The sequence below is a fragment of the Nocardia sp. NPDC057227 genome (genome assembly GCF_042669725.1).
GTDB classification, from domain to species: Bacteria; Actinomycetota; Actinomycetes; order Mycobacteriales; family Mycobacteriaceae; genus Nocardia; species Nocardia asteroides_A.
Genome location: NZ_JBHUXA010000009.1, coordinates 1 through 56,607, shown reverse-complemented (window position 1 = coordinate 56,607; position 56,607 = coordinate 1). Strand labels below are relative to the sequence as shown.

The window sequence follows — 56,607 nt, the reverse complement described above, 5'->3', positions numbered from 1 at the left end:
GCAGCCGCCGGTCTTCAGGCTGATGATGCCCTCGACCTCGACCTCCGGGCCGCACCAGCGCAGCCGCACCTCGTGCGCCAGCGCGAGCAGCTCCTCCAGCCGGTCGTCGCCGAGCTCGAGCACCTCCAGCGTCTGCTCCCGGTCCAGCCCGGTGCCGCGCTCGAGCACCTGCTCGCGGGCGCGCGCCAGAATGTCGGTGAGCACGGGTGCCTGGGTCATGTGAATCCCTTCTTCGCCGAGGTAGCCCACCGACTTGAACGCCGTTCAGGACTACTTGAACGGCGTTCAGGATAGAGTACGGTCGGGGCCGGGGCGAGACGGGAGGTCGGCGGGTGCAGTTGCGCAGGGGAGATGTGGTGGACGGTGCGATCGCCATCCTCGACGAGTACGGCCTGGCCGATCTGACCATGCGCAGGTTGGCGAGTTCGCTGAACGTGCAGCCCGGGGCGCTCTACTGGCACTTCCCGAACAAGCAGGCGCTGCTCGGCGCCGTCGCCGACCGCATCCTCGCCCCCATGGAGCAGCCGGTGGCCGCCTCGGACTGGGCCGGGCAGCTGGTCGAGCTGGCGCACCGGCTGCGCGACTGCCTGCTCGCCTACCGCGACGGCGCCGAGCTGGTCTCCGCCACCTACGCCTCCCGGCTCACCACCAGCCGCGGGCGGGAACGTTTCGCGGACGCCGCGCTTTCCGCCGGAATGCCGCGGCGCGACGCCGATCTCGCTGCCTTCGCGCTGCTCTACTACGTGCTCGGGCAGACGGTCGATGAGCAGTCGCGGATGCAGATGGATTCGGTGGGGGCACTGGCGGAGCCGGATTCGCCGCTCGTCGAAGCGGATGCCGATCCGACCGCGCGGTTCGACTTCGGGTTGCAATTGTTCGTGGGCGGGGTACGGAACAGTCTCGATCGCGCTCATGATCCGGAGTACGTCGCCGAGGGCGAGTGAGAGGTGTTCGATCAGTCCCATAGACCGGCGCAAGGAAGCGGCGGGAGGTCATCACAGACTTCGTCGTCCACACTGACGGCGAATTCGGGACAGCTCTGCGCCAGTTGGTCGGCGACGTCCTGGGCTTGCTCCGCGGTGGCTTGGTAGTCCAGTCGCAAGGGACCGGACTCTATGTGGATACGGCGGATCCGCCGATTCGCGCTCATGGTGTTGCCTCAAAGGGCGAATGCATGACGGATCTTCCTGCTTCAAGCGGACTCTGCCGACCGGGCCGAGACGGAAGTACCCGGCACCGGGGGCTCCGTTCGAAGCCACCGGTACGCCCGCCGTTGGGTCAACCGATGCACCGCTGAGAGGTTCGCGGCGTCACCCCGGTACCGGATACCAACGACCACTTTCGCGTTTGCCCTGTTCAGGGGCTATGCCCAATCGTCGTGGACCGCTATGCGTCCGGCGTATATTCCGGTATCGGCCAGACGATTACGCTTGACCCGAGCGACGGGAGGGACCATCAGGGGGGACAGCCATGGCACGGGCGCCTAAGCCGCATCGCTACTGCGCCCGCTGCGGCGCTCGGCTGAACAGCTACAACGCTGGATCGTTGTGCAGCCCCTGTGACGGCAATGCCCGCGACGAACGCCATCATCCGCCGAAGGTACCGCCGGCGTTCTGGCGGACCGATCGAGTGCGGGATGCGTGCGCCACCCGGCATATGGGTCGCGTATTCCACGCCTACCGCACCCATCCATTCCATGGGCATCAGCTACCCCAGCAGTTGATGGCGAACTGGCTCGGTCTCACCCAGGCGCAGCTCAGTCGCATCGAGAAGGGTGCAGCCCCCGACCAGATATCCAAGTTGATCCGGTGGGCGGAGATCCTCGACGTTCCGAGAGAACTGCTCTGGTTCGAACTGCCGGGGATCCAGAACGAAGGCGTCGTACCGGGCGGACTTCACGATGCGGTCGCATTGGCGCGCTGGCTGATCGCGGATGGTGCCGGACCTCTGCCATCCAGCCGCTGCCCCGACGACCTCCAGCAGGTCGGCCAGGCATTGGCGGACGCTCACCGCTACTTCGATGGCAACGTCGTGGAGTTCTTTCGCCAGCAGCTCGCCCGCTGCAAAGCAGCCGACGGGTCTCTCGGTCCCTCGGAAGCGCTGCCGCTCACTCTGGCGCTGATCGGGGCGATTCGCCAGCATGTCCGGGATGTTCGACCGACGATCCGGCAGCAACTGCTCGCGCTCGGCGCAGACGGTGCCGAATTCGCCGGTTCGCTTTATCGCGATCTGCACGATCCGGTCACCGCCACCTTCCTCTACGACCGGTCGATGGAGTGGGCGCAAGCCGCGGGCAGTCTGCCCATGCAGGGCTACGTACTCCTCAAGAAGTCGCAAATGGCATACGAGACCGGCGATATCGGAACACTTCGGGCACTGGCTCGGGCTGCCGACGAGGGGCCGTGGCAACTTCCGGCTCGGATCAAAGCCGAAGTGGTGCAACAGGAAGCGCTCGGTAGGGCGATGCTCGGTGAGCCGTTCACCGCGGTGAAGCACAAACTGGATGTCGCCGAACAGATGCTCAGCACAGCTGCGGTAACCACCGGTGAACCGCTGATCAGCTACTTCGACCAGGATACGTTCCGTCTTCGGGCCGCTGTCTGCCACACGGAAGCGGGAAGACCACAGATCGCCGCGCAGCTGTTCGGTCAGGTGCTGACGAGCGGATCGTTGTCTCGTCGCGATACCGGATTCTTCGGTGCGCGTCAGGCCAAAGCCCTGGCACTGAGCGGCGAGCCGGACGAAGCGGCACGGGTCGCGGTGCGATCCGTCGGTGTTGCCCGTGAAACTCGTTCGGAGCGAACGATAAACGTCGTGGTCGAAGTTGTCCGAGCGCTCGACTGCTGGCGGCACCGGTCGATGGTGCGCCAGCTCAGCGACGTACTACAGCCCTGACGCCGAGCCGGTCACTAGCCAGTTGGCAACGATCCCGATGACCTCGGCCTGATACGCCTGGCTTTTCGGGTGCAGGTACTGCGGATCATCGTGGACGGCGAACCCGTGCTGCGATCCTTCGATCTCCACCAGCTCGACTGGCACGGTGAACTCGGCGACGGCCGCGCGGGAACCGTCGATCGGAACCAGCGTGTCGGCATTGCCGTGGACGATCAGGGTCGGAGTACGGATCTCGCCGAGGACTTCGTTCGGCTTCAGCCAGAACACCTCGTTCAGCAGCGGTCGACCATGTTTCAGAGTCGGCGTGAACTGAATCGCGCCCGTCTCGTCGAGTTCCTTCGCCCGCTCGTCACCGATGACATCGTCATTCCAGTAGTCGCGGGTATCGATGGTGCGCTTCTTGTAGTCGAACTGCGGATTGAGCAGCACCAGCCGTGCCAGCTCGTCCTGCCCTTTCGCCGCGTAATAGGCACAGATACCACCGCCGAAGCTGGCACCGAGCAGGCTGATCTCCGGCGCACCGGTCAGCGCGCGCAGTTCGGCGATGGCAACGCGAATGTCGTTGAGAATCGTGGAGAGGGTCAGCTCTTCCTGCCGACCGTCGCTCTCGCCGTGACCGCGGAGATCGAATCGGAGCGATGCCACACCGGCGTCAGCGAGACCATCCGCCAACCGGGCGAAGAAACCTCCCTCCTCCCTGGTGACACCACCGCCGTGGACCAGGACGATGGCGCGGGTCGCGGGGCCTTCCGGAATGACGGAGGTAGCGGCGAGATGGAGACCATCGAGGGTGCGAATGCGGCGGGTGCTGATGGTGGGCACAGGCACAGTCAATCAGACCGGGTCGACCGGGTGAAGGGTTCGGCGAGCTGGGCCAGGTAGCCGGTGGGGTAGTCGGGTTTCGCGGCCATGCCGAGGTCGGCGCTGGTGAAGCGGCGGGCCGGGTCGTAGCTGTGGGTGCGGAGCAGGTGGTCCCAGAGGAGGGTGAAGAGCCCGAAGTTCACGTCGCCGATGCCTGCCCACTTCAGGTGGTGGAAGCGGTGGCCCTCGTTGAGCGCCAGCACATATCGGAGCGGCCCGACGCGGTAGTCGGCGTTGGAGTGTTGCAGCAGCAGTTGCACTGCCACGGCGAGGGAGAGAGCGGCGGCGACCGGGACGGGCATACCGGCGAGCAGTAACGGGCTGACACCGGCGGTCATTTCGACGGTCTGGTGCAGGGGGTGTTTCATCAGGCCGTTGAGACCGTAGAAGCGGGTGACGCTGTGGTGCACGGCGTGGAAGCGCCACAGGACGCCGATCTTGTGGCTGGCGTAGTGGGCCAGGGTGATGCCGAGGTCGGCGACCAGGATCGCGATCAGTACCTGGGTCACGAACGGCCAGGTGTTGGGCCAGATTCCGGCGCCGGGGATGACGGCGGCGAGGGCGGGGATGACAGCGACGCTCGCGAGAATCAGGGTTTCGTTGACCAGGGCGTGGGCGGTGTCGCGGCCGAGGTCGCCGTGCGAGGTGTTCCAGGATTCCTGGTACGGCAGCACGCGTTCGGCGGCGAACGACACCGCGACGGCGAGGGCGAGCAGGGCGAGCAGCCAGGCTTTGGGGGCGCCGGTGGCGGCAAGGGCGATACCGGCACCGTTGATGCCGAACAACAGGAAGGGCGCGTAGCCGTAGCGGATGAGCGTGGACATGGATCGAGCCTCGCGCCCGGATACGTTGCTGAGCTTGAAGAAATCAGCCGACTTCGCTCGCGGGCGGGGGTCGCCAGCCGGTGGCGATGAGCGCTTCGGTGGGGGTGAGGCCGATCAGCTCGCGGCAGGTACGGGTCAGGTGGGCGCTGTCGGCGAAGCCTGCGGTGTGGGCGGCCTCGGTCAGCGACCCGCCGTCGCGCACGACGGTGAAGGCCCGATGCAGGCGGGTCCAGCGCCGCCACGCCGCATACGGCAGCCCGACGTGGGCGGTGAACACGTGCGAAAGCCGGCTGCCCGAGATCCCCACCCGCGCGGCGAGTTCGCCGAGTGCGGGCGGGCCGTCCGGCCACTCGGTCGCGGCCCGCAGCGCGGCGGTGACCGCCGGATGCGCTCGCCGCGGCCGGGCCGGGGCGGCGAGCGCATCCGGTGGGCGCGGGCGGGCGGCGCGCACCCAGCTGTCCGCCCGGTCGGCGGGCAGACCGTCCAACCGGGACACCGCCGCGTGCGCGGTGGCGCTGTCGGGATCGAGGAAGGCAACGAACCCGGTGGTGCCGGGCTCGGCCTGCACCCGGTGGCCGACGCCGGGCGGGATGATCGCCACCTGCGCGGCCGCGCTGCTACCTGCGGTGTCGGTGAGGGTGAGCGCGCCGTCGGCCACGAACAGGACTTGCACCGCGGCGTGCGCGTGCGCGGCCGCGTCCCCGATCCGGCCGGTGAACGCCATCAGCCCCGGCGTGCGCACCAGCCCGCCGCGCCAGCGCGACGGGAAACCCGCCGGTGCGGACGGGACCGTCACCGCCGAGCCCGCATCCGGTGTCCGGCCGGGCCCGGCGGGGCAGGGCGCTTCGAGGTCGAGCACGTCGAGGTGAGACGTGAGCCTCGCTCAGCTGAGCAATGACACCGCACACTCCGAACGGTATCGGGTCAGAGCCCGGCTCACCTGTCGCGCAGCACGCCCCCCGGCCCCGGGAACCAGCGGTACATGGCCGCAGCACCCGCACCGGCGGCAACGGCCAGAACCACCGCCGCTCCCCCGAGCATCGACACGGCGCCGATCACGCCGATGGTGATCGGCCCGGCGAACATGCCGAAATCGTGCGTCAACCGCCACGCCCCGAGGAACTCCGCGCGCCGGTCCGGCGGGGCGATATCCGCGCCGACCGTCATGATGACCCCGTTGCTGAGCCCGTTGGCGACGCCGAGCAGCACGGCGACGACACTCAGCCACAGCACCGACCCCGCGAACGGGAGCACCGCGTAGCCGACGGCGAAGCAGAGCATGGACGGCACGCCGATGGCTCTGCGCCCGAAGCGGTCCATCCAGAGCCCGGACGGGTAGCTCATGAGGACGTCGACCGCGCCCGCGATGCCGAAGAGCAGCGCGACCACCGCGGCGTCGGCGCCGATATGCGCGGCCCAGAGCGGGAGCAGCACCTGGCGGGAGGCGCGCGCGGCGCCCATGAGCAGCGCACCGGAGCCGAGCGTGGTGAGCAGCCCGCGCTGCTCACGCAGCACGGTGCCGAGCCCGGTCACGCCCTTGGCGGCGGCGCCGTCCTCGGGTTCCGGCATGACGGCGACCAGTCCCCCGGCCAGCACCACCGCGCCGAGCTGCACCCAGAGCGCGCCGACCGGTCCGGCACCGTGCACGATGGCCGCGCCGAGGAACGGCCCGGCGAAGAACCCGAGCCGCATGCTCCCGGCGAAGACCGAGAGCACCCGGCCCCGGTCGGCCGCGGGCACCACCGCCACCACGTACGACTGCCGCGCCAGCCCCCACACCGCGGTGGCGGCGCCGGCGAGCAGCATGCCGGCGCCGAAGACCGCGATATTCGGCGCGAAGATGGCCGCGAGCATGCCGAGCGCGCCGGCCGCGGAGCCGAGCGCGATGGCGACGCGCTCGCCGAGCCGGGCCACGATCGATCCGGCGGGCAGGTCCATCAGGATCATGCCGAAGCCGGAGAGCGCGACGACCAGCCCCGCGAGCCCGGGCGATGCGCCCAGCTCCAGCGCGCGCAGCGGGAACATGGGCGCGGCCGCGCCGTTGCCGAGGCCGTAGACGGCCGACGGCAGGAAGACCGGAAGGACGAGCGGCGCCAGCCGGGCCCGCACAGGCGGGCCCGGCTTCGGACAGCCGGTGTCGGGTGCCGCCTCGGCGGTCACCCGGCCAGCGCCGCGCGGCGGGCGAACTGGCTCTCCGGGCGCGGCAGCCCGAAGTGGTCGCGCAGCGTGGTTCCGCTGTACTCGGTGCGGAAGAGCCCGCGCCGCTGCAGGATCGGCACCACCTGCTCGGCGAAGACCTCCAGCCCGCCCGGGTAGTACGGCGGCATGACGTTGAAGCCGTCGGCCGCGCCCTGGGTGAACCACTCCTCGATGGTGTCGGCCACCTGCTCCGGCGTTCCGGCGAAGACCCGGTGCCCGCGGGCGCCGGCCAGCCGGTGCAGCAGCCCGCGCACGGTGGGGCGCTCGCGCTGCACGATGCCGGCGATCACCTGCAGCCTGCTGCGGCTGTTGTCGGTGACGTCGCCCGCCTGCTCGAAGAGCGCGAGCGGCACCGGCTCGTCCAGCGGCAGGTGCCGCAGGCTGGTGCCGACCAGGTTCTCCAGCTGGTGCAGCCCGTACTCGGCCACGGTGAGCTCGTTGAACTCGCGCTCCAGCTGCTTGGCGGCCGCCTCGGTGTCGGCGATGAAGGGGCTCAGCCCGGGCAGGATCTTGACGTGCTCGGGGTTGCGCCCGAACTCGGCCGCCTGCCGCTTGATGTCGCGGTAGAAGGTCTGCCCGTCGCTCAGCTGCTGGTGCGCGGTGAAGATGGCCTCGGCATAGCGCCCGGCGAAGGCGCGGCCCTCGTTCGAGGCGCCCGCCTGCACGAGCACCGGGTGCCCCTGCGGGGTGCGCGGCGCGTTGAACGGCCCGCGCACCCTGATGTGCTCGCCCTCGAAGTCGATCCGGTGGATCCGCTCCGGGTCGGCGTAGATGCCTGCCGCCGGGTCGAGCACGATGGCGTCGTCCTCCCACGAACCCCACAGCGCGACGACGGCGTCGACGAACTCGCGGGCGCGGGCGTACCGCTCCTCGTGGTCGGGGTGGCGGTCCAGCCCGAAGTTGGCGGCGGCCTGGTCGGTCGCGGTGGTGACGATGTTCCAGCCCGCGCGGCCGCCGGAGATGTGGTCGAGCGTGGAGAAGAGCCGGGCCAGGTTGTAGGGCTCGTAGTAGGTGGTGGATGCGGTCGCGATCAGCCCGAGATGGGTTGTGGCGGTGGCGATCGCGGTGAGCAGCGTGATCGGCTCCAGCCCGGAGGCGGCGTTGTGCTTGACGTTCACCCGCAGCGCGGGGCCGTCGGCGAAGAACACCGCGTCCAGCTTGGCGGCCTCGGCGGTGCGGCCGATCTCCTGGTAGTACTTCACGTCGTAGAGCCGGTCCGGGGAGCTGGCCGGGTGCCGCCAGGCCGCCTCGTGGTGCCCGGACGGGTAGATGAAGGCGTTCAGGCTGAGCTGTCGGGGCGCGGTGCTCATGAGGCTCGTCTTTCGGTCGAATCGGGGGTGTCGACGCCGAGCGCGCCGAGCAGCCGCTCGCGCAGCCGGGCGAAACGCGGGTCGCCGTGGCGCCGGGGACGTTCCAGGTCGACCGGCTCGTCGAGCACGATCCGGCCCTCGTCCAGGACCAGCACCCGGTCGGCCAGCGCGACGGCTTCGTCCACGTCGTGCGTCACCAGCAGGACGGCGGGGCGGTGCCGGGCGCAGAGCGCCTCGAGCAGGGCGTGCATGCGGAGCCGGGTGAGCGCGTCCAGCGCGCCGAACGGCTCGTCGGCCAGGAGCAACTCGGGCTCCCTGACCAGCGAGCGGGCCAGCGCGACGCGCTGCTGCTCGCCGCCGGAGAGCTCGCGCGGCCACGCCTTCTCCCGCCCGGCCAGCCCGACCTCGGCCAGCGCGGCGGTGCCGCGGGCCTTGGCGTCCGAGCCGGTCAGGCCGAGGGTCACGTTGTCGAGCACCCGGCTCCACGGCAGCAGCCGCGAATCCTGGAACACCACGGCGCGTTCGGCCGGCACGGTGAGCTCACCGTGCCCGGTGACCTCGCCGTCCAGCTCGGCCAGCGCGCGCAGCAGCGTGCTCTTGCCGGAGCCGCTGCGGCCGAGCAGCGCGACGAACTCGCCGCGCGCGATCTCCAGATCGATCCCGGCGAGGACATCCCGGTCGCCGAAGCTCCTGGTCAGCCCGCGGGTGCGGACCACGTTCAGTCCCCGAGTGTCTGTCGCCACGACAGCGCCCTCCTCTCGATGGTGCGCACGGCGATATCGCCGAACAGGCCGAGCAGGCCGTAGATCACCAGTCCGACCACGATCACGTCGATCTGGCCGTAGGTGCGGGCCTGGGTCATCAGGTAGCCGATGCCGCTGGTCGCGTTGACCTGCTCCACCACGACGAGGGCGAGCCAGGAGATGGTCACCGCGAGCCGCAGCCCGGTGAAGAAGCCGGGCAGCGAGCCGGGCAGCGCGATCCGGCGGACGAAGCCCCAGCGGGAGAGCCCGACGGTCTCCGCGAGCTCGACGTGCCTGGCGTCGACGCTGCGCAGGTGCGCGTGCGTGTTGATGTAGACCGGGATGAGCACGCTGGTGGTGATCACCACCAGCTTCATCTCCTCGCCGATGCCGAACCACACGATGAAGAGCGGGATCAGCGCGAGCGTCGGGATGGAGCGCTTGATCTGCACCGGGCCGTCGACCACCGCCTCGCCGATCCGGCTCAGCCCGGAGATCAGTGCGAGCACCAGCCCGATCGAGACGCCGAGCACCAGCCCGATCACCGCGCGCTGCAGCGAGGTGAGCAGGTTGGACTGCAGCCGGCCGTCGGCGATCAGGTCACCGGCGGTCTGCGCGACGGTCCAGGGGGCGGGCAGCGTCTCCGGGTCGATGGTGCCCGCGGCCGAGCCGATCACCCAGACGGCGATCAGGATGGCCGGGCCGATCCCGATCCCGAACGGGATCGCCTTGCCCGGGCCGAGCCTGCGCTTGCGGACGACCCGCCGCGCGCCGCTCGCCCGGCCGCTCGCGCGGCCGAACAGCCCGGCCGGTGCGCTGATCTTCCTGGTGATGGTGGCCATCAGCCGACCTCCGGTCCGAAGGAGGCGCCGGACTCGGTGACCGTCTGCGTGATCACGTCGTCGAAGCGCAGGTCGAAGCCGTTCTCCGCGCGCACCTTCTTGGGCAGCTGGCCCGCGGCGTCGATGGCGTCGATGGTCTTCTGCTGCACGTCGATGACCTTCTGGTCCAGGTGCGGGAAGGTCCACTGGCCGAGCGAGTTCACGATGCGCTCGGCGTCCTCCGGGCTCACCTTCTGGTTCTCGACGTAGTAGCGCCGCTCCCACTCGTCGCCGTGGGTGTTGGCCCAGTGGAAGGCGCGGATGAAGGCCGCGACGAGCGCGCGGGCCGCGCCCGCCTTGGCCGGGTCGTTCACCACGTCGCGGCGCGCGTAGAGGTAGGCGAGGCCGGGGTAGATGCCCGCGGTCTCGGAGTCCGGGATGAGGGTCGCGCCCTGGGTGCGCAGCAGCCGGGTGACGTTCGGCTCGATCAGCGGGGCCACGTCGACCTGGCCGGTGCGGACGGCGTCCAGGAATTCGGCCAGCTGCAGCCGGACCAGCTCGACGTCGCCGGTGTCGAGCCCGGCCTTGTCGAGCGCGCGGAGCACCGCGGCCTGCTGCGCGGTGCCCTCGGCGTAGGCGATCTTGCGGCCCTTCAGGTCGGCCAGCGTGCGCACCGGGACACCGGGCGCCACCGCGAGCTTCATGGACTGCGGGTTGGTGCGGTAGGAGGCGATGATCGGGACGTCCTGGCCGGCCGCGAGGGCGTGGATCGGCGGGACGTCGCCGACCGGCGCGATATCGGCGGCGCCCGCCCGGAAGGCCTCCAGGATGGCGGGGCCGCCGACGAAGTTGGCGAACTCCACCTGGAAGGGGAGTTTGTCCAGCTCGCCGGAGAAGCGCAGCGCCGACTGCAGCCGCTCGGACTGGTCGGCGATCACGAGCTTGGTGCCTGGCTGGATGTCGGTGGGCAGCGGGCCACTGGCCGCCGCGACCGGCTCGTCGCTCTTCGCACAACCGGCGGTGCCGAGGGTCGCGACGGTCGCCACGGCGAGCAGTGCGGCGGTCATGCGGCCGCGAAGGCCGGTGTGGAACAGACGGGTTCGAGACATGGTGCAGTAGTCAAGCAGCAGCGGCGAGCTGCGAAAACGGTTGTTTTCATCGCGATTGCAACTCGGCGTTGTCACCCCGTCCGGTTACCGTGCGGCTATGGGCATCGTCCTGTCGTACCGCGGCGCCGCCGTCGCTCACCTGGGCTGAGGCAGCGCGGCGCCGCCGCGCGCGGTCTGCTGGTAGCGGGCAAGGAAGGGCAGCACCCGCTCGGTGAACATGGCCTCGTATGCCTCCGGCCGCTGCCTCGGGTTCGCGTGCCCGATCCGGCCGCTCACCACGAGCAGCGCGCCCTCGCGGGCGCCGGCTTCCGCGGAGAGCGTCGCCTGGGTGCGGTCAACCAGCACGACGTGGTCGTCGGCCGGGTCGAGCGGGCGGAGCAGGACGATGGCGGGGCGGGCCCGGCCGGGGCGCGGCTCGCGCAGCGCGCGCAGGTCGTTGCCCGCGCCGCTGGCCACGATGGCGAGGAACTGCGCCTCGATCAGCCCGTTGCTGGCGGCGTCGGCGGAGAAGGTCTTCTGCCGCAGCACCTCGTCCAGCGCGGTGCCGAAGCGCGGCCAGTCCACGGTGGGCAGCGCGCCGTGGTGCGTGACGAAGCGGTCCCGGCGCGCGTACAGCTCGGCGGCGGTGCGCAGGGTGCGGCTCTCCCTGACCCCGGGCAGCCAGCCCATCCAGCGCACCAGGTCCTCGCCGCGGCCCCTGCTCTCCTGGCGCACCGAGTCCAGGTCGAGCGGGGTGCAGTCCAGGATCACCGAGAGCAGCCTGCGGTCGCTCCCGGTGTGGATGTGCCTGGCCACCTCCAGCGCGATCACGCCGCCCATGCTGTGCCCGACCAGGATCACGTTCCGCAGCCCCGACATCCGCGCGGCGCGCACGATCAGCTCCGCGATGACCCTGGTGTCGATGCCGTTCTGGTCGTAGCGGACCGCCCACACCACGCCGAGCTCGCTCAGCGCGGGGAGCGCGGCGGCGGTGTCGGTGGCGTTGAGGTTGCCGAGGCCGACCAGGTCGACCACGACGGTGTCCCATGGCGCGCCGTCGGCGGGCGTGGCGACCGGGAGCAGCGCGGGTTCGGTGCGGGCGAGGCGGTCGCGCTCGGGGGCCACGTCGTGCTGCCAGTACTGGGCGAACACGACGAATCCCGCGAGCAGCAGCGCGGTCACCCGCAGCGCGGCCGTTCGGGGGTGGCGCCACGACGTCCGGTCGCGCCGGGGGCGGGTCTCCCGCAGGCGGGCGCGACGTCGTGCATCGCTCCAATCCGAGACGGTGGACGGGTGCCGATTCTCCATCGGCGACACCCATCCCACTGTAAGCACGCCCCGGCGGGGGTGCCAGGCGAAGCGGGACGAACGGTCGGGTTACGGGCAGTGTCCGGGCAGGTGAGCGAGGGTACCGCCGGTCATGTCCCGGTCGGAGCTGCTCCGCTCTCCGCGAGCGCGGCGAGTTTGCCGAGCGAGATCCGCCAGCCCAGTTCGTTGTCCTCCGGCGCGACGCCGGGCGGCACCCCGTCGTGCAGCGCGACCAGGTCGGTGCCGCCGTCGGCGTCGGCGAGCGTGAACACGATCCGCATCTCGCCGCGGATCTCCGGGTCGTCGGTGTCGAACTCGACCACCTGGACGACCTGCTCGTCCGGCACCAGCGCGACGAACCGGCCCCGGTAGGAGTCGGTGCGGGCGTCGGTCTTGCCGGTGGTGGCGTCCGGGTCGTCGTAGGTGAGCGCGATGTGCACCGCGCCGCCCTCGCGCGGCTCGAAGGTCAGCACCTCGCTGCTCATACCGTCCGGGACCATCCAGGTGGCGACCGCGTCGGCGTCGAGCAGCAGCCGGTAGACGGCGCCGCGCGGGGCCGCGATGTGCCTGCCGATGCGGGTCGATGTCACGGGCCGACGATACTGGACGGCGGACCAGAGTTCTCCGGCAACGAAGGATCGGCAATGGCGCTCCCCCCACCCACCGTGTACAGCGCGGACCACGAGGCGTTCCGGGACAGTGTCCGGCAGTTCATCGAGCGCTCGGTGCGCCCGCACCTGGACGAGCACATCGAGCAGAAGGCGCTGCCGAGGCAGTTCTGGCTGGACGCGGGCAGCCAGGGGCTGCTCGGCCTCGAGGTGCCGGAGGAGTACGGCGGCGGCGCGGCGGGCGACTACCGGTTCAACGCGATCCTGCTGGAGGAGTTCGCGAAGGTGAACGCCTCGCTCGCCTCCTGCATGGGCATCCACGCCGACATCGTGCCGCCCTACCTGACCACGCTGGCCACCGAGGAGCAGCGCAAACGCTGGCTGCCCGGCATGGTGAGCGGCGAGCTCCTCACCGCCATCGCCATGACCGAGCCCTCCGGCGGCTCCGACCTGGCCGCGCTGAAGACCACGGCCGTGCGCGACGGCGCCGACTGGGTGCTCGACGGCTCCAAGACCTTCATCACCAACGGCTACTCCGCCGACCTGATCATCGTCGCGGCGCGCACCAGTCCGGAGAAGAAGGCCCGCGGCATCACGCTCTTCGCCGTCGAGGCGGACCGGCCCGGCTTCTCCCGCGGCCGCAAGCTGGACAAGGTGGGGCAGCCGGAGTCCGACACCGCCGAGCTCTTCTTCGACGGGGTCCGGGTGAGCGATGCCGAGGTGGTCGGCGAGGTCGACGGCGGGTTCATCCACATGATGCGGAACCTGCCGCAGGAGCGGCTCGGCTGCTCGGTCTCGAATCTCGCGCACGCGGAGCAGATCCTGGCCGAGACCCTGGAGTATGTGAAGGAGCGCAAGGCGTTCGGGCAGCAGATCGGGTCGTTCCAGCACAACAAGTTCCTGCTCGCGGAGCTGGCGACGAAGATCGACGTGACGCGGGCGTTCGTCGAGCGCTACGTCGCCGCGCACGCGGAGGGGGCGCTCTCGGCGACCGACGCCGCGAAGGCGAAGTGGTGGACGTCGGAGATCCAGAACGAGGTCCTCGACCACTGTGTGCAGCTCTACGGCGGGTACGGGTACATGAACGAGTACCGGGTGGCGCGGGCGTGGCGGGATGCCAGGGTGACCAAGATCTGGGCGGGGACGAACGAGATCATGAAGGAGTTGATCGGGCGGGAGCTGGGGTTGTAGGGGGTTCTGCCTCGGCTCGCCCGGGTGGGGCCGGGGCGAACCAGGCCGGGGCCTCCGCGGTGAAACGGGTGCGGTCCCAGGCGCCCGCTCCGGCGGGAACGGTGCCGACGACGGGCACGCCCGTGACCCGGGGCAGGTCGTCGCGGTTGCACTCGGCGGCGAGATCCGGTGTGTCCGGCCAGGAGCCGATGACCAGGCCCGCGCACGGTACACCCGCGGCCAGGAGCGCGCGCACGGTCAGCTCGCTGTGGTTGAGCGTGCCGAGCCCCGCCGCGGCGACCACGAGGACCGGTGCCGCCAGCCGGAGCGCCAGGTCGGCAAGGGTGAAGTCGCCGAGCCGGACCAGGAGGCCGCCCGCGCCCTCGACCAGGACCAGGTCGGCGTCGAGTTCTTCGACGGCGGCGGCGGTTTCGCCGAGGGTGAGCAGGGGTGCGCCGCAGCGGCGGGCGGCGGTGTCCGGGGCGAGCGGGTCGGGGTAGCGGGCCAGTTCCAGGGTTCGGGTGGCACCGCTGAGCCGGGTGATCTCGGCCAGATCGCCGGGTTCGCCCGGAGCGACGCCGGTCTGCGCGGGCTTGCACACCGCGACGGTCCGCCCCGCCGCCAGCGCCGCTGCCGCCAGCGCGGCCGTGGTGACGGTCTTGCCGACCTCGGTCGAGGTGCCGGTCACCAGCAGAATTCCGCTGTGTGCGTACGGAACTGGGCCCCGGCTCGCCGAAGCCGGCGCAGGTCCCGAAACAGTGGCGCCGCCCGCCTCGGGCACTCCGGCAAGGCTCGCCGATCCGGCGCGCCGCGGTGACCCCGCGCCACTCATGCCGGCACGTCTTCCCGCGGTCGCCGCGCTACCAGCACGGCCGCGAGCACCTCGCGAATCACCGCCAGCTCGGCATCGCTCAGATCCGCCCGCGCGGTGAGCCGCAACCGCGAGGTGCCCTCCGGCACCGTCGGCGGCCGGAAACACCCGACATCCAGCCCGCGCTCCCGGCAGGCCAGCGCGGCTTCGAAAGCCACCGACGCCTCCCCGAGCACCACCGACACGACGGCCGACGGCGGCTCCGGCACCCCGGCGATCCGCGCGATCTCCCCCGCCCGCTCCAGCACCGCGGCGGCCCGCTCCGGCTCGCGCCGCAGCACGCCGAGCGCCGCCCGCGCCGCACCGACGGCGGCCGGGGCGAGCCCCGTGTCGAAGATGAAGGTCCGCGCCGCATCGACCAGGTGGTCCCGCACCCGCCGGGGCCCGAGGACCGCCCCGCCCTGCGCCCCGAGCGCCTTGGAGAGCGTCGCGGTGACGATCAGATCCGGCTCCCCCGCCAGCCCCGCCTCGTACACCAGCCCGCGCCCGCCGCTCCCCCGCACCCCGAGCCCGTGCGCCTCGTCCACCACGAGCACCGCCCCCGCGGCCCTGGTCACCCGGTGCAGCGCGGCGAGCGGTGCGAGATCGCCGTCCGCGCTGAACACCGAATCGGTGACCACGAGCGCCCGGCGCTCGGTGCGCGCCGCCAGGATTCGCGCCACCGCGTCCACATCCCCGTGCGGCGCGACCGCGACCCGGGCCCGGGAGAGCCGGCACGCGTCGACCAGCGAGGCATGGCTCGCCGCGTCGGAGACCACCAGCGCGTCCCGCCCGGCGAGCGCCGTCACCACCCCGAGGTTCGCGGCGTACCCGGAGGCGAAGACCAGCCCGCTCTCCGCCCCGGTGAACTCGGCGAGCTCGCGCTCCAGCGCGATGTGCTCGTCGGTGGTCCCGGTGACCAGCCGCGACCCGGTCGACCCCGCTCCCCAGCGCCGCACCGCCGCGACCGCGCCCGCGATCACCTCGGGGTGCCGGGTGAGCCCCAGGTAGTCGTTGGAGGCCAGGTCGATGGCGGCCGACCGGGCTGCCCGTGGCCGCAGCTCGCGGCGCAGACCGGCGGCGACCCGCTCGGAGGCACGGTCGTCCAGCCAGCTCAGCGGATCGGTATTCACAGCTCGGGAGCATACTTGAACGCCGTTCAAGGCACGCTCCGGGGCGGGCGGCTCAGCGCTCAGCGGGCGAACCACCCCGGCGCGTCCAGCCGGAACAGCTCGCCGGGTGCGAGCACCCGCAGATCCCGCTCCAGCTCCGCGATCCGCCCGCTCCCCAGCTCCCGCGCCCACCCCCGCCGCACCCGGTCGAACACCGCCTCGGACCGGGCGAGCACCTCGTCCGCACGCGCCGTCAGCCGGTACACCTTGCGCCGCGCGTCCGCCGGATCGTCCTCGCGCCGCAGATACCCGAGCCGCTCCAGCGCCTCCGCCTGCTTCCCCGCCGCCTGCTTGGAGATCCCGAGCACCCGCCCCAGCTCCGCCGCCGTGCACCCCTCGGTCCGCAGCACCGCCTGGAACAGGAACCCGTGCATGGGCCGGATCTCCGGGTGCCCGTGCGCGGCCAGCTCCGCGTGCACCTCGTCCACGGCCGAGCGGAAGGCGAGCAGCATGCGCAGCGGCAGCTCGAAGGAGTTCACCTTGACAGGATAGACAACGTGGTTGACTATTGCCCAACAAGACAACCACGTTGACTACCTTCAGGAGCACCCGATGCCCGTCATCACCCGCGACCAGGCCCGCCACACCGTGACCCCGGCGGGCGCCATGACCACCCTCGCTTCTCCCACCCTCGGCGCCGCAGGCTCCGCGCTCTGGCGCGTCCGCATGGCCCCGCACGCCGCGGGCCCCGAGCACCGCATCGACGTCGAGCAGATCTGGACCGTCCTCGACGGCGGCGCGGAGATCACCCTCGGCGCCGAGAAGCTGACGCTCGCCCCCGGCGATACCGCCGTCCTCCCCGCCGACGTCCTCCGGCAGATCACGGCCGGGCCGTGGGGGCTCACCGCGGTAGCGACGGCGCCCGCCGGAGCCAATGCCTTCCGCGCGGGTGAAGCACAGGGCATCGTCCCGCCCTGGATCGCCTGACCCACGGCCGCGGGCGGTGCTCACGGCAGGGACGCCCGCACCGCCGCGCCGATCCCCCGCGCGATCGCCGCCACCTCGTCCGGAGCACTGATGAACGGCGGCATCGTGTAAACCAGATTCCGGAACGGCCGCAGCCAAACCCCCTCGCCGACAGCCGCATCGGTGGCGGCGGCCATGTCGACCGGACGTTCCAGCTCCACCACCCCGATGGCCCCGAGCACCCGCACATCCACCACCCCCGGCAGCGACGCCAGCGGCCCGAGCCCGGCAACCAACCCGGCCGAGATCGCGGAGACCTCGCCCGCCCAATCCCGGGAGAGCAGCAACTCCACCGACGCGACGGCGACGGCACAGGCCAGCGGGTTCCCCATGAAGGTCGGCCCGTGCATGAGCCCACCGTGCGCGGCACTCACCGTCTCGGCGATCCGCGTGGTGCACAGGGCGGCGGCGAGGGTGAGGTACCCGCCGGTCAGCGCTTTGCCGACGCAAAGCACATCCGGTGCGACCCCCGCCTGGTCGGCGGCGAAGAGCGTCCCGGTGCGCCCGAAGCCGGTGGCGATCTCGTCGAAGATCAGCAGCACCCCGTGGTGGTCGCAGAGCGCGCGCAGGTCGCTCAGGTAGCGGGGATGGTGCCAGCGCATGCCGCCCGCGCCCTGGACGACGGGCTCGACGATGACAGCGGCGAGTTCGTGCGCATGCGCCCCCAGCGCCCGGTCCAGCGACGCCACGTACGCCGGGTCGTACTCGCGCGGCGGCGGCCCGACGAACACCTGCGCGGCCAGCACGTCGGTCCACAGCGAGTGCATCCCCCCGTCCGGGTCGCAGACGCTCATCGGGGTGAAGGTGTCCCCGTGGTACCCCCCGCGCCAGGTGAGCAGCCGCCGCTTCGCCGGGCGGCCGACGGCCCGCCAGTACTGCAGGCACATCTTCACCGCGACCTCCACCGACACCGACCCGGAGTCGCAGAGGAACACCTTCTCCAGCCCGGCGGGCGTCAGCGAGACCAGCAGCTCGGCCAGGCGAACAGCCGGTTCGTTGGTGAGCCCGCCGAACATGACGTGGCTCATCTTCCCCGCCTGTGCCACCAGCGCGGCGTCCAGCACCGGATGCCGGTAACCGTGGATGGCGGCCCACCACGAACTCATGCCGTCGACCAGCACGCGCCCGTCGCCGAGCCGCAGCCGCACCCCGGACGCCGACGCCACCGGCAGCGGCGCGGTACTCGCCGGAAAACCGCCGTACGGATGCCAGACGTGGGCGGCGTCGAGCGTGATCAGCCGGTCGAGGTCCATAGCGGCACGGTACCTTGAACGCTGTTCAAGTCCGCGGCCCCTGTGATGGTCACGACCTGGCATCCCGGACCCGCCCGGTGCCACTACTGTCGGTGCCATGCTCGAGTCAGCGCCGGCCGGCGACAGTCCCCCCGCTCCCGCCCTGGCCGAGGTGGCGCCGCTGGGGGTGTGGCCGGGCACGGCGTACCCGCTCGGCGCCACCTACGACGGCGCCGGGGTGAATTTCTCGGTCTTCTCCGAGGTCGCGGAGCGGGTCGAGCTGTGCCTGATCAACCGGGACGGGCTGGAGACCCGGCTTCCGCTGGACGAGGTCGACGGCTACGTCTGGCACACCTACCTGCCCGGGCTCGGCCCTGGCCAGCGCTACGGCTACCGGGTGCACGGCCCGTGGGACCCCGAGCGCGGCCTGCGCTGCGACGCGAGCAAACTGCTGCTCGACCCGTACGGCAAGGCCTTCGACGGCGAGTTCGACGGCGACCCCTCGCTGCACACGCACGGCCTCGACTCGCTCGGCCACACCATGACCTGTGTCGTGATCAACCCCTTCTTCGACTGGGGCAACGACCGCGCCCCGAAGACCCCGTACCACGAGACGGTGCTGTACGAGGCGCACGTCAAGGGCATGACCATGACGCACCCGGCGGTGCCGGAGGAGCTGCGCGGCACCTACGCGGGCATCGCGCACCCGGCGGTGATCGAGCACCTGAAGAGCCTCGGCGTGACCGCGATCGAGCTCATGCCGGTACACCAGTTCCTGCAGGACACCGTGCTGCTGGACCAGGGTCTCCGAAACTACTGGGGCTACAACAGCTTCGGCTACCTGGCCCCGCACGCCGACTACGCCGCCATGCCGCGCGCCGGCGCCGCCGTCACCGAGTTCAAGGCGATGGTGCGGGCGCTGCACGAGGAGGGCATCGAGGTGATCCTCGACGTGGTCTACAACCACACCGCCGAGGGCAACCACAGGGGCCCGACCATCGCCTTCCGCGGCATCGACAATGCCGCCTACTACCGCCTGCTCGACGAGGACCCGTCGAAGTACAAGGACTACACCGGCACCGGCAACAGCCTGAACGTCCGGCACCCGCACACCCTGCAGTTGATCATGGACTCGCTGCGCTACTGGGTGCTGGAGATGCACGTGGACGGCTTCCGCTTCGACCTGGCCGCCACCCTGGCCAGGGAGCTGCACGACGTGGACCGGCTCTCCACCTTCTTCGACCTGGTGCAGCAGGACCCGGTGGTGAGCCAGGTGAAGCTGATCGCCGAGCCGTGGGACGTCGGCGAGGGCGGCTACCAGGTGGGCAACTTCCCCGGGCTGTGGACCGAGTGGAACGGCAAGTACCGCGACACCGTGCGCGACTACTGGCGCGGCGAGCCGGCCACGCTGGGCGAGTTCGCCTCCCGGCTCACCGGCTCGTCGGATCTCTACGAGGCGACCGGCCGCAGGCCGAGCGCGAGCATCAACTTCATCACCGCGCACGACGGCTTCACGCTGAACGACCTGGTCTCCTACAACGAGAAGCACAACGAGGCGAACGGCGAGGGCAACCGGGACGGGGAGAGCCACAACCGCTCCTGGAACTGCGGCGTCGAGGGGCCGACCGATGACCCCGAGATCCTCGCGCTGCGGGCCAGGCAGCGGCGCAATCTGCTGGCCACCCTCGTGCTCAGCCAGGGCACCCCGATGCTGGCGCACGGCGACGAGATGGGCCGCACCCAGCACGGCAACAACAATGTCTACTGCCAGGACTCCGAGCTCGCCTGGATGGACTGGTCGCTGGCGGAGACCAATGCCGACCTGCTCGATTTCACCCGGCGGGTGATCGCGCTGCGCACCGAGCACCCGATCTTCCGGCGCCGCCGTTTCCTCGCCGGGCGCCCGATCCGCAACCGGGACGACGCCCGCGACATCGCCTGGCTCACCCCGGCGGGCGAGGAGATGACCCCGGCGGACTGGGACAGCGGTTTCGGCAAGTCGCTCTCGGTCTATCTCAACGGTGCGGGCATCCCGGAGCGGGGCCCGCGCGGCGAGCGGATCACCGACGATTCGTTCCTGCTCTGCTTCAATGCCCACGACGAAGAGCTCGAATTCGCACTGCCCGGCCCGGATTACGGGCTCGGCTGGAGCGTGGTGCTGGACTGCTCCGCGCCCACCGGCGAGTCGGCGGCCGCCCTGGAGGCGGGCGCCGCCCTCACCGTCCCCGCCCGCTGCCTGCTCGTCCTGCGCCACACCGACCCCTCCTGAGGCACCGACGCCCATGACCGAGTCCGCGACGCACACCACCGACCCCACCCCCCGCCGCCGGGAACCCGCCCGGCGGCCGGTGCGCAGCACCTACCGGCTACAGCTCCGGCCGGACGCGCTGACCTTCGCCGACGCCAGGTCCATCGCGGAGTACCTGCAGCAGCTGGGGATCTCGCACCTCTACCTCTCGCCCATCCTGACCGCGGTGCGCGGCTCGACGCACGGCTACGACGTCACCGACCCGACCACGGTCTCGGCGGCGCTCGGCGGCCCGGCCGGGCTCAAGGCGCTCGCCGACGAGGTGCGCACCAGGGGCATGGGGCTGATCGTCGACCTGGTGCCGAACCACGTCGGGGTCGGCGACCCGAGGCAGAACAAGTGGTGGTGGGACGTGCTGCGGCACGGGCGGGAGTCGCAGTACGCGCACTGGTTCGACATCGACTGGAGTCAGGGGAACGGCGCGGGCGGGCGGCTCGCGCTTCCGGTCTTACAGGGCGAGAACGACCCGGCCGCGCTCGGCGTCGACCGCTCCGGCCCGGAGCCGATGCTCAGCCTGCACGACATGCGGTTCCCGATCGCGCCCGGCACCGACGGCGACAACGCGCTCCGCATCCACGACAAGCAGCACTACCGGCTGGTGAGCTGGAAGTCCGGGGTCTGCACCTACCGGCGGTTCTTCGCGGTCAGCGAGCTGGCCGCGGTGCGGCAGGAGGATCCGGAGGTCTTCGAGGCCACGCACCGGGAGCTGGCGGCGTGGTGCGAGCACGACCTGATCGACGGCGTGCGGATCGACCACCCGGACGGCCTCGCCGACCCGATCGGCTACCTGCACCGGCTGCGGAAACTGCTCGGCCCGGACCGGCTGCTGCTGATCGAGAAGATCCTGGCGAACCGGGAGCCGCTGGACCCGACGCTGCCGATCGACGGCACCACCGGCTACGACGCCCTCGCCGACCTGGGCGGCGTCCTCATCGACCCGGCGGGCGAGCCCGCGCTCACCGAGCTCTCCCGCCGCTTCACCGGGCACGGCAGCGACCGCTCCTGGATCGGCGAGACCGAGCACCGGATCAAGCGCGCGGTGGCCGAGACCATCCTCTCCCCCGAGGTGCGCAGGCTGGTCGCCGCGATCAAGCACGACGCCGACACGCCGGGCTTCGACACCATGGCGCTGACCAACGCCACCATCGAGGTGCTCGCCTTCATGCCGGTCTACCGGGCCGACTACAGCCCGCTGGCCGGGATGACCGGCGCCGTCGTCGCCGAGGTCGAGCGGCGCAATGCCGAGCTCACCGCGCCGCTTCAGGTGCTGGTCACCGCGCTGGCCAGGGACGGCGAGGCGCAGATCCGGTTCGACCAGGTGTGCGGGGCGATGACCGCGAAGGCGGTGGAGGACGCCATGTTCTACCGCGCGGTGCGGCTGATCTCGCTGCAGGAGGTGGGCGGCAGCCCGGCGCGGTTCGCCCGCTCGGTGAACGAGTTCCACCTGGCCAACAGCGAACGGGCAACGCGCTGGCCATCCTCGATGACCACGCTCTCCACCCACGACACCAAGCGCGGCGAGGACGTCAGGGCCCGGATCGGGGTGCTCTCCCAGGTCGGCAACACCTGGGCGCGCCGGGTGCGGAGCTGGCAGGAGGCGACCCCGAGCCCGGACGGCGCGACCGCGCTCTTCCTGCTGCAGAACATGTTCGGGGTCTGGCCCGCGGACGGCCGCCCGGCCTCCTCGGTGCCGGGGCTGCGCGAGCGCATCCACCAGTACGCGGAGAAGGCGATCCGGGAGGCGGGCACCCGCACCTCGTGGGAGGACCCGGACACCGAGTTCGAGACGGCGGTGCACCGCTGGCTGGACGCGGTGATCGACGGGCCGGTCGGCTCCGGGCTGAACGACCTGGTGCACGAGCTGGCCCCGCACGCCTGGTCGGACGCGCTGGCGCAGAAGCTGCTGCAGCTCTGCGGCCCCGGCGTCCCCGACATCTACCAGGGCTGCGAGCTCTGGGAGGACTCGCTGGTCGACCCGGACAACCGGCGTCCGGTCGATTTCATGGTGCGCGCCGGGATGCTGCAGATGCTGGAGACCACCCCGCCGCTCGACCCCACCGGCGCGGCCAAGATGTGGGTGGTCGCCTACGCGCTGTGGCTGCGCCGGGAGCGCCCGGAGTGCTTCGTCGGCGGCAGCTACCTGCCGATGCACGCCATCGGCGAGCAGGCCGGGCACCTCATCTGCTACGGCCGCGGCAAGCCGGGGCGGCTGCCCGAGGTACTGGTCGCCGCCACCAGGCACAGCGTGAAGCTGCAGGAGACCGGCTGGGCGGACACGGTGCTCGACCTGCCGCCCGGCGTCTGGACCGACCGGCTCACCGGCGAGACCTTCCAGGGGCGGGCCCACCTCGAGAAGATCTTCGACCGGTTGCCGGTGGCACTACTGGTGCGCTGAGGCCCGGCGCAGCCCCAGGTACTGCAGGGCGGCGAAGGCACCGACCACCAGCGCCTGCAGCACCGCCCAGACCGCGCCGACGGCGGTGAGGCCGAGCGCGCCCGCGAGCAGCGCGACCACGCTCGCCACCGCCCAGGCGGCGTTCACCGCGACCACCGCTCCCGCGGCGGCGGCCGGGATCCGGGCGAGCTGCCCGATCGCGGCGACCGCGACGGCGTAGAGCGTCAGGAACACCCCGATCGGGATGCCGAGCGAGCGATCCAGGCCGAGCAGCGATTCGATCGGTCCGGCCAGCGCCAGGTAGGCGAGGCCGTTCACCCCGGTGACGACGGCGTCGGCGCGCAGCGCGAGCCGCAGCAGCCGGTCGCCGGGGGCGAGCAGTCCGGTGTGGGTCATGACGGAACCTCCTCGGGTTCGGACGGGGATTTACGCGGGCACCTGGTCCAGGAAGCCGTAGACGGCGCCGATCCGGCCCTGCTCCAGCACGGCGACGTCGAAGCCGACCACCACCGGCGCGGCGCCGGCCGGGCCCAGTTCCCAGGTGAAGCGCACCTGGTCGTGGTGGCCGTCCGGCTCGCCCGCCAGCCGGAACTCCCAGCCGGGGAACTGCGCCTGGGCGGCGGCGATGCCGGCGTCGATCTCGTCGTGGCCGCGCACGGCCATGAGCGGGTCGGTGTACTCGGCGTCGGCGGTGAAGACCCTGGCGATCGCCGCCCGGCGGGCGGCCGGGTCGGTGGTGTTCCAGGCCGCCAGGTACTGCGTCGCGATCTCGTTCACGATTTCTCCTCTACCTGCTGTTTTTCGGTGTGCGGACTACGTTATGGCGGGCTGGGGGTACGCCGAATCGGTCGCCTATAGGTACTTTTCGAGGATGCCGACCGCACTTCTGGGCCGCGCGGCCGAGCTGGCCCGCATCGACGCCCTGCTCGCCGCGGCGCGAGCGGGCCGCAGCGGCGCGCTGGTGCTGCGCGGCGAGGCGGGCATCGGCAAGACCGCGCTGCTGGAGTACGCGGCCGCCGCCGGGCTGCCGACGGTGCGCGGCGCCGGGATCGAGTCCGAGGCCGAGCTGCCCTTCGCCGCACTGCATCTGCTGGTCCGCGGCGCCGACCTGGGCGCGCTCCCGCCACGCCAGCGCGCCGCGCTGGACGGCGCCTTCGGCCTGGCCGAGCAGGACCCGGCCGACCGCATGCTGATCGGCCTCGCGGTGCTCTCGCTGCTCGCCGAGGAGGCGGCCGACGGCCCGCTGCTCTGCCTGGTCGACGACGCGCACTGGCTGGACCGGGCCACCGCGGAGACGCTGCTCTTCGCGGCCCGCCGCCTCGACGCCGACGGCGTCGCCCTGATCTTCGCCACCAGGGCGGGCGACGACGACTTCCCCGCGCCGGGGCTGCCCGAGCTCCCCGTCGGCGCGCTGCCGCCCGAGGTCGCCGCCGCGCTGCTGGACGCAGGCCACTCCGGGCTCGCACCGGCCGTCCGCTACCGCGCGCTGGTCGAGTCGGCGGGCAATCCGCTGGCACTACTCGAGCTTCCGGCGCTGCTCGCCGCCGAGACGCCGGGCACCGCGCCGGATCAGCCGCTGCCGCAGCGGCTGCGGCAGGCCTTCCACGGCCAGGTCGCCCCGCTCCCCGCGGCCACCCGCACCCTGCTGCTGGTCGCCGCCGCGGCTGCCGCCGCCGACCTGGGCACGGTGCTGCGCGCCGGGGCGGCGCTGCGGGCGGGGCCGGAAGACCTGACCCCGGCCGAGCGGGCCGGGCTGGTCCGCACCGGCACCGCGGGCGTGGTGTTCCGGCACCCGCTGCTGCGCTCGGCGGTGTACCAGGGCGCGCCGCTGCCGGAGCGGCTCGCCGCGCACCGGGCGCTGGCCGCTGCGGCCACCGGCCCGGAGAACGCCGACATCAGGGCCTGGCACCTGGCCGCCGCGGCCACCGGCCCGGACGAGGCGGTCGCCGCGGCGCTGGCGGACACCGCGGAGCGGGCCCGCCGCCGCAGCGGCTACCACGGCGCGGTCGCCGCCTACGAGCGCGCGGCCGCGCTCAGCGTCGACGACGCGGCGCGGGCGCGCAGGCTGCTGCCCGCCGCGGAGACCGCCGCCGAGGCCGGGCTGCTCGACCTCGCCCGCCGCTCGGCCGAGCGCGCGGCGGCGGTGGCCGCGCCGGACCCGGCCACGCTGGCCCGGCTGGACGTGGTGCGCGGGCTGGCCGAGTTCGGCGCGGGGCGTCCGGCGGCCGCGCACCGGCTGCTGCTCGGCGCCGCCGCGGGCAGCGAACCCGCCCGCGCCGCCCGCATCCTGATCCAGGCGGCCCATCCGGCCTGGTACCTCGGCGACCCCGAGATCACGGCGGTGGCAGCGGCTTTCGCCGAGCTCACGCTGCCCGAGGGCGACCCGGTCGCGCCGATCGCGGGCTACATCCTGCCCGCGCTGCGCACCACCTACACCGTCGACCTGCGGGACGCGGCCGCCGCGGCGCGGCGGCTCGGCGCGGACAGCCCACGCGACCTGGTGCAGCTGTGCGGGGCCGGGCTGGTGGTCGGGCAGGACGAGCAGGTGGGTGAGCTGGCCGCGGAGCTGATCGCCGAGTGTCGGGAGCAGGGCCGGATCGCGCTGCTCCCGCCGCTGCTCTTCTTCCGCGCCGAGGCCGAGCTGTTTCTCGGCAACCGCGCGGAGGCGGCGGTGGCGGGGGCCGAGGGGCTGCGGATCGCGCGCGATGCCGGGCTGGGCCAGTGGGTGAGCCAGCACCACGCCTTCCGTGCCTACCTCGCCGCGCTCACCGGCGACGAGGTGGAGTGCCTGGCCGCGGTCGCGGAGGTCGGTGGGGCCCTGGCACCGGGCGCCACCTGGGCAGATGCCGCGCTCGGGGTGCTCGAGCTCGGCCTCGGCCGGGTGGCGAGCGCCCTGCACCGGCTCATCGCGCTCACCTCGGGTCCGGTGCGGCACCACGTGGCGGCGGTGCGCGCGCTGCCCGACGTGGTGGAGGCGGCGGTGCGGCTCGGCGAGCCGGAGCGGGCCGGGGACGCCGTCGAGCGGCTGGCCGAGTGGGCCCGGCGCGGCGGGCAGCCCTGGGTGGCGGCGCTGGAGCAGCGCTGCCGTGCCCTGCGCACCGGCGACGAGCGGCACTTCCGCGCCGCGCTGGAGCTCGGGGCGCGCCCGCTGGAGCAGGCCCGCACCCGGCTGCTCTACGGCGAGTGGCTGCGCAGGACCAAGCGCAAGACCGAGGCGCGGGCACAGCTGGAACCGGCGGCGGAGGCGTTCGAGCGGGCGGGCGCCACGCCCTGGGCGGCTCGGGCGCGCACCGAGCTCGCGGCGCTCGGCGGCGGCGCGGCACCGGCGGCCGGTCCGGGGCCGGTCGCCCGGCTCACCCCGCAGGAGCTGCAGATCGTCCGGCTCGCCGCCCGCGGCCTCTCCAACCGGGACATCGCGGCGCAGCTCTTCCTGAGCCCGCGCACGGTGGGGCACCACCTGTACAAGGCGTATCCGAAATTGGGGGTGGCGGCGCGCGGCGAGCTGGCGGGGCTACCGCTGGCGGCGGGGTGACACCGCGGCGAGCGCCCAGCGCCCGGCGGCGAGCCCGGCGCCGCCGAGCACCGCGACCGCGGGCGAGCCGGTGACCAGCAGCAGGATCAGCAGTGCGACCAGGCCGAGCGCGAGGGCCTCTAGCTTGAAGACCGGCCACGGCACCCCGGCGAGCAACACCGTCGGCCGCTCGGCGATCCGGGAATCAGGGTGCACCGCTGTCATGTCTTCACCATAGCCGTGGGAAAGTTTTCGGTCCACCGAACTTTTCTGTTCCGTGTGTCACGGGAACAGTGCGGCCCGTTGTGCGAGTTACTGGTTGCATGCCTCTTACAGGAGAGTACGAACCGAGCACGTCCGACTGGGCCCGGGAGCAGGCGGAGCAGTACGAGAACTCCGGCGGCACCGAGGCCACCACGCTGCGCGGGGTCCCGGTCATCCTGCTGACCACCCGCGGCGCCAAATCCGGCAAGCTGCGCAAGACCCCGCTCATGCGAGTCGAGCACGGCGGCGAGTACGCGGTGGTGGCCTCGCTCGGCGGCGCCCCCAAACACCCGGTCTGGTACTTCAACATCAAGGCCGACCCGCACGTCGAGCTGCGCGACGGCACCGAGACCAAGGACTACACGGCGCGCGAGGTGACCGGCGACGAGAAGACCGCCTGGTGGGAGCGCGCCGTCGCGGTCTGGCCGGACTACGCCGACTACCAGACGAAGACCAGCAGGGAGATCCCGGTCTTCGTGCTCGAACCGCGCTGACCAGCCCCGACGGCCGCCACCCGGCGCGCGCGGTACGCGCGCCTGGTGGCACCATGGACCGGGTGTCCAATCCGCTTCCGGTACTCGAGCCCACGTCCAGCACGCATCCGGCACTGACCGCTGCCGAGATCGACAGCGCCGCGGAACGCATTCGGCACATCATCGAGCCGACGCCGCTGCACCACAGCCCGCGGCTATCGGCGCTCACCGGTGCGACGGTCTACCTGAAGCGCGAGGATCTCACCGCGGTCCGCTCCTACAAGCTGCGCGGCGCCTACAACCTGATGGTCCAGCTCACCGCCGCCGAGCGCGCCGCGGGCGTGGTCGCCGCGAGCGCGGGCAACCACGCGCAGGGCGTCGCCTACGCCTGCCAGGCCATGCGGGTGCGCGGCCGGATCTACGTGCCGACCACGACGCCGAAGCAGAAGCTCGACCGGATCCGGGTGCACGGCGGCGAGTTCGTCGAGCTCATCGCGGTCGGCGAGAACTTCGACGCGGCCGCGGCGGCCGCCGCCGACGACGTGGCGAGCACCGGGGCCACCATGGTCCCGCCCTTCGACGACCCGCGCACCGCCGCCGGGCAGGGCACCATCGCCGCCGAATTCCTGACCCAGCTCGATACCGCGCCCGACCTGGTGATCGTTCCGGTCGGCGGCGGCGGCTGCCTGGCCGGGATCGGCACCTACCTGCGCGATCGCTCCCCGCGCACCGGCATCCTCGGCGTCGAGCCCGCGGGCGCGGCCTCGATGACGGCGGCGCTGGTGGCGGGCGGCCCGGTGACGCTGCCGGAGATCGATCCGTTCGTGGACGGCGCCGCCGTCCGGCGGATCGGCGCGGTGCCGTTCGCCGCGGTCACCGAGTTCGGCGGGCGGGTGGTCTCGCACGGCTCGCTGCCGCTGCTCGCGGCACCGGCGGGCGGCACCGGCCGGGGCGACTTCGGGCTCATGCAGATCGACGAGGGCGCGATCTGCACCGCCATGCTGGAGCTGTACCAGAACGAGGGCATCATCGCCGAGCCGGCCGGGGCGCTCGCCACCGCCGCGCTCGCCGAGATCACGGTGCCGCCCGGCGCGACCGTGGTGGTGCTGGTCTCCGGCGGCAACAACGACGTCTCCCGGTACAACGAGATCATCGAGCGCTCGCTGGTGCACCAGGGGCTCAAGCACTACTTCCTGGTGGACTTCCCGCAGGAGCCGGGCGCGCTGCGCCGCTTCCTCGACGAGGTGCTCGGCCCGGACGACGACATCACCGTCTTCGAGTACGTCAAGCGCAACAACCGGGAGACCGGCGCCGCGCTGGTCGGCATCGAGCTGGGCGCCGCCGACTGCCTGGACGCGCTGCTGCGCCGGATCGCGGACTCGCCGATCAACTGCGAGCGGCTCGACCCCGGCTCCCCGGCCTACCGCTACCTCACCTGACCGAGCCCGCCCGCCCTCCGCTCACGCCGCGGAGCGGGCGGCGGGCGTGAGCTCGGCCTGGTTGCCGCGCAGGCAGCCGACGATCAGCGGGAGCAGCCAGGCGACGGTGGAGATGTCGAGGCCGAAGAGCGGCAGCGTGAAGCGGTTGTGCACGAAGCCGACCGAGATCCCGGAGCGCGGGTCGACCCAGCCGAACGAGCCGTTCAGCCCGATGTGGCCGAAGCCGGTGTGCCCGCCGGGCACCGGGATGGAGTGGTACCCGAGGTGCCACATCATCGGCAGGTAGAACAGCGCGTGGTCCAGCTGGTAGCTGCGCACCTTGCGCATCTCGTGCAGCGTGTGCCCGGAGAGGTAGCGCTCGCCGTTCACCACGCCGTCGCCCGCCAGCGCCCCGTACACGGTGGCCAGCGCGGAGGCGGTGCAGACGCCGTTGGCTGCACCCTGCTCGGTCTGCAGCAGCGAGGGCTGCGCGCCCTCCAGAATGGCCTCCAGCCCCGGTACGAAGAGGCAGCGCACCGCGGCCCCGACCACGCCGGGGAGGCCGTGGCCGCGGCCGAGCACCAGCGAGGCGATGGGGTTGCGGGCGGCGCTCAGCTGGGTGCCAGCCATCGGCGCGTAGCGGGTGGCCGAGCCCGGGCCCGGGTAGCCGAGGTGCAGCCCGTCGCGGATGCCGAGCGGCTCGGTGACCTCCTCGCGGAAGAGCTGCCCCATGCTCTTGCCGGTGACCGAGCGGGCCAGCCCGCTCATCAGCCAGCCGTAGGTGAGCGCGTGGTAGGTCGGGGTGCCGAGCAGGTGGTCCGGCGCGGCGGCGGCCAGCCGCTGCTCCATGAGCTCGTGGTCGAGCACCTCGGTGGTGTTCTGCGCGACCTGCCGCAGCGCGGAGAGCCCGGCCCGGTGCGTCATGACCTGCTCGACCGTGATGTCCGCCTTGCCGTTGGCCCCGAACTCCGGCCAGTACTCGGCCATCGGCGCGTAGTAGTCGATCAGCCCGCGGTCGGCGAGCCGGTGGATCACCGTCGCGGTGATGCCCTTGGTGGCGGAGAAGACCACGGTGCCGGTGTCGGCGGTCCAGGGCCGGTCACCGCCGTAGCCGGTCCAGATGTGGGCGAGCGGTTGTCCGTGCCGGTACACCGCGAGCGCGGCCCCCGCGTCCCTCCGGTGGCCGAAGACCCGCGCGAAGGCGCGGGCCAGCGGGGCGAATTCGGTGCCGGCACTCCCGCCGACACCGTCCGGTAGCTCGGCGCAATCGCCGGCGGAAGCAACGGTGCTCATAGAACAACGGTAGTCGCGCGATTCGGCTCCGGCAATCGTCCGTCCGAGACGGTGATTCAATCGTTCTCGCAGGCCAGCAGCGCGAAGGAGTGGCCGGGGAGCACCGTGCCGGCACCTCCGGGCGAACTGTCCGGCTCGGCGGAGGCCAGTACTGTGATGCCGGTCACCGGTACCGTCACCGGTTCGGTGCCGAGGTTGCAGGCCAGCTCGAGGCCGCCGCGGGCGATCACGATCCAGTTGGCGGCCTGGTCGTAGCGGACCGCGTGGTCCGGGATCCAGGTGCCGGTGAACTCCGGTCGCAGCCTGCGCACCGCGAGCAGATCCCGGTACAGCTCGAGCAACCTGGCCCGGGACGGGTCGGCGGATTCGGTCCAGTCCAGCTTGCTGCGGGCGAAGGTCTCCGGGTCCTGCGGGTCGGGGACGTCCGCGGTGGCCCAGCCGTGCTCGGCGAACTCCGCCTTGCGCCCGGCCGCGGTGGCGGCGCCGATCTCCGGGTCGGTGTGCGAGGTGAAGAAGAGGAACGGCGTGCGCGCGCCCCACTCCTCCCCCATGAACAGCATCGGGGTGAACGGCGCGAGCAGCACCAGCGCCGCCTTGATCGCCAGCTGGCCGTCGGTGAGGTTCATCGAAGGCCGGTCGCCGATGGCCCGATTGCCGATCTGGTCGTGGTCGCAGGTGTAGCCGAAGAGCGCGGAGGGCGGGGTCGTCGCGCGGTCCACCGGGCGGCCGTGCCTGCGCTCGCGGAAGCTGGAGTAGCTGCCCGCGTGGTAGAAACCGCGGGTCAGCGTGGTGGCCAGGCACTCGAGGCTGCCGAAGTCGGCGTAGTAGCCCTGCCGCTCGCCGGAGACGGCGGTGTGCACGGCGTGGTGCAGATCGTCGTTCCACTGCGCGGTGAGGCCGTAGCCGCCCGCCGCGCGCGGGGTGATCAGCCGCGGGTCGTTGAGGTCGCTCTCGGCGACCAGGGTGAGCGGGCGCCCGACCCGGGCGGAGAGCACCGCGACCTCGGTGGCGAGCTCCTCCAGCAGGTGCGCGGCGGTGCGGTCGACCAGGGCGTGCACCGCGTCAAGGCGCAGCGCGTCGAGGTGGAAGTCGCGCAGCCAGCGCAGCGCGTTGTCCAGGATGTGCCTGCGCACGTGGTCCGAGCCGGGGCCGTCCAGGTTGAGGCTCTGCCCCCAGGTATTGCGGCCGTCGGTGAGGTAGGGGCCGTACTTCGGCAGGTAGTTGCCGGAGGGGCCGAGGTGGTTGTGGACGACGTCGAGCGCCACCGCGAGCCCGCGCGCGTGGCAGGCGTCGACGAAGCGCTGCAGCCCGGCCGGGCCGCCGTAGGAGTCCTGTACCGCGTACCAGAGCACGCCGTCGTAGCCCCAGTTGTGCGTGCCGTCGAAGGCGTTCACCGGCATCAGCTCGACCACGGTGACGCCGAGGTCGACGAGGTGGTCGAGCTTGCCGATCGCGGCGTCGAAGGTGCCGTCCGGGGTGAAGGCGCCGATGTGCAGCTCGTAGAAGACCGCGCCGGGCAGCCCGCGGCCGGGCCAGGCGGCGTCGGTCCAGAGCTCGGGGTCCGGGCTCCAGAGCGCGGAGCGGCCGTGCACGCCGTCCGGCTGCCAGGGCGAGCGGGGGTCGGGGAGGACGGTGGGGTCGTCGTCGAGCAGGAAGCCGTAGCGGGCGCCGGGGGCGGCCGGGATGTCGGCTCGCCACCAGCCCGCATCGTCCCGGTGCAGCGGGTGCACCTCGCCGTCGAGATCGAGACGGACCAGATCCGGCCGGGGCGCCCACACCTCGAAGAGAGTCACCAGGTCAGGATTCCACGTTCGCGGGCGGTGTGCCGGGCACAGGAAAGGCCGCCGGTCCCCGATGGACCGGCGGCCTTCGTGACCCGTGCGGTGAGCACCCCTCGCCCTCACCGCCGGGAGGCTCAGAGAATCTCGAACTGCAGGTAGTACTCGGTATTGCCGCGGGTCGGCGCGATATCGAGGACGTAGTCGCCGGAGAGCGGCAGCCAGACCTCGGTGTAGTTCTCCTCGATGGCGAGGATGGTGCCGTCCGGGGCGATCAGGGTGAAGGCGGCGTTGTCCTCGACCGAGCCGAGCCCGGCGGTGAACAGCTGGCCGGAGCGGGCCTCCAGGATGTAGGTGTCCGAGTCACCCCTGACCACGCTGCCGCCGATACCGCCGCTGCTGGTACCCGGCTGCAGCTTCAGCTCGGCGAAGACGCCCGCGGTGGCCGATCCCGACGCACCCGCGATGGTCAGCGCGGCAGCGGCCGCCAGCGCGGTGAACGCGAGGGCGAGCAGCCGGAACTGGGCGCGAAGGATGTTCATTGCTTTCTCCTGTGTCTCGGTGGTGTAGGGAAAGAATGCGGTCCGGCGCTTTCGACGCCCTTAACGTTCGGTCAACGCCCACACTGGGGTGATGGCGAGGGTGCGCGTGCAGCGGGGGGAACTGCGACTGGACGGGGAGCCGTGGTGGCCCGCCGGGCTGAACGCCTACCAGCTCGCCACGAACTGGGCGATCAACCGCGGCTGCGGCGCCCAGGTCGACCTGGACGCGTATTTCGCGGCGCTGCACCCGAATTCGCTCACCCGGTTCAATGCCTTCGAGGCGCTGGCGACGCACAAGGTGACCGGCGCGCGGGACTGGGCACCCATCGACGCGGTCTTCGCCGCCGCCGAACGGCACGGCCAGCTGCTGATCCCGGTGCTGACCGCGCAGGACGGCGCCTGCGAGGACGAGCGGTTCAAGCAGTACGGCTGGTACACCGACGGCTGGCGCGGCCCCTTCGCCGCCTGGACCGCGGCCGCCACCGACCGCTGGCACGGCTCCCCCGCGCTCGCCGCCTGGGAACTCGTCGGCGAACCCGAGCCGGGGGTCTGCCCGGACGGCGACTGCGCCTGGAACGCCCGCACCTGCCCTCCGGACGCCGCCGCCGTCCTGCGCGCCTTCATGGACGAGGCGGGCGCGATCGTCCGGGCGAACTCACCCGGCACCCCGATCACCGCCGGGCTGCTCGGCGGCGGCCAATGCGGCTCCGCCGGAGACGAATACGGGCTCATCGCGGAGTCGCCGAACGTCGACATCGTCCAGTACCACGACTACGGCGCCGACGGCGTCCCGCTCCCCGGTGACCGGTGGAACGGCCTCGCCCGCCGCATCGAGCAGGCCGGTGCCGCCGGAAAACCGTTGCTGGTGGCCGAGATCGGGCAGCACAGCGACCAGTCCCCCGCCTCGCTGGCGCAGCGCGCCGCCGACATCGCGCAGAAGATCGACGGCCAGCGCGCCGCGGGCACAGCGGGCGCCCTGCTCTGGGCCTTCGTCCCCGACCCGCGCCCCGGCGAGCAGACCTACGACATCGGCCCGGGTGACCCGCTCTTCACCGTCCTTGCTCGCTAGCGCGCGGTGGGATGACCCGGTACAACCGCCAGTCCGGCTGGTCCTTGCCGTCGTTCGGCGCCTCCAGTTCCAGGACCGCGACCTCGCCGCCGTTCTCGTAGATGGTCGGGTAGCGGCGGTTGACCGCGTCGGCGGTGCCGCGGCCGACCGGCGGGACGGCGAGGATGTAGCGCACGCCGTGCGCGGCCGGGTCGCTGAGAACGGTGATGAAGTCCTCGTCGGAGGGGATGACGAACTGCTCCGGGTGGTCCGAGGCGACCACGATGCCGAAGCCGGAGACGCTGTCGGTGAGCACCGAGCCGTCCGGCAGGTGCTGGGCGTCGAGGTAGTCGGCGATGGCGCGCTCGGTGCGGAAGGAGGCGAGGATGCGGTGCTCGGTGTCGACCGTCGGCGCGGTGTCGCCGGGGCCGGCGAAGAGGCTGCGCAGTGCGTACTGCTGCACCGAGATGGTGGGTTCGGCGAGGCCGAGCGCGGTGATCGGCAGGCTCAGCACCAGCAGCACGCCGCCGAGCGCGGCGGCGGCGCGCGCCCGCGGCACGGCGGCGCCGCGCGGCCTGGCGTTGCGGCCCGGCCTGCGGGCGGGCGGCGCGCCGACCGGCGGGGCGAGCTGCAGGGTGTAGACGCAGACCAGCGGGATGCCCGCGATGTAGAAGCGGAGCAGCGGGAAGGTGGCGCCGCGGAAGTAGGCGTACGCCTGGAAGACCAGCACCGAGCCGAAGATCAGCGTCGGCACCAGCACCTCGATGTCCCGGCGGCGCAGCCCGAGCGCCAGCGCGACCGGCGCGATCAGCGGCAGCGCGGGAGCCAGAACCAGCAGCCCGGCCGCGGAGAAGCCGAGCGCGGCGAGCCCCCGCTGCGCCGCGCCGCCGGACTGCTCGATGATGGCGGCATTGCCGTAGGCCGAGCTGAACTGGGCCAGCCCCTCGCCGGTGAGCAGCCAGCTGGTGACGAACCAGGTGAGCACCGCCAGCGCCCCCGGCCCGATCAGCAGCAGCGCGTCGAGCACCCCGGCGGCCACCCGGTCGCCGCGCTTGCGGCCGCGGGCGGCCAGGTAGCTGCGCAGCGCGACGAAGGCCGCGGTGACCGCGATCGGCACCACCGCGTCGTACCTGGCCAGGTAGCCGAGCCCGAGCGCGGCGCCCGCGGTGATCAGGTCGTGGATGTCGTCGGTGCGGACCCAGCGGATCAGCCTGCGCACCGCCCAGCAGCCGCAGAAGACGAACGGCGCCTCGCTCATCCCGGTGAGCGCGTAGCAGAGGATCATCGGGTTCACCGCGAAGACCGCCGTCACCAGCACGATCAGCCACCGGGGTGCGCCGCGGTCGACGCCGATCCCGTGCACCTGCACCACCGCGCCGGCCATGAAGAGCGCGGAGACCACGACCCCGGCCACGCCGTACCTGGTGAGCGCGGGCAGCCACGGGCTCAGCGCCACCAGCGGCAGCTCCAGCAGCGCGGTGAGCGGGGTGAAGACGAAGCCGATCGCGGCCAGGTGCGGGTCGCGGCTGAAGAGCACCGCCTGCACCGCCTGCACCCGGCTCAGCGCGTCGCCCATCAGGTAGCCGTGGTACACCGCGAGCCACCAGCCGAGCACCAGGTAGACCAGGGCGGTGCCGGTGAAGAGCAGCCGCGTCCTCACGGCGCGGGCTCGTCGGTCGTGACCTCCAGCCCGTGCGCCGTCTTCTCCCAGTACGACGGGTTGCGCAGCAGCTGCCACACCCCCTTGATGGCGGCGATGCTCATCATGAACCAGTAGATCGGCACGGTCAGGCAGGCGACGAGCAGCCGGGGGTCGCGGCCCTCGCGGCAGCCGATCAGGTTCATGTAGATGGTCAGCGCGTTGCCGAGGACCAGGCTGATCAGCGCCGGGTAGTAGACCGCGGGCGGGAAGACCCAGGCCACCGCGCGCGGCTGGCCGAGCAGCCAGAGCAGCAGCACCAGCCAGAAGAGCGCGTTCACGCAGGCGATCAGCGGGGTGCCCGCGAGCAGCAGGGTGAAGCGGAGGAAGGCGGCGACGCCGATCGCGCGGCAGAGCCGCACCGGGTGCCTGGTGTGCACGAGCCAGGACTGGAGATACCCCTTGTACCAGCGGGAACGCTGGCGCAGCCAGTTGATCGGGTCGCTGTTCGCCTCCTCCCAGGTGACCGAGTTCAGCACCGCGGTGCGGTAGCCGTTGATCGCCAGCCGGACCCCGAGGTCGGCGTCCTCGGTGACGTTGTACGGGTCCCAGGCGCCGATGTCGTCCAGCACCCGGCGGAGCAGGTGGTTGGAGGTGCCGCCGAGCGGGATCGGCGCGTTCACCCGCATGACGCCGGGCAGCAGGTAGCTGAACCAGACGTCGTACTCCACGGTGAACCAGCCGGTGAGCAGGTTCTGCCTGCCGTTGCGGAAAGCCAGCTTGGCCTGGACGCAGGCGGTGCGCGGGTCGGAGCGGGCGAAGGTGGCGACCACCTTGCGCAGCTGCAGCGGGTCCGGGATGTCCTCGGCGTCGTAGATGGTGAGGATCTCGCCGGTGGCGAAGTGCAGGCCGTAGTTGCAGGCCTTGGGTTTGGTGCGCGGGTCGGCGGCGGGGACCAGGACCACGGTGGCCACCTGCTCCACCCCGGCGGCGGCCGCGGCGGCGATGGTGGTGTCGTCGTCCTCCTCCAGCAGCAGCAGGATCTGCAGCTTGTCCTTCGGGTAGTCCAGCGCGGCCATGGCGGCGATGAGCTGGCCGATCACCTCGGTCTCGTCGTAGGCGGGCATGAGCACGGTGTAGGGCGGGAGCTCGGCGTCCGGGACGGCACGCGCCTCGTCGTCGTCGATCTGGACGATGGCGTCCGCGGGCAGCCCGCGCCGGAAGATCACCAGCCGGTCGATCAGCGCGGCGACGTAGGCCAGCGTGCTCACCGCGGTGAGCGTGGTGAGCGTGGGGATCGGTGCGAAGATGCCGCCCGCGATCAGCAGCGCGAGCAGCGCGAAGGCGACCACGCGCTGCCACGGCGTGAACGGGACGGCCGCCGACGCGCTCGGGGTGCGCTCGCGCAGCCCGGAGACGGCGTCGTGCAGCGCGGCGGCGCGGAACTCGGGATCGGTCACGGCGCCTCCCACTGCCGGGCGACCAGTGCCCTGCCGAAGGTGGTGAGCAGGTCGACGTCCTTGTACTCGGGTTTGTCGTCCACCGCGACGGCGTTGCCGCGCATCATGATCGTGAAGGTCTGCGCGGCGATCGAGCCCATGTTCGGCGACGGCTCGGGGAACGGCGCGCCCGGCTCGTGGTTGTCGACCGCGATCACCCGCACCGACTCCACCACCGCGCCGCGGTGCCAGATGAAGCTCAGGTAGGTCCAGGTGAGGAAGAGGTTCTCGTCCACGATGGTGTAGATCCGGCCGGTCTGGCCCGGGGCCAGCTCGATGGTGAGCGGGTCGGAGCGGCGGGCGTAGATGGTGGAGTACAGCGTCTGGCCCGGGTACACCTGGAGATTGAAGACGTCGTCGGTGTTCAGCGTGTCGACGACCAGGGTCCGGCTGCGGCCCTTGGTGTCCCAGGCGTCGACCACGCGGTCCGCGGTCACCGCCTGGCGGACCAGGGTGGCGCCGACGCCGTAGTACTGCGGCGCCCAGTCCAGCCGGGCGAACCCGGTCTGGGTCCAGCCGTCCGGCACGCTCAGCCCCGGTTGGTCCACGAGCGGCGGGCCGGTGCCGATCCGCTGATCGATCGGCGGGGGAAGCGGAAGCAGGGAGAGCGCGATCGTGGCGGCGGCGAGCACGATCAGCGCGGGCCACGGGCGCGCCACGGTCGGCTCGCGGCGCGGCACCAGGTGCGCGTTCGGCTCCCGGTGCCGGATGGTGTGGCCGATGAAGTAGAGCCCGACCCCGGCCACCGCGACGGCGGCGGGCAGCTGCTGCACCAGCGGGTTCGGGATGCCGGTCGTCGCCAGGTCCAGCAGTCCGACCAGCACCAGCCCGACCAGCAGCCCCAGCACCGCGCCGAGCAGCCCGCGCCGCCAGGTGCGGGCCACCGCGATGCCCGCGCAGAACCCGACGAACAGCACCGACACCAGCGCCGATGCCTTCCAGTCGCCGCCGAGCAGCACCGCGAGCGCGCGGTACGGCAGCGGCCCGAAGAGCAGCACGACCAGCCAGACCGGCCAGAACCGGCCGGTCGCGCGCAGCCCGAACATCAGCACGCAGCCGCCGAAGTAGTAGGCGACGCCCGCGTACATGTCCAGCCGGAGCAGGTCGAAGGTGTCCGGGTAGCGCGGGACGAGCAGCCCGACGATCACGACCGCGAGGACCAGCGCCATACCCCCGACGATGTAGTCGACCTGCCGGTCGTGGATCGGCAGCTCCCGGTACCGGCGCCGGGCGATGCCGATCGCGGCCACCAGCGCCACCAGCGGCAGCATCACGAAGTAGCCGACCCGCTGGCCGTTCTCGGCGCCGGGCTGCAGGCGGCTCAGCGACTCGTGGAAGGCGATCGCGCCGCCGCCGACGATGGGCGCCCAGCGCAGGCTCACCGCGAGGATCGGGTGGCGCAGCCAGAGCGGGCGCTGCGCGGTGGCGGTGCTCACGGCGAGCCCCGCCCGCCCGGCACCGCCCGTGCGCCAGGCGGCTTCCGGTTGCGCTGTGCGCCGCGCACGGCCGGTGCCCGTCTCACGCCCGGCGGCCGGGGTTCCGGCGAGCCCGGGTGAGCAGCACCAGAACGGCACCGATCAGCCCGATCCCGAGCAGCACCGCGCCCGCCAGGAGCAGCGTGGTGTGGTCGTCGGCGGGCTGCTCGGCGGGCAGCGCGACCGGTTCCTGCAGCAGGATCGGCTCCCGGTCACCGGTCTGTGCGAGCACCCCGCCGCGCAGCCCGTACCAGCGGTCCGGCTCGGCGCGCAGCCAGTCGAGCAGCCGATCGGTGGCGGCGGGGTCGCCGGTGGAGGTGGCGACCAGCAGCATCCGGTCGCCGCTCCAGGCCGCCTGCAGCGAGCCGAGCCGCTGCCCGGGCAGCTGCACGCTCTGCGCGGGGCCACCGTCGGCGTCGGCAACGGTGACGCTCGGCCCGACCACGGTGAGCGGGAGCTCGAGCAAGTCGGGCAGCCCGCCGTCGGCCGCGATCAGGACGGCGGGGCGGTCCGAGTTCAGCGCGGCGTCGAGCGGGACCAGCTCCGGGCGCAGCGGCGCGAGCGTCATCCGCTGCAACCCGGTGAGCAGCCCGAGCGCGCGCCCGGCGTCGGCCAGCGTGCCCTCGCTCAGCCCGACCTGCACGGCGGGCATGAGCGCCTGCGGCAGCGCCTCGAACCCGCCCGGCACCGGCGGCACCCGCCGCACGCTCTGCACCGTGCTCTCCGGGTCGAGGGTGAGCGTGACCGGCTGCGCCGCGTCGCAGCCCGCGGCCCCCGCGACCTGCAGCGCCACCTCGACCTCGGTGAAGCGGCCGAGCAGCCGGTCCGGGACGTCGATCCAGCGGTCGATGCTCCCGGAGCCGTCCACCGGCCAGTGGTCCAGCGTGCTGTCCCCGACGGCGACCGTGAGCTGGCCGTTCGTCCCGTCCGGCAGCGGCGTGTAGTTGCCGCGCAGGTGGATCCGCACGGTCCCGGAGGGGCGGCCGAGCCGGGTCTGGTCCACCGCGATCGGGATCCGGACCCGGCCCTGGCCGGTCCCGCTCAGCGTGGTGACGCCGAGTTCGCGCAGCGTGACGCTGTCCGGCGCGAGCTGCGGCGCCGGGGCCAGCGACCCGGCGACGGCGTCGGTGTCCGCGGCGATCCAGGCCATGTTGCTGGTGATCAGCCTGGCCTGGGTGCGCAGCTCAGCGCCGCGTCCGGTGACCGCGAGCACCGGGCCGCCCGGGGCCGTCGTCCGCAGGGTGGTGCCCGCGGTGTCCGCCTCGGTGATCACCACCCGGCGCTCCAGCAACCCCGGCTGCTCCGCCGGAATCGCACCGCCGGGACCGAGCGGGCGCAGCTCCACCGCGACGGTCTGGTTGGCGTACCTGGCGACGACGGCGGTGCCGAGCTCGAGCGCGGTGGCCGTCTCGTCCGCCGACGGGGTGGCGGGCAGGTACAGGGTGAGCCGGTTCAGCACCGGTGGCAGGAAGTCCGCGATCACCGCGGGCTGCGTCTCGTCGCCGGTGTAGTCGACGGTGGCGTCCACCAGGGCGAGCGTGCCGCCCCCCGCGGCGCACCAGCCCGCGCCCATGGCGGTCAGGTGCGAGTGCAGCGTGACGGTGGCGGCGCCGTTCAGCACCGGAACCCCGGCCAGCGGCAGGCTCACCGGCAGCGTGGCGCTGCCCGGCGGCACCTCGACCGAGCCGACCACCCGGCCCTGCACCTCGACATCGATCCGCCCGGTCCCGGCATCCGGCGCGACCTGCAGGGTGCCGCGCAGCGCGGCGGGCGTCATCCCCGGCGGCACCGGAACCACCAGCGCGACCACGTCGTCGCGGCCGTCGAAGGTCTGCACGGCGGTCAGCCCGAGCGCGGGGAGCGGGAACTGCGCATCCTGCCGCAGCGGCGCCGCGGCGGCGGGCGCGGCCAGCACCAGCACCGCCGCTCCGGCCGCCGCGCAGCGCGCGATACCGGACCGGATCGAACCGGCGACTGTCATGCCCACACCTCCACCACACGAGCCGAGATCAGGACGAACGACCCCAACCATAGGGCCGAAAGTCCTGGTCACCTCGGTATCAGCGGTGCGTGTCTCCGGTTTTGAACCGATCAGTCCAAAACTCTGCTACGGTTTCCGGGTGCCCCGCCCCCGCAGCTTCGACGAGGACCGCGCGATCGACGCCGCCCTGCGCGCCTTCTGGACCGCCGGTTACGAGGCCACCTCCACCGAGCAGCTCTGCGCCGCCACCGGGCTCGGCCGGAGCAGCCTCTACAACACCTTCACCGGCAAGCGCGAGCTGTTCGAGCGGGCTCTGCGCCGCTACACCGAGCGCAAGAACGCCGCACTGGCCGAGCTGCTCGCCGCGCACGGCGCGCGGGCCGGGGTGCGCGCACTGCTGGAGCAGGTGGTGCAGGCCCCCGCCGACGACCCGCCCGGCTGCCTGGTGGTGAACACCCTGGTGGAGCTGGCCCCGCGGGACCCGGCGGTGGCCGCGCTGCTGCGCGCCGACGGCGGACTCCGCCGCGATCTGCTCGCCGCCGCGCTGACCGCCGGGCAGCGCACCGGCGAGATCACCGCCGACGTCCCGGCCACCGACCTCGCCACGGCGGTGATCACCGCGGTCACCGGCATGCGGGTGGCCGCCCGCGGCGGCGCCACCCGCGCCGAACTGGCAGCCACCGCCCGCACCGCGCTCCGCATGCTCGACTGAAAGCAACACCGGGGGAGGAACTTCCGTGCCGTTCGCCGTCTACATCCTCGGCGCAGCCATCTTCGCCCAGGGCACCTCGGAGCTCATGCTCGCGGGGCTGCTCCCCGGGCTCGCCGCCGACCTCGGCGTCTCGATTCCGCGGGCTGGGCTGCTCATCTCGGCCTTCGCGCTCGGCATGCTGGCCGGGGCGCCGATCCTCGCGGTGCTCACGCTGCGGGTGCCGCGCCGCACCGCGCTGCTCGCCTTCCTCGGCGTCTTCGTCGCCGCGCACCTGGTCGGCGCGCTCACCGGCGACTACGCGGTGCTCTTCGGCACCAGGGTGGTCGCCGCCTTCGTCTACGCCGGGTTCTGGGCGGTCGCCGCCACCACCGCGGTCGAACTGGTGCCCGCGGAGGCACGCGGCCGGGCCATGAGCGTGGTGGCGGGCGGGCTCACCCTCGCCACCGTGCTCGGGCTGCCGCTCGGCACGGTGCTCGCGCAGCACTGGGGCTGGCGCTCCGCCTTCCTCGCGGTCGCGGCGCTCACCGCGGCCATCGCGCCCGCCGTGCTGCGCTGGGTCCCCGCGGCGCGGCCCGGCCCCGCGCCCCGGCTGCGGAACGAGCTGCGCGCCATGGCGAATCCGCGGCTCTGGCTCTCCTACGGCAGCACCGCGCTGGCCACGACGGCCGCGCTGGTCGTCTTCGCCTACCTCGGCGCGCTGCTCACCGAGCGCACCGGGCTCGCCGCCGGCTGGGTGCCGGTGCTGCTCGCGCTGCACGGGGTCGGCGCGATGGCCGGGATCGCGCTCGGCGGCCGCTTCGCCGACGCGCACCCCTTCCGCACCCTCTACGCGGGGTTCGCCGGGGTGGCGGCGACCGCCGCGCTGCTCGCGCTCCTCGCGCAGCACCCGATCGCCGTCGCGGTGCTGGTCCTCTGCTTCGGCGCCTGCTGCTTCGGCACCAACCCGGCGCTGAACACCAGGGTGTTCACGCTCGCGGGCGGCGCGCCGACGCTGGCGACCGCGGTGAACGTCGCCGCCTTCAACGTCGGCATCACCGCGGGCCCCTGGCTCGGCGGGCTGCTGCTGACCGCCGGGTACGGCTACCCGGCCATCGGGTGGCTCGCCGCGGCGGTCGCGCTGCTCGCGCTGGGCAGCGTCGCGCTGGCGCAGGCGCTGCACCGCCGCGCGGAGAGCGCTGCGGCGCAGCGCGTCCCGGTATAGCTCAGCCCGCTAGGCAGCCGGGGCCGAGCAGCGCCTTGAGGTCGCCCATGAGCGCCGACGACGGCGAGACCCGGAAGCTGTCGGAGAGCTTGAGCACCGTCGTCTTGTCCCTGGCCCCGACGTGCCGCACGTGCACGTCGGCGGTGCCCGGGTGCCTGATGAGCACCCGCTTGAGCTCGCCGATCTTGTCCGGCGTGCACATCCGGGTGGTCACCGTGACGGCGAGCGGCTTGGCGACGCCGATGGTGGAGAGATCCGGCACCGCGAGGTCGTTGGCGATCAGCGAGATCCGATCGTCGCGAACGCTGACCCTCGCCTTCACCAGCACGATGGCGTCCTCGACCACGTCCATGCCGTAGAGCTGGTACGACTGCGGGAAGAAGAGCACCTCGATGCCGCCGGTCAGATCCTCCAGCTGGGCCGAGGCCCAGGCCAGGCCGTTCTTGTTGACCCGGCGGTTCACCGAGGCCAGGATGCCGCCGACGGTCACCTGGGTGCCGTCCTTGAGGTCGCCCTCCAGGATGGCCGGGATCTGGGTGTCGGCCTGCGCGGCCAGCACGTGCTCGACGCCGTTCAGCGGGTGCCCGGAGACGTAGAGCCCGAGCATCTCCCGCTCCAGCGCCAGCCGGTGCTTGGACTCCCACTCGTCGTCCGGCACCGCGACATTGAAGATCGAGGTGATCGACTCGTCCGCGTCGACCCCGCCGAAGAGGTCGAACTGCCCGATCGCCTCGGCCTTCTTGGTGGTCATCACCGCGTCGATGGCGTCCGAGTGGATCAGCAGCAGCCCCTTGCGCGGGTGCCCGAGCGAGTCGAAGGCGCCCGCCTTGATCAGCGACTCGGTGACCTTCTTGGTGCAGGCCACGGTATCGATCTTGTTCAGGTAGTCGGAGAAGTCGGTGTACTTCGACTTCTCCTTGCGCGCCTGCAGGATCGAGGACACCACGTTCGCGCCGACATTGCGCACCGCGCCGAGCCCGAACCGCACGTCGGTGCCGACCGAGGCGAAGTTCAGCTCGGACTCGTTCACGTCCGGCGGCAGCACGTGCACGCCGAGCCTGCGGCAGTCCGAGAGGTAGACAGCGGCCTTGTCCTTGTCGTCGCCGACGCTGGTGAGCAGCGCCGCCATGTACTCGGCGGGGTAGTTCGCCTTGAAGTAGGCGGTCCAGTAGGAGACCAGGCCGTAGGCGGCGGCGTGCGACTTGTTGAAGGCGTAGCCGGCGAACGGAAGGATGGTGTCCCAGAGCGCCTTGATCGCGGCCTTGGAGTAGCCGTTGGCCTGCATGCCCGCCTCGAAGCCCTCGAACTCCGCGGCCAGCACCTCGGCCTTCTTCTTGCCCATGGCGCGGCGCAGGATGTCGGCTCGGCCCAGCGAGTACCCGGCCACCTTCTGCGCGACGTGCATGATCTGCTCCTGATACACGATCAGGCCGTAGGTCTCGCCCAGGATCTCCTTCAGCGGCTCGGCCAGCTCCGGGTGGATCGGCTTGACCTCCTGCCGCTTGTTCTTCCGGTCCGCGTAGTCGTTGTGCGCGTTCATGCCCATCGGGCCGGGGCGGTAGAGCGCGCCGACGGCGACGATGTCCTCGAAGGCGGTGGGCTGCATGCGGCGCAGCAGGTCGCGCATGGGGCCGCCGTCCAGCTGGAAGACGCCGAGCGTGTCGCCGCGCTGCAGCAGCTCGTAGGTGAGCTTGTCGTCCAGCGGCAGCGCGTCCAGGTCGATCTCGATGCCGCGGTTGAGCTTGGCGTTGTCGATGGCGTCGCCGAGCACGGTGAGGTTGCGCAGGCCGAGGAAGTCCATCTTGAGCAGGCCGATGGCCTCGCACGACGGGTAGTCCCAGCCGGTGATGATGGCGCCGTCCTGGGCCCGCCGCCACACCGGGATGGCGTCGGTGAGCGGCTCCGAGGACATGATCACCGCGCAGGCGTGCACGCCCGCGTTGCGGATCAGCCCCTCCAGGCCGCGCGCCGTCTCGTAGATCTTGGCGATGTCCGGGTTGGTGTTGATCAGCTCGCGAACCTCGGCGGCCTCCTTGTACCGCTCGTGGTTCGGGTCGGTGATGCCGGAGACCGAGATGTCCTTGGCCATGATCGGCGGCGGCAGCGCCTTGGTGATCTGGTCGGCGATGGCGAAGCCGGGCTGGCCGAAGAGCACCCGCGCCGAGTCCTTGATCGCGGCCTTGGTCTTGATGGTGCCGAAGGTGATCACCTGGGCGACCTTGTCGGTGCCCCACTGCTCGGTGGCGTAGCGCACCATCTCGCCGCGGCGGCGATCGTCGAAGTCGATGTCGATATCGGGCATCGACACGCGCTCGGGGTTCAGGAAGCGCTCGAAGAGCAGGCCGTGCGGGATCGGGTCGATGTTCGTGATGTGCAGGGCGTAGGCCACCAGCGAACCGGCCGCCGAGCCGCGGCCCGGGCCGACCCGGATGCCGACCTCGCGCGCGTGCTTGATCAGGTCGCCGACGACCAGGAAGTAGGCCGGGAAGCCCATCTCCAGGATGACGCTGATCTCGTAGTCCGCCCGGTCGGCGTAGTCGCGCGGCACCCCGTTGGGGAAGCGCTGGTCCAGGCCGCGGGCGACCTCCTTGCGCAGCCAGGTGGCCTCGGTCTCGCCCTCGGGCACCGGGAAGACCGGCATCCGGTCGCGGTGCTGCCAGACCTCGTCGTAGGGCTGCACCCGCTCGCCGATGCGCACCGTGTTGTCACAGGCGCCGGGCACCTCGGCGTCCCAGATGGCGCGCATCTCGGCGGCCGACTTGAGGTAGTAGCCGTCGCCGTCGAACTTGAACCGGGTCGGGTCCGAGAGCGTCTTGCCGGTCTGGATGCAGAGCAGCGCCTCGTGGTTGGTGGACTGGTCCTTGGTGACGTAGTGGCAGTCGTTGGTGGCGATCGGCGGGATGTCGAGCTGCTTGCTGATCATCAGCAGCCCCTCGCGCACCCGGCGCTCGATGGAGAGGCCGTGGTCCATCACCTCGAGGAAGAAGTTCTCCGGGCCGAAGATCTCCTGCCACTTCGCCGCCGCCTCCAGCGCCTCGCGCTCGTGGCCGAGCCGCAGCCTGGTCTGCACCTCGCCGGACGGGCAGCCGGTGGTGGCGATGATGCCTTCGGCGTGCGCGGCGATGATCTCCTCGTCCATCCGCGCCCACTTGCCCAGCTGGCCCTCGATCGAGGCCAGGCTGGAGAGCTTGAACAGGTTGCGCAGCCCGGTCGCGTTCTCCGCGACCATCGTCATGTGCGTGTAGGCGCCGGAGCCGGAGACGTCGTCGCCCTTCTGGCTCGGATCCCCCCACTGCACCCGCTTGGTGGTGAACCGGGAGGCGGGCGCGATGTACGCCTCGATCCCGATGATGGGTTTGATCCCGGCCTTCTTGGCCGAGTTGTAGAACTCGGAGGCGCCGTACATGTTGCCGTGGTCCGTCATGCCAACCGCGGTCATCCCGAGCCGGTTCGCCTCGGCGAAGAGCGGCGAGATCTTGGCCGCGCCGTCGAGCATCGAGTACTCGGTGTGGTTGTGCAGGTGAACGAAACCGGACTCGGCCAAGACGGTCCTACCTCCCAGGGTGGCGACGGGATCGGGACGCGTTTCGCTCGGCGGGAAGGCATGCCGTCCCGCCGTCGATCCGGCCCGAGTGGCCGAGTTTAGGCGTCGGCGCGAGCCGGTGCGAGCCGCCCCGCCGACGTCGCGGGACGGCCGATATGCATCCCGGCGCGTCGCCTTCGGCGCGTCGGAAGTCGTACCGATTCGGGCCGCGCCCGGCTACCACGCGACACCTGGGCGAACATCCGGCAGCGGTCGCGCTCCGGTCCGCGCGGGCGGGTGGCAACACGGCCACGCTCCGGCCCCTCGGTCGGGTGACGACAGGTCTCACCCCGTCCGCTGATCGGTGACCGGCGGCTGCGCTGCGGTGCCGCGCCCCTCGTCCGCGGCGGTCCACCCGGTGCGCCCGCCGACCCCGTCCAGCACCGCGGTCACCTCCCGGACCCGGCCGGTCCGGTCCTGCGTCGCCACCTCCACCTCCAACCCCTGCAGCCGCCCGCGCCCCGCGCCGAGCCCGTGCGCCCCGGCCAGGTGGCTGCGAATCCGCAGGTCCGGGTGCGGCCAGTCCTGCCCGGCGACCAGGAGCACCGCTTTCTGGGTGCGCACCCGCCCGGCCACCGTGCGGGCCCTGGCGGGCGGAGTGTCGACCCGGTGATCCAGCACGATCAGGTCGATCCCGTCGGTCAGCGCCGCCACCACGCCGAGCGGGTCCTGCCCCGGATCGCGGATGACGGCGAGCCGCTCCAGGTCACCGCCCATCTCGTGGAAGGCGAGCAGCCCGCGCCGCCCGCCGCCGACCAGCGCGGCCCACGCCCCGTCCGCCGTGACGGCGGCCAGCAACCCGAGCAGCACCGTGCTGGTCCCGGCATAGGTCACCGTCGACCCCTTCGCCAGCCCGCCCTCTGGAAAGATCGGCCCGAGCGCCGCGGGCACCGCCAGCACCGGGGTGCGCGCGAGCGCCGGGCCGGGGACCCGGTCGATGACGTCGCGCAGCGCGGCCACCCGCTCGGCCTTCGACATCGCGGCGAGGCGCTCCGGGTCCAGCCGGTCGCGAGCGCTCATCGCCAGATCCACTCGAACATACTTTCGAGTCTGTCATACCCTCGTGCTACAGGGAACGACCATGCGCGCCGTTCCGAGTTAGGACCCGGACTGTCCTAACCGCCCGAGATACTCGAATCATGAACAACACGGATCAGGCCGACATCACCGACTACAACGACCCGAACGCGCCGTGGAACCAGGCGTGGGATCAGGAGGGCAGCATCACCGGCTGGAACGACGACGTGATCACCGAGTTCCGGGAGAACTCGGGCAAGGTGGGCGGCGCCTACGCGGGCGGTGACCTCATCCTGCTCACCACCACCGGAGCCAGGAGCGGCAAGCGGCACACGACCCCGCTCGGCCCCCTCTACCGCGGTGAGACCCTGTACGTCAGCTCGTTCATCGAGGACAAGTACCCCGCCTGGTGGCACAACATCAAGGCGAATCAGGAGGTCACCGTCGAGCTCGGGGACCGGACGCACCGCGCGACCGGCCGGGTGCTCGAAGGGGCGGAGTACGACGAGTTCGCGGCCTGGGTTCTGGCGAACAACCCGCTGCTCGCGGACTTCCAGTCCAAGGTCGACCGGCCGATTCCGCTGGTCGTGCTCACCCTCGACAGCTGAGCGCGCGAGCGGTTCGACGGGGTGCGCTTCACCGAGCTGGTCGACCGGTTCGGACAGGGGCAGCGATGGCGCCGGCGGACGAGTGTGGACGCGCACACCTATGGTCTACCTGCTCACCGAGTGGCCGGCGCGGACCGAGCCGCTACCGGCCTGGGCCCTGCCCTGAATCGGCCTTCGCCCAGACCGAGACGTGCTGCCCGCTCTCCCCGGTGAACGGCCGCCGCTCCCAGTCCGCCCAGCGGTGCCGGAGCTCGAGCCCGGCCAGCCGCGCCATGAGGTCGAGTTCGGCGGGCCAGACGTAGCGGAACGGGATGCTGCGGTGCGTACCGCCCGCGATGTCGAGGTAGTGGCAGACGACGGCCTGGGTCGCGGGGTCGTAGTCCGAGTAGGCCCACCGCTCGGGGCCGAAGCCGAAGGGGACGACGGTCTGCCCGGCGGGCAGTTTGCGCAGTTCGGGCACCATCACCTCGACCACGAAGCAGCCGCCGGGCGCGAGCTGCCCGGCGACGGCGCGGAAGCAGGCGACCTGGGCGTCCTGCGTGGTCAGGTTCATGATGGTGTTGAAGACCAGGTAGGCGAGCGCGAAGTCGCCGTCCACCCTGGTGCTCGTGAAATCCCCGATGGTGACGCCGATCTCGGCCCCGCCGGGCTTCTCGCGCAACCGCTCGACCATCGCGGCCGAGAACTCGATGCCGTGCACCGGAACCCCGCGCGCGGCCAGCGGCAACGCGATCCGCCCCGTCCCGATCCCGAGCTCCAGCGCCCCGCCGGCACCGGCCAATTCGGCCAGTACGTCGACGGTCGACGTCACCAGTTCCGGCGCGAACTGCTCCGCCGTGTTCCGGTCGTAGGTCGCGGCGATCGCCTCCCCGAAGTAATCGATCACCCGCGGACGGTAGCGCCGCGACCGGGCCGGGCGCACCGGATTTTCGAGCGGCGGGCGATGCCGGGGCTCGAATCCGGCATCGTCCGCCGACGGGGATTCGACGTGCCCGGCGGTCCGGCTCGGTCAGCCCTGGTAGCGGGTGACGGTGAAGTCGACGGTGCCCGGCTCCGGCAGGTGCGCGGGGCCGATCGTCACGGTGCCGTCGAAGCGGCCGATCCCGGCGTGGAACAGTGCGTCCCGCCCGCTGGTGCTCCAGTACCCCGGCCCCCTGGCCGTCTTCGTCACCACCCCGGTCTCCCCGGTATCGACATTGCGCCAGGTCAGCGTGACCGGCAGCGCGCAGGGGCCGACGCCGACCAGCGTGGCCGCCACGGTGAAGGCGGCGTGCTCCGGGTAGGCGTCCCCGGTGACCGCGGTGTCCACGTAGGCCACGCACGGGCCGTCGGTGAGCGCGACCACCGGGGTGAACGGGCCACCGGTGGTGGCGGGGTTGGCCACGGCGGGGGTGGCGAACACGACCAGCGCGGCCGTCGCGAGCACGGCGGTGGCCAGTACAGCGAGCACGGGTCTGGCTGATCTCATCGGGTCCTTCTCGGGGTGGTGGGGAGGGGCTGCCAGAGATTGCCCCCGGCGCGGTCCGAGTAAACCGTCACCGAACCGTGTGCGCCCACGCCCACCCGCATAATCGACCCCATGGAACCCACCCGATGAACCCCACCGCGGTGGCGATCGTGGTGGCGGCGGCCGTGCTGGCCGGCGCCCTCCTGCTGTGGCCGAGAACCCGCCGCGTGGTCACCACCCCCGCCGAGCGCGCGGTGCACTCCGCCCTGCACACCGCGGCGCTGGCCGCGGTCCCGCTGCGCCGGGGGCTGACCGAGGAGTCGGCGGCCGAGGCGGCGCCGCACCTGCGGGCGCTGACCGGGGGCGCGGCGCTGGGGGTGGCGGACCCGGGGGGAACGGTGCTGGCGTGGGACGGCCCGCACGCGGCGCTCGGCGCGACGTTCGGGGCGGCGGCGGCGCGGGCGGCGGCGGGCGGGCGGGCGGTGCTGGTGGCGGGGCCGGGCGAGCAGGCGGGGCGGACGCTGGTGGCCCAGCCGATGCTGCTGCCGGACAACGAGGTCACCGGGGTGCTCGGGGTGGTCACCGAGGAGCCGCCGGGGCCGGGGATGCTCGGCGCGCTGGCGGAGGTGGCGCGGTACGCCTGCGGCCAGTTGCAGCTGGCGGAGCTGGACGCCTCGCGGGCCAGGCTGGACCGGGCCGAGGTGCGGGCGCTGCGCGCGCAGATCAGCCCGCACTTCATCTACAACGCGCTGAACACCATCGCCTCGTTCGTGCGCACCGACCCGGATCGGGCGCGCGAGCTGATCCTGGAGTTCGCCGATTTCACCCGCTACTCGTTCCGAGCGGCGGGCGAGTTCACCGTGCTCGCCGACGAGCTGCGCAATATCGAGCGCTACCTGGCGCTGGAGCGGGCCAGGTTCGGGGACGCGCTGCAGGTGCGGCTGCGGGTGGCGCCGGAGGTGCTCGGCGTGGTGCTGCCGTTCCTGGCGCTGCAGCCGCTGGTGGAGAACGCGGTGCGGCACGGGCTCACCGGGTCGGGAACGGTGAGCATCGTGGCGGCCGACGCGGGCACCGAGTGCCTGATCAGCGTGGAGGACGACGGCGCGGGCATGGACCCGGAGCTGCTCCGCTCCGGCGAGCTGGACGCCGTCACCACCGGCGAGTCGGCGCACGTCGGGCTGGCCAACGTGGACGACCGGCTGCGCGCGGCCTTCGGCAACGACTACGGGCTGGTCGTGGAGACCGCGCCGGGCGCGGGGACCAAGGTGAGCCTGCGGGTGCCGAAGTTCCGGCCGGGCGTGCGGGTGTGACGGCGAATCCTTCTACGATGGGACCGCTGTGACCGCCACCACCCCACCCGGCGCCGCCCTGCGCGTGCTCGCCGTCGACGACGAGAAACCGGCTCTGGACGAGCTGGTCTACCTGCTGCGGGCGCAGCCGGAGGTGGGCGAGATCCACGCGGCGCGGGAGTCGACAGCGGCGCTGCGGCTGCTGCGGCAGCACCCGGTGGACGCGGTCTTCCTCGACATCAACATGCCGGGGCTGGACGGGATGGAGCTGGCGGGCATCCTCCGCGAGTTCGCGCACCCGCCCGCGGTGGTCTTCGTGACGGCGCACGACGATCGCGCGGTCGCCGCCTTCGACCTCGGCGCCGTCGACTACCTGCTCAAACCGCTGCGCACCGAGCGGCTCGCTGAGGCGGTGCGCCGGATCGGGGCCGCGCGCTCGGCCGCCGCGCCCCCGGCCGCCGCGCAGCGCCCCGACCCGGCCGAGGTGATCCCGGTGGAGCTGGGCGGGGTGACCACGCTGGTGCACCGGAGCAGCGTGAACTGGGTCGAGGCCGACGGTGATTACGCCAGGCTGCACACCAGCGCGGGCTCGCACCTGGTCCGGATTCCGCTCTCCGCGCTGGAGACCCGCTGGCGGGACGCCGGTTTCCTGCGCGTGCACCGCTCCTACCTGATCGCGCTGCGGCTGGTGACCGGGCTGCGCACCGCGAGCGGGGCCACGCTGGTCTGCCTGCGCGCCGAGGGCGCGGCGGCCGCGGTGGAGCTGCCGGTCAGCCGCAGGCAGCTGCGCGAACTCAAGAACCGCCTCGTCCACGGTCCGCGGCAGAACTGGACCGGCCGGTGACCGGCCCGGAGAACCCGCGGCTCCGGCCCGAGCCACCGCGCCACCCGGTGGGACCGCCGCGTCCCGCCGCCCGGCAGCGGGTGGTGCTCGCCGAGCGGCGCGGCGCCCGCCGGGTGCGCACCCGCAGCGAGGTCGCCGAGCAGACCGAGATCGGCGCGGTGCTGATCAACGGGCTGATCCGGGCGCAGCTCGGGCTTGCGCTCCGGATCGGGCTCGTCGTCGTGCTCGCGCTCGGCGCGCTGCCGATGCTCTTCGCGGCGGGCGCGCCCGCCACGCTCACCGTGTTCGGGGTGCGGCTGCCCTGGCTGCTGCTCGGCGCGGCGGCGTATCCGCTGCTCTACGGGGCAGGCCGGCTGTACCGGCGGCTGGCCGAGCGGAACGAGCAGGACTTCCTGGAACTGGCCGGGGACTGAGATGCCAGGCACCGCCCCGCTGCTCACGGTGGCCGCGCTGCTGCTCGCGGCGCTGGTCACGGTGGCGCTGGGGGTGTACGGGGGGCGGCTGGCGCGCACCACCTCCGACTTCCTGGTCGCGAGCCGCAGCGTCGGCCCGCGCTGGAACGCGGCCGCCATCTCGGGCGAGTACCTCTCCGCCGCCTCGTTTCTCGGCGTCGCCGGGCTGATCGCCAAGTACGGCGCGGACGCGCTCTGGTACCCGGTCGGGTTCACCGCGGGGTACCTGGGGCTGCTGCTCTTCGTGGCCGCGCCGCTGCGCCGCTCCGGCGCCTACACGGTGCCGGACTTCGCGGAGTTCCGGCTCGGCTCGGCACGGCTGCGCAGGCTGGCCGCGGTGGTGGTGGTGCTGATCTGCGCGGTGTATCTGATCCCGCAGTTCCAGGGCGCCGGGCTCACCCTGCGCATCCTGCTCGGCTGGCCGGAGTGGGTGGGCGCGGTCGCGGTCGGGGTGATCGTGATCGGCAACGTGGCGGGCGGCGGCATGCGCTCGGCCACGCTGGTGCAGGCCTTCCAGTACTGGCTCAAGCTCACCGCGGTCGCGCTGCCCGCGCTGGTGCTGGCCGGGCACTTCCTCGCCGAGGAGCGGCCGCTCGGCTCGCCCGCGCCACCGGTGCTCGCCGAGCGCACCACGGTGGACATCAGCACCGACGTGGTGGTGCAGGTGGCCGGGGTGACCGCGGCAACGGTGCGCGGCACGCTGGACGGCGCCGCGGTGGACGGCCCGGTCGAGCTCACCCCCGGTGACCACGAACTCGGTGCGGGCACCGACCTGGTGCTGGAGCCGGGCAGCGCGGTCCCGGTTGTGGCCGGCGCGCCCGCGGACGGTGCGGGCTGGCTGCGGCCGGGCGGCGGGTTCGGCGGCACCCACCCGGCATACCAGGTGTATTCGCTGATCATCGCGACCTTCCTCGGCACGATGGGGCTGCCGCACGTGCTGGTTCGCTTCTACACCAACCCGGACGGGCGGGCGGCGCGCAGCACCGCGCTCGCGGTGATCGGGCTGCTCGGCGTCTTCTACCTGTTCCCGGTGCTGCTCGGGGTCTTCGCCCGGCTGTACGTACCGCAGCTGCTGATCACCGGCACCTCGGACGCGGCGGTGGTGCTGCTGCCCGGCGCGGTGCTGAGCGGGCTGCCCGGGCAGCTGCTCGCGGCGCTGGCGGCGGCGGGGGCGATCGCGGCGTTCCTCTCGACGTCGTCCGGGCTGCTGGTGGGGATCGCGGGCGTGCTCGGCACCGACGTGCTGCGCGGGCGGGTCCGCGACTTCCGGTTCGCGGCGGTGGTGGCCGGGGTGGTGCCGCTGCTGCTCTCGCTCACCGTCGTCTCGCTCGACCTCTCCCGGACGGTGGCGCTGGCCTTCTCGGTGGCGGCCTCGACGCTCTGCCCGCTGCTGGTGCTCGGCATCTGGTGGCGCGGGCTGACCGCGGCCGGGGCGGCGGCCGGGCTGAGCGCGGGCGGGCTCACGGCCGGTGCGGCCACGGTGGTCTCGGTGACCGGGGGCGTCGACGCCGGCTGGGCGGGCGGCTGGCCTGCGGACATCCTCGGCTACCCGGCGGCGATCAGCGTGCCGATCGCCTTCGCCACCATGGTGCTGGTGAGCCTGGCGACCCGCGGGCAGGACCCGCGCACGGTCGGGCGGATCTTCGTGCGCATGCACGCGCCCGAAAAGCTCGGCATGGGCGCGGATCGGGAGCACGGAGTCCTCGGAAAGGAGCCGGGCGACCCCGCCGGGCGCTGACCGCTCGCCGCGCGCCGCCGACCGCTCACCGCACGATCCCACCCCTTCACGGAGTGACCTGGGCCACATGCCCCGGACACCCCCGCCCCGGAGTTACGGTCATCCGCTGTCAGCCACGTCACACGACAGGACTCCCCCCGGATGACCAGTACCGACCTCGGCGGCGCACAGCCGCCGACCCCGGCCGAGTTCGCCGCGGCGCACTCCAGCCCCCAGTTCCAGGAGCTGCGAAGCCGCCTGCGGCGCTTCGTGTTCCCCGTCTCCGCGCTCTTCCTGATCTGGTACCTCGCCTACGTGCTGCTCGGCGCCTACGCGCACGACTTCATGGCGACGACGGTGGTGGGCAATATCAACGTCGGGCTGCTGCTCGGCCTCGCCCAGTTCGTCACCACCTTCCTGATCACCGGGCTGTACGTGCGGTTCGCCAACCGCGAACTCGACCCGCGCGCGGCCGCCATCCGCGCGGAGCTGGAAGGAGACAAGGCGTGAGCACCGCTCCCCTGCTGGCCGCCTCGGCCACCGTCGGCAACCCCGCCGCCAATATCGCCATCTTCGCGGTCTTCGTCGCGGTGACGATGGTGGTGGTGATCCGGGCCAGCCGCAACAACGCCACCGCCGCCGACTACTTCACCGGCGGCCGCGGCTTCTCCGGCCCGCAGAACGGCATCGCCATCGCGGGCGACTACCTCTCCGCGGCGTCGTTCCTCGGCATCGCGGGCGCCATCGCGGTCTACGGCTACGACGGCTTCCTGTACTCCATCGGCTTCCTGGTGGCCTGGCTGGTCGCGCTGCTGCTCGTCGCCGAGATGCTGCGCAACACCGGCAAGTTCACCATGGCCGACGTGCTCAGCTTCCGGCTGAAGCAGGGGCCGGTGCGCACCGCGGCGGCGCTCACCACGCTCGCCGTCTCGCTGTTCTACCTGCTCGCCCAGATGGCGGGCGCGGGCGGCCTGGTCGCGCTGCTGCTCGACATCTCCGATCGCACCGGGCAGTCCGTGGTGATCGCGGTGGTCGGCCTCCTGATGATCGTCTACGTGCTGGTCGGCGGCATGAAAGGCACCACGTGGGTGCAGATCATCAAGGCGGTGCTGCTGATCACCGGCGCCGCGCTGATGACGGTCATGGTCTTCGCCAAGTTCGGCTTCAACCTCTCCGAGATCCTCGGCAGCGCGCAGCAGGCGGTCAGCGGGTCGGCGAACGAGAAGGTCGCCGCGCGCGACGTGCTCGCGCCGGGCGCGCAGTACGGCGGCAGCGAGACGTCCAAGCTGAACTTCGTCTCGCTCGGGCTGGCGCTGGTCCTCGGCACCGCCGGGCTGCCGCACGTGCTGATGCGCTTCTACACGGTGCCCACCGCCAAGGAGGCGCGGCGCTCGGTGGTCTGGGCCATCGCCCTGATCGGCGCCTTCTACCTGTTCACCCTGGTGCTCGGATACGGCGCCGCGGCCATCGTCGGCCCGGACAGGATCCTGGCCGCCGCGGGCGGGCAGAACTCGGCGGCCCCGCTGCTCGCCTTCGAACTCGGCGGCGTTGTACTGCTCGGCGTCATCTCCGCGGTCGCCTTCGCGACCATCCTGGCGGTGGTCGCCGGGCTCACCATCACCGCGTCGGCCTCGTTCGCGCACGACATCTACGCGAGCGTCATCAAGAAGGGCCAGGTGGACGAGCGCAAGCAGGTTCGGGTATCGCGGATCACCGCGGTGGTGATCGGGGTGCTCGCGATCGGGCTCGGCATCCTGGCCAACGGGCAGAACATCGCCTTCCTGGTGGCGCTGGCCTTCGCGGTCGCGGCGGCGGCGAACCTGCCGACCATCCTGTACTCGCTGTTCTGGCGGCGTTTCAACACCACCGGCGCGCTGGCCAGCATGTACGGCGGGCTGATCTCGACGATCGTGCTGATCGTCTTCTCCCCCGCCGTCTCCGGCAGCGCGACGGCCATGCTGCCGGACGCCGACTTCGACTGGTTCCCGCTGTCGAACCCCGGCATCGTCTCGATTCCGCTCGCCTTCGTGCTCGGCATCGTCGGCACCCTCCTCGGCAAGGACGACGAGGATCCGGCCAAGGCGACCGAGATGGAGGTGCGGTCGCTCACCGGCGTCGGCGCCGAGAAGGCGATCTCGCACTGATCCCCGCCACGCGCCGCGCGAGACGTCCTCGTGCGGCGCGTGTCCGGCGTGCGGGTCGCTTCGCCCTCGCGCGAGTGTCGATTCGCTCGCGCGAATCCGGCGCGCCCCGTCGCGCCGGACGAAAACCGTTGCGCGGCGGCGAGTGGCCCGTAGTGGCCGATCACTCGCCCACGCCCCCACCGACGAAGCCGCTTGCGGCGTTAGAAAGGAAAACCTCGTGACCAGCGCACCCGAGCTGCCCACCACATACGCGCCGACGGCGGAGTTCGTCGCCACCGCGAACGCGGGCCCCGAACTGGCCGAACGCGCGCAGGCGGACCGGCTCGCGTTCTGGGCCGAGCAGGCCGACCGGCTGCACTGGGACCGCAAGTGGACCGACGTCCTCGACTGGTCGAACGCCCCCTTCGCCCGATGGTTCACCGGTGGCCGCCTCAACGTCGCCTACAACTGCGTCGACCGCCACGTCCACGAGGGGCGCGGCGACAAGGTCGCCATCCATTTCGTCGGCGAACCGGGCGACACCCGCGACCTCACCTACGCCGACCTCCTCGAAGAGGTCTCCCGCGCGGCAAACCACCTCGAGTCACTGGGTCTGGTGCCCGGCGACCGGGTGGCGATCTATATGCCGATGATCCCGGAGGCGATCATCACCATGCTGGCCTGCGCCCGCCTCGGCCTCACCCACTCCGTGGTCTTCGCCGGCTTCTCCCCCGCCGCACTGCGCTCCCGGGTGGACGACGCCGCGGCCCGGCTGGTGGTGACCACCGACGGCCAGTTCCGCCGCGGCGCCACGGCCGGGCTGAAACCCGCTGTGGACGAGGCACTCTCGGCGCCCGGGCACACCGTGGAGCACGTGCTGGTGGTGCGCCGCACCGGCCAGGACACCCCGATGACCGCGGACCGCGACCAGTGGTGGCACGAGACCGTCGGGCAGGCGCCGGCCGAGCACACCCCGGAGTCCTTCGACAGCGAGCACCCGCTCTTCATCCTCTACACCTCCGGCACCACCGGGAAGCCGAAGGGCATCCTGCACACCAGCGGCGGCTACCTCACCCAGGCCGCCTACACCCACCACTACGTCTTCGACCTCGACCGGGAGCGCGACGTCTACTGGTGCACCGCCGACATCGGCTGGGTCACCGGGCACACCTACATCGTGTACGGGCCGCTGGCCAACGGCGCCACCCAGGTGGTCTACGAGGGCACCCCGAACTCACCGGACGAGCACCGGCACTTCGACATCATCGACCGCTACGGCGTCTCCGTCTACTACACCGCGCCGACCCTGATCCGCACGTTCATGAAGTGGGGCAGGCAGATTCCGGACGCGCACGACCTCTCGACCCTGCGCGTGCTCGGCAGCGTGGGCGAGCCGATCAACCCCGAGGCGTGGCGCTGGTACCGCGAGGTGATCGGGCACGGGAAGACCCCGATCGTGGACACCTGGTGGCAGACCGAGACCGGCGCCATCATGATCTCCCCGCTGCCCGGCGTCACCGCGGCCAAGCCGGGCGCGGCCATGACCCCGCTGCCGGGGATCTCGGCGCGGGTGGTGGACGAGGAGGGCAACCCGGTGCTGCTCGGCGAGACCGAGGCCAACGGCTACCTGGTGCTGGATCAGCCGTGGCCGGCCATGCTGCGCGGGGTGTGGGGCGACGACGAGCGCTTCCGGGAGACCTACTGGGCCAGGTACGCCGATCGGGGCTGGTACTTCGCCGGCGACGGCGCCCGGCTCGACCCGGACGGCGACCTCTGGGTGCTCGGCCGGGTGGACGACGTGATGAACGTCTCCGGGCACCGGATCTCCACCGCCGAGGTGGAATCCGCGCTGGTCGGGCACTCCGGCGTGGCGGAGGCCGCGGTGGTCGGCGCGAGCGACGCGACGACCGGGCAGGCCATCGTCGCCTTCGTCATCCTGACGG

49 protein-coding genes (1 of these 49 only partly in view) are annotated in these 56,607 nt (G+C 72.4%); 20 read left to right on the top strand and 29 right to left on the bottom strand.

Annotated features, from left to right (window positions below; all coding sequences use genetic code 11):
- Nucleotides 1–219, bottom strand: partial view of a biotin synthase BioB gene (gene bioB / locus ACFUJ1_RS14925; RefSeq protein ID WP_378645818.1) — the start only. 795 nt of this gene lie to the left of the window's left edge; the window shows 219 of its 1,014 coding nt (coding positions 1–219); it begins with the start codon at nucleotides 217–219; its stop codon lies off the left edge, out of view.
- A 113-nt stretch (nucleotides 220–332) separates the two neighbouring features.
- Here bioB and ACFUJ1_RS14920 point away from each other — a divergent pair, with 113 nt between their 5' ends.
- Nucleotides 333–944, top strand: coding sequence for a TetR family transcriptional regulator (locus ACFUJ1_RS14920; protein ID WP_378645816.1), 612 nt, complete (start codon nucleotides 333–335; stop codon nucleotides 942–944).
- 778 nt (nucleotides 945–1,722) lie between these two features.
- Entirely contained in the window at nucleotides 1,723–2,895 is a 1,173-nt protein-coding gene (locus ACFUJ1_RS14915) for an XRE family transcriptional regulator (protein WP_378645815.1), read from the top strand.
- On the opposite strand, the gene ACFUJ1_RS14910 is transcribed toward ACFUJ1_RS14915, so the two are convergent.
- The 10 genes from ACFUJ1_RS14910 to ACFUJ1_RS14865 all read right to left on the bottom strand — a co-directional run bounded on the left by ACFUJ1_RS14910 (nucleotide 2,884) and on the right by ACFUJ1_RS14865 (nucleotide 12,639).
- On the bottom strand, nucleotides 2,884–3,717 hold the full coding sequence (locus ACFUJ1_RS14910; protein ID WP_378645813.1) for an alpha/beta hydrolase: 834 nt from the start codon (nucleotides 3,715–3,717) through the stop codon (nucleotides 2,884–2,886). The genes ACFUJ1_RS14915 and ACFUJ1_RS14910 overlap by 12 nt on opposite strands.
- Before the next feature lie 8 nt (nucleotides 3,718–3,725).
- Nucleotides 3,726–4,580: a sterol desaturase family protein gene (locus tag ACFUJ1_RS14905; protein WP_378645812.1), complete on the bottom strand. Its 855-nt coding sequence runs from the start codon at nucleotides 4,578–4,580 to the stop codon at nucleotides 3,726–3,728.
- 43 nt (nucleotides 4,581–4,623) lie between these two features.
- The gene (locus ACFUJ1_RS14900; protein WP_378645811.1) at nucleotides 4,624–5,439 is read right to left on the bottom strand and encodes a helix-turn-helix transcriptional regulator; all 816 of its coding nucleotides are present in this window, start codon (nucleotides 5,437–5,439) and stop codon (nucleotides 4,624–4,626) included.
- A 77-nt stretch (nucleotides 5,440–5,516) separates the two neighbouring features.
- Nucleotides 5,517–6,740: an MFS transporter gene (locus ACFUJ1_RS14895; protein WP_378645810.1), complete on the bottom strand. Its 1,224-nt coding sequence runs from the start codon at nucleotides 6,738–6,740 to the stop codon at nucleotides 5,517–5,519.
- Nucleotides 6,737–8,089 carry an LLM class flavin-dependent oxidoreductase gene (locus ACFUJ1_RS14890; RefSeq protein WP_378645809.1) on the bottom strand — a complete coding sequence of 451 codons (1,353 nt, stop codon included), beginning with the start codon at nucleotides 8,087–8,089 and terminating at the stop codon, nucleotides 6,737–6,739. Before ACFUJ1_RS14890 ends, ACFUJ1_RS14895 begins: the two co-directional genes overlap by 4 nt.
- Nucleotides 8,086–8,832: an ABC transporter ATP-binding protein gene (locus ACFUJ1_RS14885; RefSeq protein WP_378645807.1), complete on the bottom strand. Its 747-nt coding sequence runs from the start codon at nucleotides 8,830–8,832 to the stop codon at nucleotides 8,086–8,088. Before ACFUJ1_RS14885 ends, ACFUJ1_RS14890 begins: the two co-directional genes overlap by 4 nt.
- On the bottom strand, nucleotides 8,808–9,674 hold the full coding sequence (locus ACFUJ1_RS14880; protein WP_378645806.1) for an ABC transporter permease: 867 nt from the start codon (nucleotides 9,672–9,674) through the stop codon (nucleotides 8,808–8,810). Before ACFUJ1_RS14880 ends, ACFUJ1_RS14885 begins: the two co-directional genes overlap by 25 nt.
- Nucleotides 9,674–10,762, bottom strand: coding sequence for an ABC transporter substrate-binding protein (locus tag ACFUJ1_RS14875; RefSeq protein ID WP_378645804.1), 1,089 nt, complete (start codon nucleotides 10,760–10,762; stop codon nucleotides 9,674–9,676). The genes ACFUJ1_RS14880 and ACFUJ1_RS14875 overlap by 1 nt, the downstream gene beginning before the upstream one ends.
- 135 nt (nucleotides 10,763–10,897) lie before the next feature.
- A complete protein-coding gene (locus tag ACFUJ1_RS14870; protein ID WP_378645803.1) occupies nucleotides 10,898–12,058 on the bottom strand; it encodes an alpha/beta fold hydrolase in 1,161 nt (386 codons plus the stop codon).
- Between the two features lie 101 nt (nucleotides 12,059–12,159).
- Nucleotides 12,160–12,639: an SRPBCC family protein gene (locus ACFUJ1_RS14865; RefSeq protein WP_378645801.1), complete on the bottom strand. Its 480-nt coding sequence runs from the start codon at nucleotides 12,637–12,639 to the stop codon at nucleotides 12,160–12,162.
- A 54-nt stretch (nucleotides 12,640–12,693) separates the two neighbouring features.
- Between ACFUJ1_RS14865 and ACFUJ1_RS14860 the strand changes: the two genes are divergently transcribed.
- On the top strand, nucleotides 12,694–13,848 hold the full coding sequence (locus tag ACFUJ1_RS14860; protein ID WP_378645800.1) for an acyl-CoA dehydrogenase family protein: 1,155 nt from the start codon (nucleotides 12,694–12,696) through the stop codon (nucleotides 13,846–13,848).
- Here ACFUJ1_RS14860 and bioD read toward each other — a convergent pair.
- From bioD to ACFUJ1_RS14845, 3 genes are all read right to left on the bottom strand, one after another.
- The gene (gene bioD / locus ACFUJ1_RS14855; protein WP_378646087.1) at nucleotides 13,811–14,524 is read right to left on the bottom strand and encodes a dethiobiotin synthase; all 714 of its coding nucleotides are present in this window, start codon (nucleotides 14,522–14,524) and stop codon (nucleotides 13,811–13,813) included. The two genes, ACFUJ1_RS14860 and bioD, sit on opposite strands and share 38 nt — an antisense overlap.
- Nucleotides 14,525–14,655: 131 nt before the next feature.
- Nucleotides 14,656–15,810, bottom strand: coding sequence for an 8-amino-7-oxononanoate synthase (locus ACFUJ1_RS14850; protein ID WP_378645799.1), 1,155 nt, complete (start codon nucleotides 15,808–15,810; stop codon nucleotides 14,656–14,658).
- 59 nt (nucleotides 15,811–15,869) lie between these two features.
- A complete protein-coding gene (locus ACFUJ1_RS14845; RefSeq protein ID WP_378645797.1) occupies nucleotides 15,870–16,328 on the bottom strand; it encodes a MarR family winged helix-turn-helix transcriptional regulator in 459 nt (152 codons plus the stop codon).
- Between the two features lie 73 nt (nucleotides 16,329–16,401).
- On the opposite strand from ACFUJ1_RS14845, the gene ACFUJ1_RS14840 reads away from it, so the two are divergent.
- Nucleotides 16,402–16,776 (top strand): cupin domain-containing protein, encoded by a 375-nt coding sequence (locus ACFUJ1_RS14840; protein WP_378645796.1) that lies wholly within the window; start codon nucleotides 16,402–16,404, stop codon nucleotides 16,774–16,776.
- Nucleotides 16,777–16,796: 20 nt separating this feature from the next.
- Here ACFUJ1_RS14840 and ACFUJ1_RS14835 read toward each other — a convergent pair whose 3' ends face one another.
- Nucleotides 16,797–18,068 carry an adenosylmethionine--8-amino-7-oxononanoate transaminase gene (locus ACFUJ1_RS14835; protein ID WP_378645794.1) on the bottom strand — a complete coding sequence of 424 codons (1,272 nt, stop codon included), beginning with the start codon at nucleotides 18,066–18,068 and terminating at the stop codon, nucleotides 16,797–16,799.
- Nucleotides 18,069–18,165: 97 nt separating this feature from the next.
- Between ACFUJ1_RS14835 and glgX the strand changes: the two genes are divergently transcribed.
- Both glgX and treY read left to right on the top strand, forming a co-directional pair.
- Complete coding sequence (gene glgX, locus ACFUJ1_RS14830) at nucleotides 18,166–20,316, top strand: glycogen debranching protein GlgX (protein ID WP_378645793.1); 2,151 nt, start codon at nucleotides 18,166–18,168, stop codon at nucleotides 20,314–20,316.
- Between the two features lie 13 nt (nucleotides 20,317–20,329).
- Nucleotides 20,330–22,750 (top strand): malto-oligosyltrehalose synthase, encoded by a 2,421-nt coding sequence (treY, locus tag ACFUJ1_RS14825; RefSeq protein ID WP_378645791.1) that lies wholly within the window; start codon nucleotides 20,330–20,332, stop codon nucleotides 22,748–22,750.
- Here the strand turns inward: treY and ACFUJ1_RS14820 are convergent.
- Together ACFUJ1_RS14820 and ACFUJ1_RS14815 are read right to left on the bottom strand one after the other, a co-directional pair.
- The gene (locus ACFUJ1_RS14820; RefSeq protein WP_378645790.1) at nucleotides 22,736–23,146 is read right to left on the bottom strand and encodes a hypothetical protein; all 411 of its coding nucleotides are present in this window, start codon (nucleotides 23,144–23,146) and stop codon (nucleotides 22,736–22,738) included. The genes treY and ACFUJ1_RS14820 overlap by 15 nt on opposite strands.
- A 30-nt stretch (nucleotides 23,147–23,176) precedes the next feature.
- The gene (locus tag ACFUJ1_RS14815) at nucleotides 23,177–23,527 is read right to left on the bottom strand and encodes a nuclear transport factor 2 family protein (protein WP_378645788.1); all 351 of its coding nucleotides are present in this window, start codon (nucleotides 23,525–23,527) and stop codon (nucleotides 23,177–23,179) included.
- A 94-nt stretch (nucleotides 23,528–23,621) separates the two neighbouring features.
- Here ACFUJ1_RS14815 and ACFUJ1_RS14810 point away from each other — a divergent pair, with 94 nt between their 5' ends.
- The gene (locus ACFUJ1_RS14810) at nucleotides 23,622–26,282 is read left to right on the top strand and encodes an AAA family ATPase (RefSeq protein WP_378645787.1); all 2,661 of its coding nucleotides are present in this window, start codon (nucleotides 23,622–23,624) and stop codon (nucleotides 26,280–26,282) included.
- Here the strand turns inward: ACFUJ1_RS14810 and ACFUJ1_RS14805 are convergent.
- A complete protein-coding gene (locus tag ACFUJ1_RS14805) occupies nucleotides 26,262–26,486 on the bottom strand; it encodes a hypothetical protein (RefSeq protein WP_378645785.1) in 225 nt (74 codons plus the stop codon). The genes ACFUJ1_RS14810 and ACFUJ1_RS14805 overlap by 21 nt on opposite strands.
- A gap of 98 nt (nucleotides 26,487–26,584) precedes the next feature.
- Between ACFUJ1_RS14805 and ACFUJ1_RS14800 the strand changes: the two genes are divergently transcribed.
- Together ACFUJ1_RS14800 and ilvA are read left to right on the top strand one after the other, a co-directional pair.
- A complete protein-coding gene (locus ACFUJ1_RS14800) occupies nucleotides 26,585–27,019 on the top strand; it encodes a nitroreductase family deazaflavin-dependent oxidoreductase (RefSeq protein WP_378645784.1) in 435 nt (144 codons plus the stop codon).
- Nucleotides 27,020–27,072: 53 nt separating this feature from the next.
- Entirely contained in the window at nucleotides 27,073–28,437 is a 1,365-nt protein-coding gene (gene ilvA, locus ACFUJ1_RS14795) for a threonine ammonia-lyase IlvA (RefSeq protein ID WP_378645782.1), read from the top strand.
- 21 nt (nucleotides 28,438–28,458) lie between these two features.
- Here ilvA and ACFUJ1_RS14790 read toward each other — a convergent pair whose 3' ends face one another.
- The 3 genes from ACFUJ1_RS14790 to ACFUJ1_RS14780 form a co-directional block, all read right to left on the bottom strand.
- Complete coding sequence (locus ACFUJ1_RS14790) at nucleotides 28,459–29,709, bottom strand: serine hydrolase domain-containing protein (protein WP_378645781.1); 1,251 nt, start codon at nucleotides 29,707–29,709, stop codon at nucleotides 28,459–28,461.
- A 56-nt stretch (nucleotides 29,710–29,765) separates the two neighbouring features.
- A complete protein-coding gene (treZ, locus tag ACFUJ1_RS14785; RefSeq protein ID WP_378645779.1) occupies nucleotides 29,766–31,502 on the bottom strand; it encodes a malto-oligosyltrehalose trehalohydrolase in 1,737 nt (578 codons plus the stop codon).
- A 122-nt stretch (nucleotides 31,503–31,624) separates the two neighbouring features.
- Nucleotides 31,625–32,029 (bottom strand): hypothetical protein, encoded by a 405-nt coding sequence (locus tag ACFUJ1_RS14780; protein ID WP_378645777.1) that lies wholly within the window; start codon nucleotides 32,027–32,029, stop codon nucleotides 31,625–31,627.
- A 91-nt stretch (nucleotides 32,030–32,120) separates the two neighbouring features.
- Between ACFUJ1_RS14780 and ACFUJ1_RS14775 the strand changes: the two genes are divergently transcribed.
- Entirely contained in the window at nucleotides 32,121–33,098 is a 978-nt protein-coding gene (locus ACFUJ1_RS14775) for a beta-mannosidase (protein WP_378645776.1), read from the top strand.
- Here ACFUJ1_RS14775 and ACFUJ1_RS14770 read toward each other — a convergent pair.
- The 4 genes from ACFUJ1_RS14770 to ACFUJ1_RS14755 form a co-directional block, all read right to left on the bottom strand.
- Nucleotides 33,079–34,737, bottom strand: coding sequence for an ABC transporter (locus tag ACFUJ1_RS14770; RefSeq protein ID WP_378645775.1), 1,659 nt, complete (start codon nucleotides 34,735–34,737; stop codon nucleotides 33,079–33,081). The two genes, ACFUJ1_RS14775 and ACFUJ1_RS14770, sit on opposite strands and share 20 nt — an antisense overlap.
- Nucleotides 34,734–36,176, bottom strand: a complete 1,443-nt coding sequence (locus ACFUJ1_RS14765; RefSeq protein ID WP_378645774.1) for a glycosyltransferase — start codon at nucleotides 36,174–36,176, stop codon at nucleotides 34,734–34,736. The genes ACFUJ1_RS14770 and ACFUJ1_RS14765 overlap by 4 nt, the downstream gene beginning before the upstream one ends.
- Entirely contained in the window at nucleotides 36,173–37,651 is a 1,479-nt protein-coding gene (locus tag ACFUJ1_RS14760) for a hypothetical protein (RefSeq protein WP_378645772.1), read from the bottom strand. The genes ACFUJ1_RS14765 and ACFUJ1_RS14760 overlap by 4 nt, the downstream gene beginning before the upstream one ends.
- A gap of 82 nt (nucleotides 37,652–37,733) precedes the next feature.
- Nucleotides 37,734–39,671, bottom strand: coding sequence for a cellulose biosynthesis cyclic di-GMP-binding regulatory protein BcsB (locus ACFUJ1_RS14755; RefSeq protein WP_378645771.1), 1,938 nt, complete (start codon nucleotides 39,669–39,671; stop codon nucleotides 37,734–37,736).
- Between the two features lie 139 nt (nucleotides 39,672–39,810).
- On the opposite strand from ACFUJ1_RS14755, the gene ACFUJ1_RS14750 reads away from it, so the two are divergent.
- Nucleotides 39,811–40,383 (top strand): TetR/AcrR family transcriptional regulator, encoded by a 573-nt coding sequence (locus ACFUJ1_RS14750; protein ID WP_378645769.1) that lies wholly within the window; start codon nucleotides 39,811–39,813, stop codon nucleotides 40,381–40,383.
- A gap of 25 nt (nucleotides 40,384–40,408) precedes the next feature.
- Nucleotides 40,409–41,584: a Cmx/CmrA family chloramphenicol efflux MFS transporter gene (locus ACFUJ1_RS14745; RefSeq protein ID WP_378645768.1), complete on the top strand. Its 1,176-nt coding sequence runs from the start codon at nucleotides 40,409–40,411 to the stop codon at nucleotides 41,582–41,584.
- A gap of 1 nt (nucleotide 41,585) precedes the next feature.
- Here the strand turns inward: ACFUJ1_RS14745 and dnaE are convergent, their stop codons facing one another.
- Complete coding sequence (gene dnaE, locus ACFUJ1_RS14740; protein ID WP_378645766.1) at nucleotides 41,586–45,128, bottom strand: DNA polymerase III subunit alpha; 3,543 nt, start codon at nucleotides 45,126–45,128, stop codon at nucleotides 41,586–41,588.
- Between the two features lie 324 nt (nucleotides 45,129–45,452).
- The gene (locus tag ACFUJ1_RS14735; protein ID WP_378645764.1) at nucleotides 45,453–46,187 is read right to left on the bottom strand and encodes a hypothetical protein; all 735 of its coding nucleotides are present in this window, start codon (nucleotides 46,185–46,187) and stop codon (nucleotides 45,453–45,455) included.
- A gap of 119 nt (nucleotides 46,188–46,306) precedes the next feature.
- On the opposite strand from ACFUJ1_RS14735, the gene ACFUJ1_RS14730 reads away from it, so the two are divergent.
- Nucleotides 46,307–46,792, top strand: a complete 486-nt coding sequence (locus tag ACFUJ1_RS14730; protein ID WP_378645763.1) for a nitroreductase/quinone reductase family protein — start codon at nucleotides 46,307–46,309, stop codon at nucleotides 46,790–46,792.
- A 142-nt stretch (nucleotides 46,793–46,934) separates the two neighbouring features.
- Here the strand turns inward: ACFUJ1_RS14730 and ACFUJ1_RS14725 are convergent, their stop codons facing one another.
- Entirely contained in the window at nucleotides 46,935–47,678 is a 744-nt protein-coding gene (locus tag ACFUJ1_RS14725) for a class I SAM-dependent DNA methyltransferase (protein WP_378645761.1), read from the bottom strand.
- A gap of 123 nt (nucleotides 47,679–47,801) precedes the next feature.
- Nucleotides 47,802–48,260 (bottom strand): hypothetical protein, encoded by a 459-nt coding sequence (locus tag ACFUJ1_RS14720; RefSeq protein ID WP_378645760.1) that lies wholly within the window; start codon nucleotides 48,258–48,260, stop codon nucleotides 47,802–47,804.
- 125 nt (nucleotides 48,261–48,385) lie between these two features.
- Here ACFUJ1_RS14720 and ACFUJ1_RS14715 point away from each other — a divergent pair, with 125 nt between their 5' ends.
- The 7 genes from ACFUJ1_RS14715 to acs all read left to right on the top strand — a co-directional run.
- Nucleotides 48,386–49,549, top strand: a complete 1,164-nt coding sequence (locus tag ACFUJ1_RS14715; RefSeq protein WP_378645758.1) for a sensor histidine kinase — start codon at nucleotides 48,386–48,388, stop codon at nucleotides 49,547–49,549.
- Between the two features lie 28 nt (nucleotides 49,550–49,577).
- Entirely contained in the window at nucleotides 49,578–50,372 is a 795-nt protein-coding gene (locus tag ACFUJ1_RS14710; RefSeq protein ID WP_378645756.1) for a LytR/AlgR family response regulator transcription factor, read from the top strand.
- Between the two features lie 80 nt (nucleotides 50,373–50,452).
- Complete coding sequence (locus ACFUJ1_RS14705; RefSeq protein WP_378646085.1) at nucleotides 50,453–50,785, top strand: hypothetical protein; 333 nt, start codon at nucleotides 50,453–50,455, stop codon at nucleotides 50,783–50,785.
- Between the two features lies 1 nt (nucleotide 50,786).
- Nucleotides 50,787–52,562 carry a cation acetate symporter gene (locus tag ACFUJ1_RS14700; protein WP_378645754.1) on the top strand — a complete coding sequence of 592 codons (1,776 nt, stop codon included), beginning with the start codon at nucleotides 50,787–50,789 and terminating at the stop codon, nucleotides 52,560–52,562.
- 141 nt (nucleotides 52,563–52,703) lie between these two features.
- The gene (locus ACFUJ1_RS14695) at nucleotides 52,704–53,051 is read left to right on the top strand and encodes a DUF485 domain-containing protein (protein WP_378645752.1); all 348 of its coding nucleotides are present in this window, start codon (nucleotides 52,704–52,706) and stop codon (nucleotides 53,049–53,051) included.
- Nucleotides 53,048–54,685: a cation acetate symporter gene (locus ACFUJ1_RS14690; RefSeq protein ID WP_378645750.1), complete on the top strand. Its 1,638-nt coding sequence runs from the start codon at nucleotides 53,048–53,050 to the stop codon at nucleotides 54,683–54,685. Before ACFUJ1_RS14695 ends, ACFUJ1_RS14690 begins: the two co-directional genes overlap by 4 nt.
- Before the next feature lie 217 nt (nucleotides 54,686–54,902).
- A partial coding sequence (acs, locus tag ACFUJ1_RS14685; RefSeq protein WP_378645748.1) for an acetate--CoA ligase occupies nucleotides 54,903–56,607 on the top strand: 1,705 nt, incomplete at its 3' end.

What these genes read in the sequence shown, in the direction of transcription:
- ACFUJ1_RS14805 (WP_378645785.1), bottom strand. Translation starts at nt 26,486, where the DNA reads ATGACAGCGGTGCACCCTGATTCCCGGATCGCCGAGCGGCCGACGGTG.
- ACFUJ1_RS14730 (WP_378645763.1), top strand. Translation starts at nt 46,307, where the DNA reads ATGAACAACACGGATCAGGCCGACATCACCGACTACAACGACCCGAAC.
- ilvA (WP_378645782.1), top strand. Translation starts at nt 27,073, where the DNA reads ATGGACCGGGTGTCCAATCCGCTTCCGGTACTCGAGCCCACGTCCAGC.
- ACFUJ1_RS14780 (WP_378645777.1), bottom strand. Translation starts at nt 32,029, where the DNA reads ATGAACATCCTTCGCGCCCAGTTCCGGCTGCTCGCCCTCGCGTTCACC.
- ACFUJ1_RS14775 (WP_378645776.1), top strand. Translation starts at nt 32,121, where the DNA reads ATGGCGAGGGTGCGCGTGCAGCGGGGGGAACTGCGACTGGACGGGGAG.
- ACFUJ1_RS14880 (WP_378645806.1), bottom strand. Translation starts at nt 9,674, where the DNA reads ATGGCCACCATCACCAGGAAGATCAGCGCACCGGCCGGGCTGTTCGGC.
- ACFUJ1_RS14800 (WP_378645784.1), top strand. Translation starts at nt 26,585, where the DNA reads ATGCCTCTTACAGGAGAGTACGAACCGAGCACGTCCGACTGGGCCCGG.
- ACFUJ1_RS14715 (WP_378645758.1), top strand. Translation starts at nt 48,386, where the DNA reads ATGAACCCCACCGCGGTGGCGATCGTGGTGGCGGCGGCCGTGCTGGCC.
- ACFUJ1_RS14695 (WP_378645752.1), top strand. Translation starts at nt 52,704, where the DNA reads ATGACCAGTACCGACCTCGGCGGCGCACAGCCGCCGACCCCGGCCGAG.
- ACFUJ1_RS14790 (WP_378645781.1), bottom strand. Translation starts at nt 29,709, where the DNA reads ATGAGCACCGTTGCTTCCGCCGGCGATTGCGCCGAGCTACCGGACGGT.
- ACFUJ1_RS14835 (WP_378645794.1), bottom strand. Translation starts at nt 18,068, where the DNA reads ATGGACCTCGACCGGCTGATCACGCTCGACGCCGCCCACGTCTGGCAT.
- ACFUJ1_RS14720 (WP_378645760.1), bottom strand. Translation starts at nt 48,260, where the DNA reads ATGAGATCAGCCAGACCCGTGCTCGCTGTACTGGCCACCGCCGTGCTC.
- ACFUJ1_RS14905 (WP_378645812.1), bottom strand. Translation starts at nt 4,580, where the DNA reads ATGTCCACGCTCATCCGCTACGGCTACGCGCCCTTCCTGTTGTTCGGC.
- ACFUJ1_RS14860 (WP_378645800.1), top strand. Translation starts at nt 12,694, where the DNA reads ATGGCGCTCCCCCCACCCACCGTGTACAGCGCGGACCACGAGGCGTTC.
- ACFUJ1_RS14700 (WP_378645754.1), top strand. Translation starts at nt 50,787, where the DNA reads ATGCCAGGCACCGCCCCGCTGCTCACGGTGGCCGCGCTGCTGCTCGCG.
- ACFUJ1_RS14890 (WP_378645809.1), bottom strand. Translation starts at nt 8,089, where the DNA reads ATGAGCACCGCGCCCCGACAGCTCAGCCTGAACGCCTTCATCTACCCG.
- ACFUJ1_RS14875 (WP_378645804.1), bottom strand. Translation starts at nt 10,762, where the DNA reads ATGTCTCGAACCCGTCTGTTCCACACCGGCCTTCGCGGCCGCATGACC.
- glgX (WP_378645793.1), top strand. Translation starts at nt 18,166, where the DNA reads ATGCTCGAGTCAGCGCCGGCCGGCGACAGTCCCCCCGCTCCCGCCCTG.
- ACFUJ1_RS14735 (WP_378645764.1), bottom strand. Translation starts at nt 46,187, where the DNA reads ATGAGCGCTCGCGACCGGCTGGACCCGGAGCGCCTCGCCGCGATGTCG.
- ACFUJ1_RS14755 (WP_378645771.1), bottom strand. Translation starts at nt 39,671, where the DNA reads ATGACAGTCGCCGGTTCGATCCGGTCCGGTATCGCGCGCTGCGCGGCG.
- ACFUJ1_RS14840 (WP_378645796.1), top strand. Translation starts at nt 16,402, where the DNA reads ATGCCCGTCATCACCCGCGACCAGGCCCGCCACACCGTGACCCCGGCG.
- ACFUJ1_RS14810 (WP_378645787.1), top strand. Translation starts at nt 23,622, where the DNA reads ATGCCGACCGCACTTCTGGGCCGCGCGGCCGAGCTGGCCCGCATCGAC.
- ACFUJ1_RS14915 (WP_378645815.1), top strand. Translation starts at nt 1,723, where the DNA reads ATGGCGAACTGGCTCGGTCTCACCCAGGCGCAGCTCAGTCGCATCGAG.
- treY (WP_378645791.1), top strand. Translation starts at nt 20,330, where the DNA reads ATGACCGAGTCCGCGACGCACACCACCGACCCCACCCCCCGCCGCCGG.
- ACFUJ1_RS14820 (WP_378645790.1), bottom strand. Translation starts at nt 23,146, where the DNA reads ATGACCCACACCGGACTGCTCGCCCCCGGCGACCGGCTGCTGCGGCTC.